This window comes from Mucilaginibacter tolerans (assembly GCF_030519375.1).
In the GTDB taxonomy this organism is placed as follows: domain Bacteria; phylum Bacteroidota; class Bacteroidia; order Sphingobacteriales; family Sphingobacteriaceae; genus Mucilaginibacter.
Window position 1 is genome coordinate 57,672 of sequence record NZ_JAUMKB010000005.1, and the last position, 56,878, is coordinate 114,549.

General features: G+C 43.4%; 60 protein-coding genes and 1 other RNA gene (2 of these 61 only partly in view). 35 read left to right on the forward strand and 26 right to left on the reverse strand.

Features of this window, described 5'->3' with window-relative positions; translation table 11 throughout:
- Positions 1-115, reverse strand: partial view of a helix-turn-helix domain-containing protein gene (locus Q3A68_RS08510; protein ID WP_302900640.1) — the 5' end (the start) only. Its footprint begins 845 nt before the window's first position; the window shows 115 of its 960 coding nt (coding positions 1-115); it begins with the start codon at positions 113-115; its stop codon lies beyond the left edge, outside the window.
- Between the two features lie 87 nt (positions 116-202).
- Between Q3A68_RS08510 and Q3A68_RS08515 the strand changes: the two genes are divergently transcribed.
- The 3 genes from Q3A68_RS08515 to Q3A68_RS08525 all read left to right on the forward strand — a co-directional run bounded on the left by Q3A68_RS08515 (position 203) and on the right by Q3A68_RS08525 (position 3,715).
- Complete coding sequence (locus Q3A68_RS08515) at positions 203-1,342, forward strand: FAD-dependent oxidoreductase (RefSeq protein WP_489671731.1); 1,140 nt, start codon at positions 203-205, stop codon at positions 1,340-1,342.
- A gap of 161 nt (positions 1,343-1,503) precedes the next feature.
- A complete protein-coding gene (locus Q3A68_RS08520) occupies positions 1,504-2,784 on the forward strand; it encodes an MFS transporter (protein ID WP_302900642.1) in 1,281 nt (426 codons plus the stop codon).
- Positions 2,785-2,983: 199 nt separating this feature from the next.
- Positions 2,984-3,715, forward strand: coding sequence for a hypothetical protein (locus tag Q3A68_RS08525; RefSeq protein WP_302900643.1), 732 nt, complete (start codon positions 2,984-2,986; stop codon positions 3,713-3,715).
- Positions 3,716-3,835: 120 nt separating this feature from the next.
- On the opposite strand, the gene Q3A68_RS08530 is transcribed toward Q3A68_RS08525, so the two are convergent.
- A complete protein-coding gene (locus tag Q3A68_RS08530) occupies positions 3,836-4,186 on the reverse strand; it encodes a hypothetical protein (protein ID WP_302900644.1) in 351 nt (116 codons plus the stop codon).
- 468 nt (positions 4,187-4,654) lie between these two features.
- On the opposite strand from Q3A68_RS08530, the gene Q3A68_RS08535 reads away from it, so the two are divergent.
- The 6 genes from Q3A68_RS08535 to Q3A68_RS08560 all read left to right on the forward strand — a co-directional run bounded on the left by Q3A68_RS08535 (position 4,655) and on the right by Q3A68_RS08560 (position 11,425).
- The gene (locus tag Q3A68_RS08535) at positions 4,655-5,575 is read left to right on the forward strand and encodes a prephenate dehydratase (RefSeq protein ID WP_302900645.1); all 921 of its coding nucleotides are present in this window, start codon (positions 4,655-4,657) and stop codon (positions 5,573-5,575) included.
- Between the two features lie 108 nt (positions 5,576-5,683).
- Entirely contained in the window at positions 5,684-6,811 is a 1,128-nt protein-coding gene (locus Q3A68_RS08540; RefSeq protein ID WP_302900646.1) for a chorismate mutase, read from the forward strand.
- A 71-nt stretch (positions 6,812-6,882) separates the two neighbouring features.
- A complete protein-coding gene (gene aroA / locus Q3A68_RS08545; RefSeq protein ID WP_302900647.1) occupies positions 6,883-8,163 on the forward strand; it encodes a 3-phosphoshikimate 1-carboxyvinyltransferase in 1,281 nt (426 codons plus the stop codon).
- Positions 8,164-8,345: 182 nt separating this feature from the next.
- Positions 8,346-9,437 (forward strand): chorismate synthase, encoded by a 1,092-nt coding sequence (gene aroC / locus Q3A68_RS08550; protein ID WP_302900648.1) that lies wholly within the window; start codon positions 8,346-8,348, stop codon positions 9,435-9,437.
- 112 nt (positions 9,438-9,549) lie between these two features.
- Complete coding sequence (locus tag Q3A68_RS08555) at positions 9,550-10,785, forward strand: MFS transporter (protein WP_302900649.1); 1,236 nt, start codon at positions 9,550-9,552, stop codon at positions 10,783-10,785.
- A 4-nt stretch (positions 10,786-10,789) separates the two neighbouring features.
- Positions 10,790-11,425, forward strand: a complete 636-nt coding sequence (locus Q3A68_RS08560; protein WP_302900650.1) for an HAD family hydrolase — start codon at positions 10,790-10,792, stop codon at positions 11,423-11,425.
- Positions 11,426-11,450: 25 nt separating this feature from the next.
- Here the strand turns inward: Q3A68_RS08560 and Q3A68_RS08565 are convergent, their stop codons facing one another.
- Complete coding sequence (locus Q3A68_RS08565; RefSeq protein WP_302900651.1) at positions 11,451-12,608, reverse strand: carboxypeptidase-like regulatory domain-containing protein; 1,158 nt, start codon at positions 12,606-12,608, stop codon at positions 11,451-11,453.
- Between the two features lie 153 nt (positions 12,609-12,761).
- On the reverse strand, positions 12,762-13,280 hold the full coding sequence (locus Q3A68_RS08570) for a DinB family protein (RefSeq protein WP_302900652.1): 519 nt from the start codon (positions 13,278-13,280) through the stop codon (positions 12,762-12,764).
- A gap of 276 nt (positions 13,281-13,556) precedes the next feature.
- On the opposite strand from Q3A68_RS08570, the gene Q3A68_RS08575 reads away from it, so the two are divergent.
- The gene (locus Q3A68_RS08575) at positions 13,557-15,002 is read left to right on the forward strand and encodes a L,D-transpeptidase family protein (RefSeq protein WP_302900653.1); all 1,446 of its coding nucleotides are present in this window, start codon (positions 13,557-13,559) and stop codon (positions 15,000-15,002) included.
- A gap of 2 nt (positions 15,003-15,004) precedes the next feature.
- Here the strand turns inward: Q3A68_RS08575 and Q3A68_RS08580 are convergent, their stop codons facing one another.
- From Q3A68_RS08580 to Q3A68_RS08590, 3 genes are all read right to left on the reverse strand, one after another.
- The gene (locus tag Q3A68_RS08580) at positions 15,005-15,802 is read right to left on the reverse strand and encodes a murein L,D-transpeptidase catalytic domain family protein (protein ID WP_302900654.1); all 798 of its coding nucleotides are present in this window, start codon (positions 15,800-15,802) and stop codon (positions 15,005-15,007) included.
- Positions 15,803-16,039: 237 nt separating this feature from the next.
- Positions 16,040-16,618, reverse strand: a complete 579-nt coding sequence (locus tag Q3A68_RS08585) for a nitroreductase family protein (protein ID WP_302900655.1) — start codon at positions 16,616-16,618, stop codon at positions 16,040-16,042.
- 67 nt (positions 16,619-16,685) lie between these two features.
- Complete coding sequence (locus Q3A68_RS08590) at positions 16,686-19,118, reverse strand: alpha-ketoacid dehydrogenase subunit alpha/beta (protein ID WP_302900656.1); 2,433 nt, start codon at positions 19,116-19,118, stop codon at positions 16,686-16,688.
- A gap of 137 nt (positions 19,119-19,255) precedes the next feature.
- On the opposite strand from Q3A68_RS08590, the gene Q3A68_RS08595 reads away from it, so the two are divergent.
- Positions 19,256-19,660 carry a DUF1573 domain-containing protein gene (locus Q3A68_RS08595; protein WP_302900657.1) on the forward strand — a complete coding sequence of 135 codons (405 nt, stop codon included), beginning with the start codon at positions 19,256-19,258 and terminating at the stop codon, positions 19,658-19,660.
- Between the two features lie 137 nt (positions 19,661-19,797).
- Complete coding sequence (locus Q3A68_RS08600) at positions 19,798-21,027, forward strand: pyridoxal phosphate-dependent aminotransferase (protein ID WP_302900658.1); 1,230 nt, start codon at positions 19,798-19,800, stop codon at positions 21,025-21,027.
- Between the two features lie 92 nt (positions 21,028-21,119).
- Here Q3A68_RS08600 and Q3A68_RS08605 read toward each other — a convergent pair whose 3' ends face one another.
- From Q3A68_RS08605 to Q3A68_RS08630, 6 genes are all read right to left on the reverse strand, one after another.
- The gene (locus tag Q3A68_RS08605; RefSeq protein WP_302900659.1) at positions 21,120-21,578 is read right to left on the reverse strand and encodes an SRPBCC family protein; all 459 of its coding nucleotides are present in this window, start codon (positions 21,576-21,578) and stop codon (positions 21,120-21,122) included.
- Entirely contained in the window at positions 21,575-21,901 is a 327-nt protein-coding gene (locus Q3A68_RS08610; RefSeq protein WP_302900660.1) for an ArsR/SmtB family transcription factor, read from the reverse strand. The genes Q3A68_RS08605 and Q3A68_RS08610 overlap by 4 nt, the downstream gene beginning before the upstream one ends.
- Positions 21,882-22,337, reverse strand: a complete 456-nt coding sequence (locus Q3A68_RS08615) for an SRPBCC family protein (protein ID WP_302900661.1) — start codon at positions 22,335-22,337, stop codon at positions 21,882-21,884. Before Q3A68_RS08615 ends, Q3A68_RS08610 begins: the two co-directional genes overlap by 20 nt.
- A 165-nt stretch (positions 22,338-22,502) precedes the next feature.
- The gene (locus tag Q3A68_RS08620) at positions 22,503-23,327 is read right to left on the reverse strand and encodes an EamA family transporter (RefSeq protein ID WP_302900662.1); all 825 of its coding nucleotides are present in this window, start codon (positions 23,325-23,327) and stop codon (positions 22,503-22,505) included.
- A 330-nt stretch (positions 23,328-23,657) separates the two neighbouring features.
- On the reverse strand, positions 23,658-24,065 hold the full coding sequence (locus Q3A68_RS08625; protein ID WP_302900663.1) for a VOC family protein: 408 nt from the start codon (positions 24,063-24,065) through the stop codon (positions 23,658-23,660).
- Between the two features lie 84 nt (positions 24,066-24,149).
- Positions 24,150-25,049: a helix-turn-helix domain-containing protein gene (locus Q3A68_RS08630; protein WP_302900664.1), complete on the reverse strand. Its 900-nt coding sequence runs from the start codon at positions 25,047-25,049 to the stop codon at positions 24,150-24,152.
- A gap of 190 nt (positions 25,050-25,239) precedes the next feature.
- Between Q3A68_RS08630 and Q3A68_RS08635 the strand changes: the two genes are divergently transcribed.
- On the forward strand, positions 25,240-26,517 hold the full coding sequence (locus Q3A68_RS08635) for an alginate lyase family protein (protein ID WP_302900665.1): 1,278 nt from the start codon (positions 25,240-25,242) through the stop codon (positions 26,515-26,517).
- Between the two features lie 182 nt (positions 26,518-26,699).
- Here Q3A68_RS08635 and Q3A68_RS08640 read toward each other — a convergent pair whose 3' ends face one another.
- From Q3A68_RS08640 to Q3A68_RS08655, 4 genes are all read right to left on the reverse strand, one after another.
- Complete coding sequence (locus tag Q3A68_RS08640) at positions 26,700-27,032, reverse strand: hypothetical protein (protein WP_302900666.1); 333 nt, start codon at positions 27,030-27,032, stop codon at positions 26,700-26,702.
- Between the two features lie 272 nt (positions 27,033-27,304).
- The gene (locus tag Q3A68_RS08645; RefSeq protein WP_302900667.1) at positions 27,305-28,225 is read right to left on the reverse strand and encodes a glycoside hydrolase family 16 protein; all 921 of its coding nucleotides are present in this window, start codon (positions 28,223-28,225) and stop codon (positions 27,305-27,307) included.
- A gap of 364 nt (positions 28,226-28,589) precedes the next feature.
- Entirely contained in the window at positions 28,590-29,591 is a 1,002-nt protein-coding gene (locus Q3A68_RS08650) for a hypothetical protein (protein WP_302900668.1), read from the reverse strand.
- A 415-nt stretch (positions 29,592-30,006) separates the two neighbouring features.
- Entirely contained in the window at positions 30,007-30,369 is a 363-nt protein-coding gene (locus tag Q3A68_RS08655) for a winged helix-turn-helix transcriptional regulator (protein WP_302900669.1), read from the reverse strand.
- 107 nt (positions 30,370-30,476) lie between these two features.
- Between Q3A68_RS08655 and Q3A68_RS08660 the strand changes: the two genes are divergently transcribed.
- From Q3A68_RS08660 to Q3A68_RS08690, 7 genes are all read left to right on the forward strand, one after another.
- Positions 30,477-31,229: a glucose 1-dehydrogenase gene (locus Q3A68_RS08660; RefSeq protein WP_302900670.1), complete on the forward strand. Its 753-nt coding sequence runs from the start codon at positions 30,477-30,479 to the stop codon at positions 31,227-31,229.
- Positions 31,230-31,245: 16 nt separating this feature from the next.
- Positions 31,246-31,872: an NADPH-dependent F420 reductase gene (locus Q3A68_RS08665; RefSeq protein WP_302900671.1), complete on the forward strand. Its 627-nt coding sequence runs from the start codon at positions 31,246-31,248 to the stop codon at positions 31,870-31,872.
- Positions 31,873-31,884: 12 nt separating this feature from the next.
- Positions 31,885-32,643 (forward strand): SDR family NAD(P)-dependent oxidoreductase, encoded by a 759-nt coding sequence (locus Q3A68_RS08670; RefSeq protein ID WP_302900672.1) that lies wholly within the window; start codon positions 31,885-31,887, stop codon positions 32,641-32,643.
- 28 nt (positions 32,644-32,671) lie between these two features.
- Positions 32,672-32,983 carry a hypothetical protein gene (locus tag Q3A68_RS08675; protein WP_302900673.1) on the forward strand — a complete coding sequence of 104 codons (312 nt, stop codon included), beginning with the start codon at positions 32,672-32,674 and terminating at the stop codon, positions 32,981-32,983.
- Positions 32,984-33,279: 296 nt separating this feature from the next.
- The gene (locus Q3A68_RS08680) at positions 33,280-33,594 is read left to right on the forward strand and encodes a type II toxin-antitoxin system RelE/ParE family toxin (RefSeq protein WP_302900674.1); all 315 of its coding nucleotides are present in this window, start codon (positions 33,280-33,282) and stop codon (positions 33,592-33,594) included.
- A gap of 233 nt (positions 33,595-33,827) precedes the next feature.
- Entirely contained in the window at positions 33,828-34,352 is a 525-nt protein-coding gene (locus Q3A68_RS08685) for a HigA family addiction module antitoxin (protein WP_302900675.1), read from the forward strand.
- A 26-nt stretch (positions 34,353-34,378) separates the two neighbouring features.
- A complete protein-coding gene (locus Q3A68_RS08690; RefSeq protein WP_302900676.1) occupies positions 34,379-34,645 on the forward strand; it encodes a hypothetical protein in 267 nt (88 codons plus the stop codon).
- Between the two features lie 64 nt (positions 34,646-34,709).
- On the opposite strand, the gene Q3A68_RS08695 is transcribed toward Q3A68_RS08690, so the two are convergent.
- Positions 34,710-34,937: a hypothetical protein gene (locus Q3A68_RS08695; protein WP_302900677.1), complete on the reverse strand. Its 228-nt coding sequence runs from the start codon at positions 34,935-34,937 to the stop codon at positions 34,710-34,712.
- A gap of 201 nt (positions 34,938-35,138) precedes the next feature.
- On the opposite strand from Q3A68_RS08695, the gene Q3A68_RS08700 reads away from it, so the two are divergent.
- Both Q3A68_RS08700 and Q3A68_RS08705 read left to right on the forward strand, forming a co-directional pair.
- Positions 35,139-36,146 carry a type IV toxin-antitoxin system AbiEi family antitoxin gene (locus Q3A68_RS08700; RefSeq protein WP_302900678.1) on the forward strand — a complete coding sequence of 336 codons (1,008 nt, stop codon included), beginning with the start codon at positions 35,139-35,141 and terminating at the stop codon, positions 36,144-36,146.
- Positions 36,127-36,945, forward strand: coding sequence for a nucleotidyl transferase AbiEii/AbiGii toxin family protein (locus Q3A68_RS08705; protein ID WP_302900679.1), 819 nt, complete (start codon positions 36,127-36,129; stop codon positions 36,943-36,945). The genes Q3A68_RS08700 and Q3A68_RS08705 overlap by 20 nt, the downstream gene beginning before the upstream one ends.
- Before the next feature lie 100 nt (positions 36,946-37,045).
- Here Q3A68_RS08705 and ssrA read toward each other — a convergent pair.
- Positions 37,046-37,414: a transfer-messenger RNA gene (ssrA, locus tag Q3A68_RS08710) on the reverse strand.
- Positions 37,415-37,503: 89 nt separating this feature from the next.
- Positions 37,504-39,135 (reverse strand): phospholipase D-like domain-containing protein, encoded by a 1,632-nt coding sequence (locus Q3A68_RS08715; RefSeq protein WP_302900680.1) that lies wholly within the window; start codon positions 39,133-39,135, stop codon positions 37,504-37,506.
- A 460-nt stretch (positions 39,136-39,595) separates the two neighbouring features.
- On the opposite strand from Q3A68_RS08715, the gene Q3A68_RS08720 reads away from it, so the two are divergent.
- A complete protein-coding gene (locus Q3A68_RS08720; protein ID WP_302900681.1) occupies positions 39,596-39,904 on the forward strand; it encodes a hypothetical protein in 309 nt (102 codons plus the stop codon).
- A gap of 1 nt (position 39,905) precedes the next feature.
- Here the strand turns inward: Q3A68_RS08720 and rpiA are convergent, their stop codons facing one another.
- Positions 39,906-40,607 (reverse strand): ribose 5-phosphate isomerase A, encoded by a 702-nt coding sequence (gene rpiA, locus Q3A68_RS08725; RefSeq protein ID WP_302900682.1) that lies wholly within the window; start codon positions 40,605-40,607, stop codon positions 39,906-39,908.
- A 304-nt stretch (positions 40,608-40,911) separates the two neighbouring features.
- Here rpiA and Q3A68_RS08730 point away from each other — a divergent pair, with 304 nt between their 5' ends.
- Genes Q3A68_RS08730 through Q3A68_RS08770 form a run of 9 tightly spaced genes read left to right on the forward strand, consistent with a single transcriptional unit; the run spans position 40,912 to position 49,641 of the window.
- On the forward strand, positions 40,912-41,958 hold the full coding sequence (locus Q3A68_RS08730; RefSeq protein WP_302900683.1) for a hypothetical protein: 1,047 nt from the start codon (positions 40,912-40,914) through the stop codon (positions 41,956-41,958).
- Positions 41,959-41,974: 16 nt separating this feature from the next.
- A complete protein-coding gene (locus Q3A68_RS08735; RefSeq protein ID WP_302900684.1) occupies positions 41,975-42,784 on the forward strand; it encodes a glycosyltransferase family protein in 810 nt (269 codons plus the stop codon).
- 1 nt (position 42,785) lies between these two features.
- Positions 42,786-43,652 (forward strand): transketolase, encoded by an 867-nt coding sequence (locus Q3A68_RS08740; RefSeq protein ID WP_302900685.1) that lies wholly within the window; start codon positions 42,786-42,788, stop codon positions 43,650-43,652.
- 1 nt (position 43,653) lies between these two features.
- Positions 43,654-44,589 carry a transketolase family protein gene (locus Q3A68_RS08745; RefSeq protein WP_302900686.1) on the forward strand — a complete coding sequence of 312 codons (936 nt, stop codon included), beginning with the start codon at positions 43,654-43,656 and terminating at the stop codon, positions 44,587-44,589.
- Between the two features lie 19 nt (positions 44,590-44,608).
- Complete coding sequence (locus tag Q3A68_RS08750; protein ID WP_302900687.1) at positions 44,609-45,946, forward strand: aminotransferase class III-fold pyridoxal phosphate-dependent enzyme; 1,338 nt, start codon at positions 44,609-44,611, stop codon at positions 45,944-45,946.
- 4 nt (positions 45,947-45,950) lie between these two features.
- The gene (locus Q3A68_RS08755) at positions 45,951-46,754 is read left to right on the forward strand and encodes an SDR family oxidoreductase (protein WP_302900688.1); all 804 of its coding nucleotides are present in this window, start codon (positions 45,951-45,953) and stop codon (positions 46,752-46,754) included.
- A gap of 26 nt (positions 46,755-46,780) precedes the next feature.
- On the forward strand, positions 46,781-48,253 hold the full coding sequence (locus Q3A68_RS08760; RefSeq protein ID WP_302900689.1) for an N-acetylneuraminate synthase family protein: 1,473 nt from the start codon (positions 46,781-46,783) through the stop codon (positions 48,251-48,253).
- A 7-nt stretch (positions 48,254-48,260) separates the two neighbouring features.
- Positions 48,261-49,247 carry a sterol desaturase family protein gene (locus Q3A68_RS08765; RefSeq protein WP_302900690.1) on the forward strand — a complete coding sequence of 329 codons (987 nt, stop codon included), beginning with the start codon at positions 48,261-48,263 and terminating at the stop codon, positions 49,245-49,247.
- A 16-nt stretch (positions 49,248-49,263) separates the two neighbouring features.
- Positions 49,264-49,641 carry a DMT family transporter gene (locus Q3A68_RS08770; protein ID WP_368045664.1) on the forward strand — a complete coding sequence of 126 codons (378 nt, stop codon included), beginning with the start codon at positions 49,264-49,266 and terminating at the stop codon, positions 49,639-49,641.
- A gap of 96 nt (positions 49,642-49,737) precedes the next feature.
- Here the strand turns inward: Q3A68_RS08770 and Q3A68_RS08775 are convergent, their stop codons facing one another.
- Complete coding sequence (locus Q3A68_RS08775; RefSeq protein ID WP_302900692.1) at positions 49,738-50,592, reverse strand: SDR family NAD(P)-dependent oxidoreductase; 855 nt, start codon at positions 50,590-50,592, stop codon at positions 49,738-49,740.
- A 66-nt stretch (positions 50,593-50,658) separates the two neighbouring features.
- Positions 50,659-51,558, reverse strand: coding sequence for a helix-turn-helix domain-containing protein (locus tag Q3A68_RS08780; RefSeq protein ID WP_302900693.1), 900 nt, complete (start codon positions 51,556-51,558; stop codon positions 50,659-50,661).
- A 101-nt stretch (positions 51,559-51,659) separates the two neighbouring features.
- Here Q3A68_RS08780 and Q3A68_RS08785 point away from each other — a divergent pair, with 101 nt between their 5' ends.
- Entirely contained in the window at positions 51,660-52,265 is a 606-nt protein-coding gene (locus tag Q3A68_RS08785; RefSeq protein ID WP_302900694.1) for a NanQ anomerase/TabA/YiaL family protein, read from the forward strand.
- Between the two features lie 24 nt (positions 52,266-52,289).
- Here the strand turns inward: Q3A68_RS08785 and uxaC are convergent, their stop codons facing one another.
- On the reverse strand, positions 52,290-53,690 hold the full coding sequence (uxaC, locus tag Q3A68_RS08790; RefSeq protein WP_302900695.1) for a glucuronate isomerase: 1,401 nt from the start codon (positions 53,688-53,690) through the stop codon (positions 52,290-52,292).
- Positions 53,691-53,813: 123 nt separating this feature from the next.
- Here uxaC and Q3A68_RS08795 point away from each other — a divergent pair, with 123 nt between their 5' ends.
- Positions 53,814-54,326 carry a hypothetical protein gene (locus Q3A68_RS08795; RefSeq protein WP_302900696.1) on the forward strand — a complete coding sequence of 171 codons (513 nt, stop codon included), beginning with the start codon at positions 53,814-53,816 and terminating at the stop codon, positions 54,324-54,326.
- A gap of 99 nt (positions 54,327-54,425) precedes the next feature.
- The gene (locus tag Q3A68_RS08800; protein ID WP_302900697.1) at positions 54,426-55,025 is read left to right on the forward strand and encodes a GNAT family N-acetyltransferase; all 600 of its coding nucleotides are present in this window, start codon (positions 54,426-54,428) and stop codon (positions 55,023-55,025) included.
- Between the two features lie 49 nt (positions 55,026-55,074).
- Here Q3A68_RS08800 and Q3A68_RS08805 read toward each other — a convergent pair whose 3' ends face one another.
- A complete protein-coding gene (locus tag Q3A68_RS08805; protein WP_302900698.1) occupies positions 55,075-56,187 on the reverse strand; it encodes an acyltransferase family protein in 1,113 nt (370 codons plus the stop codon).
- A gap of 68 nt (positions 56,188-56,255) precedes the next feature.
- A protein-coding gene (locus tag Q3A68_RS08810) for a carbohydrate-binding family 9-like protein (RefSeq protein ID WP_302900699.1) crosses the window boundary here: on the reverse strand, positions 56,256-56,878 show its 3' portion. It continues 40 nt past the right edge of the window; only the last 623 of its 663 coding nucleotides appear in the window; its start codon lies off the right edge, out of view; the stop codon is at positions 56,256-56,258.

The window sequence follows — 56,878 nt, forward strand, 5'->3', positions numbered from 1 at the left end:
AATAACCTCTGCCAAATTTCTCGGGGATATCTACCCTGCTGTTTTTTACTTCTTCGCCAAGTAAATCAGCGAATCTTAATAGAATATTGGGTACAGTTTGCCGCTTGTTTTTCATTACATAAAAGTCTTTTATGACTATTTTTAAGCTAAATATAGCTATTTTATCTCTAATATATCATTCAATTTTGTATTCTCATTAACGATGCAAACCATGTTATTAAAAGGTAAGAAAGTGGCTATCATTGGCGCAGGGCCGGTTGGATTGACTATGGCGCGGCTATTACAGCCAAACGGAGTAGACGTAACTGTTTACGAAAGAGACCAGGATTCCCAGGCAAGGATATGGGGCGGCACACTCGATCTGCATAAATATTCAGGACAGGAAGCCATGAAAAAAGCTGGATTGCTGGAAAGTTATTATTCCACGGCGATACCGATGGGAATAACCTTTGCTAATGAGCATGGCAAAGTGTTGTCTACTAAAACACCTACACCAGAAAATCTATACGATAACCCCGAGATCAACAGGAATGACCTGAGAAGAATATTGCTGGACAGTTTAACAAGCGAGACTGTTGTCTGGGACAGTAAATGCGTTGGACTTGAAATATGCGATGGGAAATGGCAATTGCAATTTGAAAATAAAGCTGCTACGATCGCCGATTTGGTAATCGGGGCGAACGGAGGAATGTCTAAAGTAAGAAACTATGTAACGGATACCGAAATAGAAGAAACCGGAACTTTTATTATACAGGGCGATGTGCCTCAGCCCGAAATAACATGCCCTGAATTTTATCGGTTATGCAATGGCCATAGGCTGATGACTTCCTATGAGGGCAATTTGTTAGTTGCAAACCCCTATAACAACGGAGTATTAACCTACGGTTTGATTTTTAGAAGACCTGAAGAATGGGTTTGTGATAATGGATTAAACTTTGAAAATAATGAAAGCATTATCGCATTCCTTTCTGACAGGTTCTCCGGATGGGATGAGCGTTACAAGCAACTATTCCGGTCAACATCATTTTTTATTGGCCTGCCAACCAAAAAATTGCCATTGGATAGACCCTGGAAAAGTGATCGCCCGTTGCCGATAACGCTTGTTGGAGATGCCGCACATTTAATGCCGCCATTTGCCGGTCAGGGTGTGAATATCGGCCTTGTGGACGCGTTGATCTTATCCGATAATCTCACCGGAGGGAAATTTAAAACCATCCAGGCTGCTATCAGCGATTATGAGCAGCAAATGTTTGTTTATGCATCGGAGGCGCAATTTGATTCGAGCCAAAATGAAATAGAAATGCGTTCTCCGGGCTTTTCTTTCCAACAATTGATCAATTAATCACCATAGCGCATCGCAAGAGATTTGCAGGATATCCTTTTGCAATCAAAAAAGGCCTGAACGGACAGGCTTCCAATTTAAAGTCAATCCTTCGGACCCATTCCCCTTGCAGTTCTACCCGATTAACCTTTACTTTATTGAACCATTATTAACCTGACTCAATGAACCAACTTTTTGACCGGCTGTCGGTACCGTATCGTTACCGCGTGCTGGTGTTGCTTTGCTCACTTACCACATTGACCTATATGGACCGCATCTGCATCTCCATTGTGGGTGTGCGTATCAAGGCTGATCTGCACCTGAGCAACGAAAAATTTGGATGGGTACTGGCCACTTTTGCACTGGCTTATGCCATCTTCGAAATTCCTTCGGGTATGCTTGGCGATCGCATAGGTCCTAAAAAGGTTTTTATTCGCATAGTGATAGCATGGTCGATATTTACCGCGCTTACGGGCCTTGTAAACGGGCTGATAAGCCTGCTCGTTATTCGGTTTTTGTTCGGCATGGGCGAATCGGGCACCTACCCGAACGCCATTTTGGTGGTTTCACGATGGTTTCCTGTAAGCGAAACGGGCAAGGCATTGTCGTGGGTAGGCATTGGCTCACAGATAGGCTCCGCGCTTGCCCCGCTTATTATTGTGCCGTTAGCGGTGAACTACGGATGGAGGGTGCCATTTTTCGTCGTCGGTTGCATTGGTTTACTATGGACGAGTATATGCTACACGTGGTTCCGCGATTTTCCCTGGCAAATGAAAGCTATGCCTGATACCGAAAAACAACTCATCGAATCACAGTGCCGGCATAAGCATGGCCAGCACCTGGTACCGTGGAAACTCATCTTTCGAAACAGTACCTTATGGCCGCTGATGCTGATGTATTTCTGCTGCCAGTGGGCCAATTACTTTTTTATTGCCTGGATGCCGGTTTACTTGCAGGAGGGCCGAGGTTTTTCAGAAAACGGCATGAAACAGGTTACCTCCCTGCTTTTTGTGGTGGGCATAAGCGGCTTTTTGGCGGGCGGCGCGGCCGGTGACTGGCTGCTGAAACAAAAAGGGCTTAAATTGGGACGCCGGCTTACCGGAATGCTGGGACTGGGCTGCTGTGGAATATTGTTGTTCGTGGCCGGATTTTCTGTCAATAACACCATGACTGCATGTTGTCTTATCGGTGCAAATTTTGCCTTCTCGTTCGGGGTAATGGTATCTTACGCGGTGTGTGCTGATATCGGCCGCAACAATGCCGGCACCGTAACCGGCGCAATGAACTTTTTCGGGCAAATGGGTGCGTTCTTCCTCGCTCTTATTTTCGGGCAGATTGTACAGGCCACGCATCGTTTTGATTATCCGGTGTATGTGGTGGGCACAGTGCTAATAATAGGCTGTTTGCTTTGGTTGGCCATTGACGCTGAAAAGCAACTGCCGGAGATTGGCCATATTAGTTAGTACTGTTTAAATTTCGGACATCGGGCTGTCGCAAAACACCCCCTCGATTGGCATTTTCACCCCTCATTAGCATTGGCGTTCCTGCTATATCTTTATAGGATCATATTACCATTTTCCCTTCATCATGATCCATTCAACTAGTTTAGCAAAGAAATGCACCAGGGGCTTATGCTTCTTTTTTGTGCCAATCTTATCAGTTTTGAGTTTAATAATATCCTTTCCGGCTTTTTGCCAGGAAACCGCCGCCACGAGGCTTGAAAAAATGCCGCCTGACCTGGAGCGGGATTTTGCGTTAAGTGCATTACCACCACACCTGAGAAAAGACGCTACGGTTTACTTGTTAGATCCGGCCAAAGGCTATTACGTCGCTAAGAAAGGAACTAACGGCTTCATTTGCTATATTGAAAGAACAGCATGGGAATGGGGAGAGTTCAGGAATGATGTCGCCGCACCCATCAGCTATGACGCTGAGGGCGCCCGGAAAATTTTTACTGTAACGATGGATGTGGCAGCTATGCGGGCGTCTGGAAAATATACCGCTAAACAGGTTAAGGATATCGTAATAGACAGGATCAGGAAAGGCATTTACAAAGCGCCGTCCAGGTCCGGCGTTTCTTATATGCTGGCTCCGCTTATGCGCGTATACCCGGGCAACCCGCCTAATAATCAAGTCATGACCATGAGCATGCCGCATTATATGTTTTATGCTCCGTATTTAAATAATTCAGACATCGGCGGTGACACGACGAATGGCCCTTTTGTAAACAATCCGGATAATGCCGTTCTGGGAGACAGGAAAGGGCCATATGGTTTTATTATTTTGCCTGCGGGGAAATCAGAGCAAGCTAAAATAGTGGAGGACGGCAGCGATCTGCTGAAAAGACTTGCTGCTTATAAGCCTTATTTTAGGACCAAGCCAGGAGAAATGTAAAGTTGATAATGTCATTAAATAACACAGGGTCTTCTTCTACGGAAGACCCTGCTAAAACGGAAGACATAATTTCGGCATCAGAGCCCATCCCAATTTGGCTCGGTTGTAATTTGAGATCGATTACTTTGCTTTGGTCAGATCGAACGACATATCGCCCTGGGGGCCTTTGAAGGTAAGGGTGATCGTATTAGCATCTTTAACTTTACCTGTCACTTTCATCACATCGCCCATCATAGGCATGCTGAATGCGATATCATCCCCTTTTATTGTGCCGTCGGAAATTTTTATTTCGTTGCCATCTGGGCCTTTCGTACTACCGGCCAGCGCTTCGCCGTCCTGTTTAAAGTCATAAGCCACATCAAACTGGTCGTTAATTTTTCCCGTCCAGTGCCCGGTGATGTCGCTCACGAATGAACTGAGGGTAATGATGAGGCCAACAAGCGCCGCCATGCATACTATTTTCTTGATCATAATTTCGTTGTTTTAGGGTGAATACCTTTGTTAATAGATTTGATAATACTAAGGAACGGACCATATGCAACAAGGCAAAATACAATAGACCTTGAGGAGGAATGCATAGATGAACGGGTGGTTTTGGATGATGAAAAAGATTCGCCGCTTACAATTCCTGTGATAAAATTAATCTTGAAGAGATATAATCATTTTATAAAATCACAAAAGAAAGTAAGCTTCTCCAGCAAATAAAATTTGGTTATTTCCCTATTTTTTCAAAAAAATAAAATTTTCTATTGACGGAATGTTTTTTTAGCGTACATTTACGGCATAAACAAAAACAATGAAGTTTAACAACGCATATTTTTATGGCTACTACTTTTACTTTACCAGTAAGAGCCGGGACTAATATGCACTAACAAACATATAAAGTAAACTGAAAAGTCCCGGCCGAACAAGCCGGGACTTTTTGCTTTAAACGGGTTTATGAAGGATAAAAGAACAAGAGTAGCTATCCAGGGGATCAGGGCCTCATTTCACGAAGAAGCCGCATTTCTGCATTTTGGCGAGGAAATTCAAACTATTGAGTGCAACTCATTCAAACAGACTTTTGAGGCTTTGCAGAACAAAGAGGCCGATTACATCGTGATGGCCATCGAAAACAGCATCGCCGGCAGCATCCTGCCCAACTATTCGCTGATGTTGAGCTATGGCTTCCCTGTTGTAGGCGAGGTGTATCTGCCCATCCAACTGCACCTGATGGCGCTTCCGGGTGTTAAGTTCGAGGACATTAAGTATGTAACCTCCCACCCTATTGCTATCCGTCAGTGCATTGACTTCTTTGACGAATACCCGCACCTGAAAATTGTAGAAAGCAGCGATACCGCTGCCTGCGCAAAGCGTATCCGCGACGAAAACCTGCGCGATACCGTTGCCATTGCCAATACGCTAGCTGCCAAACTTTACCAGCTGGATGTATTGGAGCGCCGTATCGAATCGAACAAAAAGAATTTCACCCGTTTCCTGATCCTTACGAATCATGATAACGTAGAGAAAAAGGATAACAATAAAGCCTCATTGTGCTTCCAGGTGAGCAACCAGGTAGGTGCTTTGGCCCGGGTGCTGCAAATATTTGCCGAACAAAACATTAACATGAGTAAAATACAGTCGATGCCGGTAATCGGTAAACGCAATGAGTATAACTTTTATGTGGACGTGGAGTGGGAAAACAACAAGCAGTATGATACGGCTATCAGACAGGTATTAAAGTATACGCACAATTTCAATATCCTGGGCGAATATCAGCGCCATGAGGACGAACACACGCAGAATGAGCGAGAACAAAAATTAAGAGCACAGGAAGTAATCTCCCGTAAGTACATCAGTGTAAAGAAAATAGTAAAGTAGTTAAATCGGAAAGTCGGAGAAGTCCGAAAGAAAAATAAAAGTAATTAACCCAAAGAAAAAACCTTCCGGACTTGCCGACTTTCGGACTTCCGGACTAAACAAACAAGTATGAAATTAGATCTTAACATACAGCCGCTCGAGTCATGGATCAAAGCCAAATCCGAGCCTCTTGTAATTGCCGGTCCCTGCAGCGCCGAGACCGAAGAGCAATTAGTAGCCACTGCCCACTTACTGGCTAAAACAGGCCGCGTAACCGCCTTACGTGCCGGCATTTGGAAACCACGTACTCGTCCGGGTGAGTTTGAAGGTATTGGCAGCATCGGCCTTAAATGGCTAAGCCGCGCCAAAGAAGAAACCGGTTTACCAACTGCTATTGAGGTTGCTACTGCAAAGCACGTTGAAGAAGCCTTAAAAGCTGGCGTTGATATCCTTTGGGTAGGTGCACGTTCAACAGTAAACCCATTCACCGTACAGGAAATTGCTGATGCACTGAGGGGCGTTGACGTACCTGTGATGGTAAAAAACCCTGTAAACCCGGACCTGTCGTTATGGATCGGTGCTTTGGAGCGCATTAACGGTGCTGGCATTACCAAACTGGCTGCTATTCACCGTGGTTTCTCTTATCATGAAAAAACTGCTTTCCGTAACGAACCAATGTGGGATATGGCCATAAACCTGAAAACACATGCGCCTACCCTGCCGATCATTAATGATCCAAGCCACATTTGCGGTAATCGTGAGCTATTAGGTTATGTTGCTCAAAAAGCGCTCGATCTGGATATGCAAGGCTTGATGATAGAATCGCATATCGACCCAAGCGTAGCGTGGACCGATGCTAAACAACAAGTCACTCCATCAGCATTGGTAGATATATTAGACCGCTTAACCCTACGCAAACCTGAAGTTAAAGGTGCTGACCTGAAAGACAAACTGGCGGAACTTCGCAGCCAGATCGACAAGATCGATGATATCGTTTTCCAGAAAATGGGTGAAAGGATGCAGATTGTTGAAAAGATCGGTAACTACAAGAAAGAAAATGGCATTACCATTTTGCAGGTTAACCGTTGGGAAGAGATCCTGAACAGACGCATTCCTTATGCAAAAGCATTGAAACTGAGCCCTGAGTTTGCTGAAAAATTGCTGGAATTGATGCATAGCGAATCGATCCGTAAACAAACCGAGATCATGAACCAGGGACAATCAGAACAGCCACAGGAAAAACTGACCCACGCGTAATTAGATTTGAGACTTGAGATGCGATATTTGAGATAAAACACTCATTATCATAGCTCTGTAGCAAAACAAATATGAAGGAAAATATAATCCTGACTAAAAAAGGCAAGTCAGTTAGCGGTACAATCCATCTTACCGGCTCAAAAAGCGAGTGCAACCGGGCGCTCATTATTGAGGCGCTGAGTAAAGGTAAGGTGAAAGTGGAGAATATTTCGGATGCGGCCGATACGGTGACGCTATTGGAAGTCCTTACTCAGAAGTCGGAAGTCGGAAGTCAGCACTCTGAACTTAAGACTCAAGACTTAAGACTCGTCAATATAGGTCCTGCAGGTACGGCGATGCGTTTTCTTACTGCATATTTCAGCTTTCAGGATGAAGAAGTGATCCTGACAGGCAGCGAACGCATGAAGCAAAGACCTATTGGCATATTGGTGAATGCTTTGCGCGATCTGGGTGCTCATATTGAGTATGTGGAAAATGAGGGCTTCCCTCCTATTAAGATCAATGGCACTCTGGGAAACCAGCAAAAAGAGAAGATCAATATTAAGGGAGATATAAGTAGCCAATATATTACTGCACTGTTATTGATTGCATCTACATTACCGAAGGGATTGATATTGCATATTGATGGCGAATTAACCTCAAGACCTTATGTTGAAATGACCCTTTCGATGCTTCGGCAGGCTGGCATTCAGCATCAATGGATTGGTAATAGCATCCATATACCTCATCAGGAGTTTAAGCAGACCTCATTACCTGTTGAACCCGATTGGAGTGCAGCTTCTTATTGGTATTCAATAGCGGCATTGGCTGACGAAGCTGAGTTGTTCCTGCCGGGCCTAACAGCCTACAGCCTCCAAGGTGACAGTGTTATCACCGAGATTATGGCGAATTTCGGCATTACTTCGCAGTTCAAAGATGGCGGGGTGCACTTAAAAAAGGAGCCTAAACCACTAGGCCGGAAAATATTCGACCTGAAATCCTGCCCCGACCTGGCACAAACTATCATTGTAGTGTGTGCAGCATTAGGACATGAAGCTACTTTTACCGGCTTAGAAACCTTAAAGATCAAAGAAACAGACCGAGTTAAAGCATTACAAAACGAACTGGCCAAGATCGGCGTGAAGCTGATCGAAAAAGGTCAGGTTTATAAGCTCGATTGCAGCGAAAAGTTCATTCCCGAAAAGATTTTCATCCATACTTATGACGATCACCGAATGGCGATGGCGTTTGCACCACTGGCGTTACTGATCTCAGAAATAGAAGTTGAGGATTATATGGTGGTAGAGAAATCTTACCCAGCGTTCTGGGAAGATCTGAAAAAGGTGGGATTTGAGTACAACCTGATAAAATAACCTTTTGTCATTGCCAGGCGCAAGGCGGATGGCGCCGGGGTGCGACGAAGCAATCGCGAACCATGCATCTTCGCCCTATATAGCATGCGATTGCCGCGTTCCCCGCAATGACATTAATAAATTAAACAAACTAAAATAATCTGCAGATTTGCACATCAGTAAATCTGCACATCTAAACTAACATGGCAGGCAATTCATTCGGACAATTATTCAGAATAACAACTTTTGGCGAATCGCATGGCGAAGCAATCGGTGTGATCATCGATGGCTGCCCTGCTCAACTGGATGTCGACCTGGAGTATATTCAGTCCGAACTGGATAAGCGCCGTCCGGGTCAGTCAAAGATTACTACCCAACGTAAAGAAAGCGATACAGTAAAGATACTTTCAGGCGTATTTGAAGGTAAAACTACCGGAACACCTATTGCTATGCTGATCCCCAACGAGGACCAGCGCTCAAAGGACTACTCGCATAACGTAGATGTGTTCCGCCCCTCACATGCTGATTACACCTATCAAACCAAATACGGGATCCGTGATCATCGCGGTGGCGGCCGTTCGTCAGCCCGCGAAACTGCTGCACGTGTTGCTGCTGGTGCTTTGGCGAAACTGTTGTTGAAATCACAAGGAATAGAGATTGTAGCACACGTCAGTAGTGTAGGCAAGATCAACGCGCCAAATGTTGAGATCATCAACGCTCAGGAGTTTATTGATGCGCGTGAGCAAAATATTGTGCGCTGTGCCGACCCCGCAACTGCTGAGGAAATGATTGAGTTTATTGATTCTATCCGCAAGCAAGGTGATACTGTTGGCGGAAAGATCAGTTGCTACGTACAGAACTGTCCCGTTGGTTTAGGCGAGCCTGTTTTCGATAAATTGCATGCCGAACTGGGCAAGGCGATGCTGAGCATCAATGCTGTTCATGGTTTTGAATATGGTTCAGGCTTTGCGGGCAGCGAAATGCGCGGCTCTGAGCATAATGATATCTTCATTAACCAGGTCAATCAAATTAAAACCATCACCAACTTCTCAGGCGGTATACAGGGCGGAATCAGCAATGGTATGCCAATCGAATTCAAAGTAGCTTTTAAACCTGTGGCCACGATCATGCAAAGCCAGCCTACAATTGACAGCCAGGGCAATGCCGCCGAAATATCCGGCAAAGGCCGTCATGATCCTTGTGTTGTGCCGCGTGCGGTGGTTATCGTAGAGGCAATGGCGGCGCTGGTCATAGCTGATCATTGGCTTAGGAACAGGAATTCTATTTTGAGCTAAAAGGTAAAACGTAAAAGGGTATACGCATCGCATATCTTTTCATCGTCATATTTTTCAAATCTGTAAATCCATCCATCTGCACATTTGCACATCAAAAACTATATTTGTGTAAATGCTCTCCCGTACCATCCAATTATACAAAAAAGCATATAGTGGGTTATCGATAAATAGCTGGTACCTGTGCCTGGTGATGTTCATCAATCGCAGCGGTACGATGGTTATTCCGTTTATGACGATTTACTGTACCCAGAAACTACACTTCACCGTGGAGCAGACGGGCATTATTATGGGCCTGTTCGGGATAGGCTCACTTCTCGGCGCATTTATCGGCGGAAAAATAACTGATAAGTATGGGTTCTACTATGTCCAGGTATTGGCTTTGCTGATTGGCGGCTTATTATTTATATTGCTGGGATTCCAACGAACTTTTGTTTCTGTAGGTATTTTCTCTTTCATCCTAAGTGCTTGTAACGATGCTTTCAGACCGGCAAACTCTACAGCTGTGGCCCACTACAGTACTGAACAAAACCGAACACGTTCCAATTCACTAAATCGCCTTGCGGTTAATCTTGGCTGGGCCTTTGGCGGCTTTCTGGGTGGTACGTTGGCGCATATCGACTACCATTTATTGTTTTGGGTTGACGGCTGCACCAATATCCTGGCCGCTTTGATGCTTATAAAGCTGTTACCATTTTCCAAAGTGACCAAATCAGTTAAGGATACTTTGACCAATGCAAGTACATCCGCTTATCGCGACTGGGTATATTTAATATTCATCGGCCTGCTTATCCTGTATGCTACTTGTTTCTTCCAGTTATTCACCATGCAACCGCTGTTCTACAAAACCAAATGGCACTTTAATGAGCAGTTTATCGGTGGATTAATGGGGATCAATGGCCTGCTGGTCGTTTTGTTTGAAATGGTGATTGTTCACAATCTTGAGGGTAAAAACCATCCCCTCAGATATATTTACAAAGGCATATTATTAGTGGGAGCCGGCTTCGTCCTGCTTAATTTCTTGCCATCAGCTTATTATTCGGCATATATAATTTTGCTGTTTATCACCCTGGGCGAAATACTATCCATGCCGTTTATGAACTCGTTCTGGATAATGCGCACTAATGCCCGTAACCGGGGTGAATATGCCGCATTGTATTCAATGGGATGGTCGGCAGCTTCAATTATGTCGCCGGTTATTGGCGGCCAGGTGATTATGTATGTAAGCTTTAATTTACTTTGGTGGATAACTGGGGCTATATGTCTTGCTGCTTCTATTGGTATTGTCCTGCTCTATCGTTTCAGCATTAAAAAAAGTGTTGTAGTCCCTTTAGAGGAAACCGTATTTTAATCAAATGAAAAAGGCTCTTATACTCGATCTCGATAATACCATTTACCCGGTAAGTTCTATTGCAGAAAATCTTTTTGCTGATCTGTTCGCTAAATTGGATCAATATGCAGAATTTATAAATGCTGATGATGCGGATGAGGTAAATAAGATTAAGGATGAGATGACGCGTAGGCCCTTTCAGCATATTGCCGAAGAGTTTAATCTAAATAAGGAAGTGCGAAACCAAATGATCGGTCAGCTCAGAAATATGACTTATGATCTGCCGATGCAGCCATTTGATGATTATGGGTATGTAAGATCAATTCAATTAGACAAATTCCTGGTGACTACCGGATTTTCAAAACTGCAATGGAGTAAAGTGAGGATGCTGGGTATTGAGAACGATTTCAAGCACATCTATATCGTGGACCCTGAGGTTAGTTCCCAAACCAAGAAGGATGTTTTTACAGAAATCATGCAAACGTACAATTATATTCCTGGCGATTTGCTTGTGATTGGCGATGATCCTGAATCGGAGATAAAAGCAGCTCAAGCTTTGGATATCGAAACTGTGTTATACGATCCATGGAATAAGTATCCAACCAAAAAGCCGACATATAGAATCGACTCTTTGAGAGCTATTCAGAACATATTAAGCTAAGCAGATTTGATATACATACTTTAAGCTATTGCCAGGTATCTGAATCATAATCAAAAGGCAATAATTCAGCTACTCTGTTTTGCGCCCAGGCCCCGCTAAGGGCGATCCCGTCTACATTGGCAATTGTCCCGTTCTTATCAAAAAATGCATAGGGCTGCTTAAATTGTATAATGGTTATCTCCTTATTATATCGATCGTTCAAATGATATGTCAATCCTTTCTTGGGGAAATTATGCTCTTTATTATAAGTAACATGCAGATTGTCCATATCGCAACCTAGTGCATATAAATCTTCCTGGTCGGTTGGTTTGACAATCTCATCCTTGTCCAAAGGATAATCCATTAATGTTTCAAGTATTTTCTTCAATTCCCGCTTTTTTTTCCAAACCCTTATTGAATCGCTATATTTTTTGCCGTTTACAGTTTTTAACTTCTCAAACGATAGAATTTTCGAATCTATAATGCTATCCGCAGGCCTTTCAGGGTTCTGGTATATTGCCCATTGCAATACTCTGAAACCTTCCTCTTCTAATCGATTATTTATCAATGATCGTAAAAAATGTATTTCAGATCCTTCAAAAACTTCTTGCCTATTCTTTCTCCAGCGTTTTTCTTGTGATGGGTTGCCCTTGATCTCCTCAAACAGGACCGATCCATCATAATGCAAGTCATTATTGAGTGCTGGGTTCGTACAAAAACTAAAATTGTTAACAAGATATTTTAATCTGTATCCCAAAGCATTGTTTTCGATTTTCAGGAAATCGTAAGAAGATGCCGTAAGAAGGGATTTATTTTTATCGTAATCAAAATCCAATACTTCAGGATTTAAAAGCACACATCTGGATGCCTGATCAGAGGTTCCTATAAACTGTTCTTTAAACCACTTCAAATATTGTTCCCTATCGACGTTAGAGTTAGCATGAATACTTACCTCTTTTAACGTTTTGATATCGGGTGTTAATTCAATATCATTTAGGTCGACTGTATGATCATTGGCGATAATGTTTTCATTATACATTTTGAACCCTACAACAGACACGATAATTTGATACTTTCCTGATTTAATGCCTTTAAGAATAAAATTGCCATCGGCAGAGGATTCATTTCCGATAGTAGTATTACTTAAAAATATACTTGCATTAGCGATAGGCTTTTTATCAACCCGATTAATTATACGACCCAAAATTGTTGTTTGAGCGAGTAAGGATAAATGGCAAAAGAAGAGACAAACGCAAATAATGAATAATCTCACCCAGACTATTCTAATGCATTCAGGTTTTATCGTCATATGAAGGTTTACAGGTATTAGGGGTATAGCTAAATTAGGAAATTGAATCTAATTCTTTAATATTCCCGTTGTCACCAATAACTGCCCTGTATGCCGCATCATGTGTTCGGCAGCATGAAATAACAAACCCTGCACAGTTGATGGTATTTGTGCCCGACCCACTCCCCTAACTTCCGTCAAAGTCGCTTCCTCAGTATTGCTTAATTGTTGAATAGCTTTGTCTACCTGTTTATTCAACGCTTCCAACAGATCGTGAACGCTTCCATCGCGTTCGGGTTCGTTACCTTCGTTGGAGAGGAAAGTGAATTGCCGCTCGTTCAATCCTTCACCTCTTGCATAGGTAAAAAGGCGGTCGAGGATACCGGTAATATGCTGTAAATGGAACCCGGGCGATGCCATCCCGCCGGCCTTTACCCAAAGAAATATTTCGGGAAAATCAGCCATATACCGGTTCACTTCGTCCCTGGCTTGCAATATGGTGTGCGCTACAGGCTGCAGCAAAGGCGGTATACCGGGCACTGGGCCACGCAGCCAAACCTCTCTTTTATTATTATCGCTTTCGGCCATAAAATTTATTACAAACAAAACTTAATTATTAATTGCATTATAAATGATTTATAATGTTCAACTTTGCGATCGTAAAACAGACTTTAACGTCTGCTCAAATTTATAGTAAAATAAGTATATTAGTTTGGTATAGTCATTGATTAACCTATACTTTATAACTGAAATTTTTATATGACAATATCCACAGGTACTAAAACAAACGCCTGTTTTGCTTTAGTATTAATACTTTTCTGCCTAACCACCTTCATCCAGAGCTGTAAGAAAAAACGCTCTGAAATGGCTTCCATCCTCTATAAAAAGACACATAATGCTGTCTTTAAAGATGTTGATCCGGACGAATTTGCGGCCTATTTTAAAAGAGAGCTTAAAAGAGAACGAGATGGTATGACCAATCCCGATTGGGTTTCGGATCACTATGCGCAAAACGACTACGAACCTGATTTTGTATTATATCAGCTTTGGGATGGCGGATTGGATGCGATGGTTTCCAAATTCAGAAAAGCTAATGAGCATGGCCTCGATCCGAAATTGTTCAAGCCCGACCAGATCACCGCATTGATGGATAAATTTTATAGTAAAAGTGCCATCAAAACCCCGCATGACGCCTACAAGTACATTTCTCAGCTTGAAATATTAGCTGCCAATTCCCTGATCGATTACTCCAACGATTTGCAATTTGGTGTTATCAGTCCAAAGAAGCTCTATTCCCGTTACTTTATAAAAACACAACGTCCGGATAGTGCGTCGATCAACAGGGTATTCACTGTAGAGAATATACCTGCCTACCTGGATAGCATCCAACCAAAAGACCCTCAATATATAGCCCTGCAAAAAGCTTATTTAGAGGGATACGAAGCGCCAAAAATGTCAAAAGAAGAAACAAGGCGTATCTTATTGGTAAATATGGAACGTTTACGCTGGAAAAATAAACCAACAGATAACGAATATGTATATGTAAACATTCCTGATTTTCACCTGGACGTGATCGACAGCGGCAAATCCATATTGAATATGAAGGTGTGCGTTGGGGAAGGTCGCAACAAGAAATATTTGAACAGCCTTGAAAACTATAATGATACCTGCAGAGTAGATAACCCGTATGCACACGAAACTCCTCTACTTAGCAGTACGATACATAGCGTTCAGGTAAATCCGATTTGGAATATTCCCAGGAGCATAGCAACAAAAGAGATCATCATAGAAGCTGCTAAAGATCCTTATTACCTGTCGAATAAAAACATTAATGTTTATCTGAATGATAAACTAATAAAAGACCCGGAAACAATAGACTGGTCAAAAGTAACCAAAGAAAATAACGACTATGAGTTTAAGCAACAACCCGGTGCTGATAACTCTTTAGGGAAAATCAAATTCCTGTTCGAAAACAGAAGTAACGTTTATCTGCATGATACTCCGGCAAAAGATGCCTTCAGGTATTCAATGCGTGCGGTGAGCCATGGTTGTGTCCGGTTGGAAAAACCGCTCGATCTGGCACATACACTCTTCCGCGACACGGTGAAATATAACCGGATTGTAAAGGATATGAATGACGACGACAGCACCTCGCAGGACATTGCACTACGGCCACGAATACCGGTTTACATTACCTATGTCACTTGCTGGTCTGACCCTAACGGGCAGTTACAGTTCAGGGGTGATGTGTATGGGCTGGACATTGTACTGTACGATCACCTCAAAAAATACCTTCCGGCTGAGTATTGAAATTAAAGGCTTGCTGTTTCAGATATGCTGCCTGGGTAAACATAGTTAGCGGCCACATCTGTATCGAGATATCTTGAATTATAGCTTCTGTCGTTACCGTTGATAAATAATACAGAGCCGCCTTTAATGATATTGATCACCTTCTTAGCAACTTTTGGCGATACAGCCGGGCAGCCTTCGCTGCGTCCAAGGCGACCTAATTGGTTGATCGATCCCTGTGAAACATAGGGCGCTGCATGTACCACTATTGAACGTGCACGGGCGTTGTCATTAAAACCTGCGTCCATACCGTTCAAACGTAACGAACGGCCATGTTTGCCATTATAGATGCCTTCTGTTACATAAAAGCCAAGGCTGCTTGCGTGAGAATCGCTTGCATTTGAGAAATAGCTTGGTAAATCATCACCGCTGCCATTTCCATGTGCCACCCAGGTGTTAAGGATCAATTCTTTATTAATCACGTCAACAATCCACATGCGTTTGGTACGACTTGATTTAGCCAAATCCACAATGGTAATAATTGAGCTATACGGAGGCACCTTATTAGCAGCCTTCAGATTAAAATATCCGGTTACGGCTTTTTGGAAAACGACAAGGTCTAGTCCCGTTTCACCTAACTGGGCATTATTATAAATATCCTCAAGATATTGAGTAAAATGTTCCTTTGCAGGGAAAGCTTTTACAGCTTTTGTTGTAGCTTTTTTTGATTTTTTCTTTGTATCAGGTTTCCAGCTGATACTAATAATAGCAATAGTGAAGATCAGTAGTGCACACAATACTCCCCAGAAGCGTCTCTTCATACTCCGTTAATTTGTTTTTACGTTTAATCAATAAAAATTTCAACTGACTAAGGCTAAATTAATTAGGTTATATTGCTGTGAATTACAAATGTATAAACTAAATTATCTAAAGTTACTAACGAAATTAGATCTAATTTATTTTATACTAATAATTAAATAAATTACAACAAGATTAAAAACCAAAGCCAATCAATTAATTTCTTATACGTTAAAAACTTAAGCGGGGTTAGGGTTAAATTAGCGTACCCAGGTAATTTTTTCTTCAAGTGGAATAGTGCGGCTGCCTTCGGGACTGGTATCAGCATAACCCAGATATAAAACACTAATCACGTGATCATCTTCGGTAAGCTTCAGAAACTCTTTCATTGGTGGGCGCAGGGCCATGCCTCCAGTGCTCCAGAATGATGCTATACCAAGCGCTGTTGCCCCCAGCAGAATATTTTGTACCGCGCAAGAAACAGCTTCCACCTCTTCTATAACAGGTATTTTAGGCAAATTGCCGCGCTTCATAACAGCCAATATCACGTGCGAGGCTTTATCGCCCTGATCATGCAGTTTGTTATAAACGGCCTGGTCAAAATTTTCGGGCATAGTGCTGCATTTATATAATTCAGCATGTTGGTGCGAAAAGTCAGCAGCCGTAGCGTAGACGACAAAGCGCCAGGGCTCGGTAAAACCATGTGTAGGTGCCCAGTCGGCAAGTTCCAGAAGGGATTCGATCTGGTAGTCCGGTATTTTTTTACCGTTCATGGCCACAGGCTTGGTGCTGCGGCGTTTTTTAATAATAGTTGATATGGTAGAAAAAGCGATATCCATAAATAAAAAATAATGCCCGCAAAAATACGGGCACTTTATTCAGAATAAGATTAACTGAATGTAATAATTAATACAATTTTGGATACTTGCCTGGATTGGCTTCGTTCATCATATTGTACACAATCTCAACTACATCATCCATTGAAGGTTTGCTGAAATAGTCGCCGTCGGTTCCATATGGTGGGCGATGCTCTCTCGCCGGCAGAGTTTTAGGCTGTGAATCCAGGTGATAGTAGCCATTTTGTGACTCCAATATCTTTTGCAAAATGTAGGCTGAACCACCTCCCGGCATATCTTCATCGACAACCAGCAACTTGTTGGTTTTCTTTAACGAGCTGCCACAAACATTCTCTGTATCAAAAGGATATAATGTTTGCGGATCAATCACTTCGATATGGATGCCCATCTTTTCCAGTTCTTCGGCTGCTTCCATGACAATTCGCAATGTTGAGCCATAGGAAACGACGGTCATATCGGCACCCTCTCTCAACACTTCAGCCTTACCTAATGGAACAGTAAACTCTCCTACATTGGATGGCAGACGTTCTTTCAAACGGTATCCATTCAAACATTCTATCACCAACGCGGGTTCATCACCCCGCAGTAGTGTATTATACATTCCCGCAGCCTGCGTCATATCGCGCGGCACGCAGATATGCAGGCCACGCATGGCGTTCAGAATCAAACCCAGCGGAGATCCCGAATGCCAAATTCCTTCCAAACGATGCCCACGGGTGCGAACGATCACCGGCGCTTTTTGCCCCCCGCGTGTGCGGTAGCTTAAAGAAGCCAGGTCATCGCTCAAAACAGTAGTCGCATAGATCAGGTAATCGAGGTATTGTATCTCGGCTATTGGCTTTAAGCCGCGCATAGCCAAACCCATACCCTGCCCAATAATAGTTGCTTCACGAATACCTGTATCTGAAATACGCAAATCAGAATATTTGCTCTGCAATCCGGCAAATCCCTGGTTCACGTCGCCAATAGCACCAACATCTTCGCCGAAAGCTACGATAGATTTATCGCGCTCAAAGTTGCTATCGAAGCAGGCATTCAATATTTCCCGACCGTCTAATAGTTTTGAGTCACTACCATATATTGGGTTGATAACAGGTACATTTAATGGCGATGCAGCGGTCTCAGTAAACAGTTTTGAGCTAAAACGTTCATCATTTTTCACGCGTTCATCGTTCAGCCAATTGATTAGATTTTGCCTGCTGCTTAGTTTTTCATTTACAGTGATGCGCAAAGTTTTCCGCCCGGCCGAAATAGCATCTTTACGACCCGGATCGACAGTCGCTTTTAATTCAGTAACAACGGCCCTGAGTTTTTCTGCATTTTCACTTTCAGACGCTATCTGTTCAATCAGCGTCGAAACTTGCCCAATTTCCTCATTAATCTCGGCAGCCAGTTCGTTCCAGACTTCCCGTTGAATTTCGCGCACATATTTTTTTGCAGTGGCTTCCAGCTCGTCCATTTCTTCTTCGGTCGCAATAGCTGATTCGATCATCCATTTACGCATTTGCAACAGACAATCGTGTTCATTTTCCCAGGCCAGCCGTTCTTTTGATTTATAACGCTCATGCGAACCAGAGGTAGAATGCCCCTGCGGCTGGGTCATTTCGGTTACATGGATCAGCACGGGAACGTGCTCGCGGCGACAGACATCAATGGCGCGTTCGTACGTTTCGCACAAAGCCACATAATCCCATCCGCGCACCTTGAATATTTCATAACCGTTGGTACCCTGTTCGCGCTGGAACCCTTTTAGTATCTCTGATATATCTTCTTTAGTAGTTTGCAGTTTCGCCGGAACAGAAATAGCATAAGCGTCATCCCAGATAGAGATAGCCATAGGGACCTGCAATACTCCGGCAGCATTAAATGTTTCAAAAAATAAGCCTTCAGAGGTAGAGCCATTACCGATGGTGCCAAAAGCAACTTCATTGCCATTAACAGAAAACTGCTTTAAATACTCCAGCTCCTGATTTTGCCGGTATAATTTGGATGCATAAGCCAAGCCCAGCAACCGGGGCATGTGACCTCCGGTTGTAGAAATATCAGCGGCACAATTCAACGTCTCTGCCTGATTGGCCCATGTACCATCAGCATTTACAAAACGTGTTGCAAAGTGACAGTTCATTTGTCGCCCAGCCGATGCCGGATCTTTTTCGATATCCGGGGTCGCATATAACTGTGCGAAAAATTCCCTTAGGTTACTTATGCCCGTAGCGAACATAAAAGTTTGGTCACGGTAATATCCCGCACGCCAGTCGCCCGCCCGAAATGCCTTTGCCATAGCCAGTTGCGCCACTTCCTTACCATCACCAAAAATTCCAAACTTGGCCTTTCCAGTCAACACCTCCCGCCTGCCAATCAAACTGGCCTGCCGGCTTTCGAAACCAATCCGATAGTCATTGATCACTATCTTTTGGAAATCATCAAAACTGAGTTCAGCCGCACTGAATTTACTTGAAGCACCCATTACAGTTTCGGGCATAATAATATTTTGTTTGGTGGACAAAAGTATAAAATTCTATTTTGTATTCGTCATATGTAACACACAAAACATGTTGTACGTTTAATAGTTTTTAATTTACGTTAAACCTTTTATCTTTGTATTAATCAAAACGAAATATGAAACAAATATTGTTAGTTTTTGCGGTTATTTTAGGCTTCGCCTTCACCGCTTCGGCGCAAGATAGCGAAAAAGCCGAATTTAAGTTTAATGAGGAAAAGCACGATTTCGGAAAAATTCCGCAAGGCATTCCTGTTACTACTGTCTTTGAATTTACCAATATCGGCAAAGAGCCTTTGATTCTAACAGATGTGAAACCTACATGTGGCTGCACCATTGCAGATTACACTAAAACCCCGGTAAAAAGCGGAGAAAAAGGTCTCATCAAGATCACTTATAATGCACAGGCTGTAATGCCATTTAATAAAACTATTGTGGTTACTTCAAACGCTAAAACCCCTACTAAATACTTAAATATAGTAGGCGAAGTTGTCGCCAAGGCCCCGCCAAGCAGTAGTAAGTAAAGAGATTTGCAGAGCATAATTGAAAGCCTTCTGATATCTCAGGAGGCTTTCTTGTTTTTTTGTCATTTTTACTACAACAAAAAAAGACCCCAATTTTTAATTGAATTCCTAATATTTTCTTTTGCTAATTTTGCACCATGCCAAAAATATCAGAAAAGGGACAGCTGATGCCGGCTTCTCCCATACGTAAACTTACCCCCTTTGCCGATAAAGCTAAGCTGGAAGGTAAGAAAGTTTATCACCTCAATATCGGTCAGCCGGATATTGAAACGCCTGAAGGAATGCTGAAGGCCATTAAGAACATCGACTTTAAAGTTTGGGCGTATACGGCCTCTGAAGGTACTTTATCCTACCGCAAGAAGCTGACAGAATACTATAATAAACTGGGGTATAACATCGCCCCTGATAATATATTGGTTACAACCGGTGGCTCGGAAGCAATTATCATTGCGATGATGGCCTGCATGGATCCTGATGATGAAGTGATTATTCCGGAACCATTTTATGCCAACTACAATGGCTTTGCCTGCCAGAGCGGCGTTGTGGTAAGACCGATTTTATCCTACATCGATAATGGCTTTGCGCTTCCCCCTATCAGCGAATTTGAGAAGTTAATTACTGAAAAAACAAAAGCCATCTTCATTTGCAGCCCCAACAACCCTACAGGCTACCTTTATTCAAAAGAGGAAATGGAGGCATTAAAGGAATTGGTACTGAAGCATGACCTGTACCTGTTTGCAGACGAGGCTTATCGCGAGTTTTGCTATGACGGACGAGAATTCCTTTCGCCAATACACTTGAGCGGACTGGATGAGAATGTAATTATACTGGACACCGTGAGCAAACGCTATAGCGCATGCGGCGCGCGCTTAGGCTGTATCATTACAAAAAACAAGGAAGTTTGGAATACAGGGCTAAAATTTGCACAGGCCCGTTTAAGTCCAGGTATGGTGGAGCAGATTGCAGGTGAAGCTGCCATAGATACTCCTGGCAGCTATTTTGAGGCGGTTAATAAAGAATACAGCCATCGCCGTGATACACTGGTAAATGCACTGAACCATATGGAAGGCGTTTACTGCCCTAATCCGGGTGGTGCATTTTATGTGGTGGCACGTTTGCCTATTGATAATGCCGACAAATTTTGTCAATGGATGCTGGAGGCGTTCAGCTATGAAAACCAGACCGTGATGATGGCCCCTGCAACCGGATTTTACAGTACTCCCGGTGCAGGTCTTAACGAAGTACGACTGGCTTATGTACTGAACAATAACGATATTGAAAAAGCCATGATCTGCCTGGAAGAAGGCTTAAAAGCCTATCCGGGAAGGACAGTTGATAGCTCGCAGCTGGCAGTTAGCAGTAAATAACAGTTCGCGGTTTGCAGTTAGCACTATCATAATTATGATAAAAAAGACCAGCCCGCGAGGTTGGTCTTTTCATTTATAGCTCCTCATATTCCTTATCCTTTTTGCAGCACACCCTGCCCCTGTTCAATAAATTTAAATAAGCTCTTGTTGAAGTAATGGTTCCAGCCGGCCTGGCAATTCTCAAAACATTCTACCTCGGGGGTTAACCCTACATGCGTCATATCAACTTTGGTGGCGCCTTTTTCTTCCGAAATTTCAAATACGACCTCGGTATCCTTCCATTCCTTTATGTCTTTCAGCCAGGGCAAATGACAATCGGTAACCAGCCAGGTAACTTTCTTACCCGGAATAACCTCCGTAATCTTAAAGGTAACGGTGGTTTCTCCCCACCATATTTTGAAAGTATCGTCTGTGTTTTTAGCGCTGCCCTCAAAGTTTGCCGCCCACCATTCGTTTACACGACTGATCTTGTCAAATACTTCCATTGCACTTGCATCTACCACAATACTGCTGTGGTAATTTTGTTGCTGTGTTAATGTTGCTGCTTTCATGACTTTTTATTTTTATTGTTTAATAGTGTTTCCAAATCTTTCAGTTTTGTCTTCCAGAAGTTATCGAAGAAGTTGATCCATTTTTGAAGTTCGTCAAAACCGTCCTTTTTCAGGGTACAGTAACGCTCCCTGCCAATGTCTTCTATCGAAATAAAGCCCGCATTGTACATTATCTTCACATGTTTGGATACGGCCGGGCGACTCATATCAAAATGCTCAGCTAATGAATTGATGGGCAGGCTCTGTTCCGAAAGCATCCTCAGCATTTGCCTCCTGCTCGGGTCAGCTATCACCTGGAATACGTCAAGCGCGGGTACTGCCATTTTTTACTTCGTTTATGACCTTGTTAATTTTATTCATGTTATCCAACCAGCCTTTTTCCATTGCATTAAAGATGATTACGTTGAAGTTGGCTTCTTTAAATCCGTCGTTCACCAGCAAAAGCTCCGTTCCGTTGTCTTTAGCCTCTAAGGTCCAGGTAACAATGGAATCGATGGTGATCTGCCCATTCCCCGGACCGCATTTCCAGGAGTAGGTCAGCTTTTTCAATGGCTCAATTTCCAGCACCTTGCAATAAACCATGCCGTCAAATTCGAGGCTTGGTATCGGCCCCACGGTAAACTGGAAATCGTGGCCCAGTTTCAGCTCGAAATTATTTTTCATCAGCCATTGCTCCATCAGCTCGGCTTTGGTCAGGTAATCCCACACAATCGCGGGTGCGTGGGAATAAAATACTTTGTGAATGATTGCTTTCTCCATAATAAGTAACTTTTAAGTTACCCAAATGTATAAGTAACTTTTGAGTTACGCAAATTTATTTTAGAATATTTTTCACTGGTGTTCACGTTCACGGCGCGTGAACGCTCGTGAACACTATCAAATTGTTGAAACTTAAATACTTAACTGTACTTGTGACCAGTGAATTTAATTCTCCGGTGCAACAGGCGGAGTTTTTTTCCCCGTTAATGTAGCTCCAGCACTTGCAATAATAACCAATGCTACGGCAAGCCATTCGTAAAAAGACAGGTATTCGTGCAGGAAAAGGAGACCGGAAAAAGCCGCTACAGCGGGTTCCAAACTCATTAAAATACTAAACGTTTTTGCGGGGATCTTCCGCAGCGCATGCATCTCGAGGGTAAAAGGGATAGCGCTGGAGAGCAGGGCCAGCGCAATTCCCGGCAGCAGCATCGCGGGCCTGAAATTGATCAGCAACCCGTTCCCGATGGCTACCGGCAACACCAGCAGAGATGCAAAGATCATCCCGATGGTAACGGCTTTGCTCCCATCCATTATTTTAGATATGTGCCCGCCCAGTAAAATATATGCCGCCCAGAGTGCGCCTGCAAGCAAGGCCAGCAGTATGCCAATAACATCCAAACGGTTATTGCTCCACGGTGCTATCAGCGCTATCCCTGTGGCTGCAAGCAGCACCCATAAAAAGTCTACCAGGCGCCTGGAACCGGAAAGGGCAAGCGCCAGAGGTCCCAAGAATTCGATGGCGACACCCAAGCCCAGCGGTATGCGGGAGATTGCCATGTAGAAGACGGTATTCATTGTCCCTAAGGTCAGACCGTACAAAACAACAGCTTTCCATTGTGCGGCCGTCACATTACGAAGGTTGGGCCGGTTAAAAAGCATCAGGATAATGGCCGACAAAACGATTCTTAACGAAGAAGTCGCAGCCGCGCCTAATACAGGAAATATACCTTTTGCAATAGCGGCGCCACCCTGGAAACTGGCTATCGCCAACAATACCGCCAGTACCGCCGGAAATTCAAACCCTTTTTTATCCTTCATTTATTTTGTTTGGCGGTTGAAAATAATTATTTCGCCGGTAACAGATGTCAGTCTAAAGTCAGTTGACAAAACACCGTTAAATAACCGCCTGTCCAAGCGTGCCGTTTGGACACACAAAAGTTTAAGCGTCCCGCTTAAACTAACTACGACATGCTGTTTTAATATCTATAATCAAAAGTGAGTTATTATTTAAGCGGGACACATAATTTGTTTGCATTCAAGCGGCACGCTTGAACGGCTGCTTAGTATTTCTTTTTATCGAAACGTTTAATTTCCAAAAGTTTACGAATGGGAGAACTGGCTCATATTCACGTAAGCCATTTCCCATCTGTGACCATCCAAATCGGCAAAGCCGTGCTGATACATAAACCCATGATCTTGTGCCTGCGCATAAATCCTGCCACCCAATGATTCGGCTTTGTTTATGAATTGTTTTACTTCGTCTGCCGATGTTGCATCCAGTGTGATGAGCACTTCTGTAGACCGCTTGGCATCGCACACTTCGGTATCGATAAAAGATTTGAAATAGGTAGTTGTGAGCAACATCACAAAAATGCTGTCGCTTACAATCATGCAGCCGGCCTTTTCATCACTAAATTGCGGATTAAAGGAAAAACCTAAATTTTGAAAAAACTCCATAGACTTTGTCAGGTCGTTCACAGGGAGATTGATAAATACTTTTGTTGCCATGTTATTGAATTAGTTGTAGAGCAAAGAAACTTAATCTGACATAAAAAGATTTGGTATAAAACTTGGATAAACAGGTCAATTTAATTACTTGTTTCGTTTGCGGAAGCCAGAGGGGGAAAGACCTACCTTTTTCTTAAAGAATTTGCCAAAATTCGCGGGGTCTGAAAAATTAAGTTGATAAGCAATTTCGGCTATCTCAAAATCAGTATATTGGATAAGGGACTTAGCTTCGGTAGCCAGGCGATCAGTAATAAATGTGAGCGCATTTTTTCCTGATATCTGTTTAACTAATTGAGAAAGGTAATTGGCGGTAACCGAAAGCATATCTGCGTATTCCTGCACCGTGCGTTTATCAATATAATGGTTGTCAATCAGTTGCACAAACTTGCGCAATAGAATTTGTTGCGGCGTGGCCTGGGGAATATTTTTTCCCCTTTCCAGAGCAAAGTCTTCCAGGTAATAAAGTAAACCCAGCAGTTTTACCTTTGCTTCAATACGTTCTAATTTGGTTGATCTTTCATAAGCGGCAAATACGGATTCAAAGTGTGGCGCTAACCGGTCAAATACAGTAAGATCAAACCTAAACAAATTAGTATGCAACAAATCAAATAAAGGGAACTGTTGATGAAAATCCGGCTTAAAAAAGGAGAAGCACTCCGGCTTAAAATAGATCACATAACCCTCAAGCGCATTGTTATGCGCAAAGCTATATACGAGGTTGGGTGAATGAAATACGAGATAGGAATCAGGATCATGAATAGTCTGATCGCCATAGTTAACTTCGATTTTGCCTGAATTGAATAATAAAGCAAAAAAATAGAATGAACGCTTAAAAGGCGGTCGGTATACCTGCACATCACCACCAAGCTTTTTTAACCTCAGACAGTAAAAGTTTGGATCAGTTGTTCGGGCAGGCCATGGAATAGAGGCCAAAAAGTCGTTAATATCAGTATAATAAGGAAGGGCAGGGTTCGTTTTCTCCATAAATAGACCACAAAAGGATCGATCCTAAAATAGAAAAGAAAATCTTTGAATTATCATTTATGAATTATTTCCGTCCTGGCGATCCCTACCCGGTCGAGCCACTGCTGGTCGAGGCGTGGCTATAGTTTGTCCGGGTAAATAACCATTAAACCTCTAAATTTGGCCAATTTTAAAACAACATCTACTAAAAATGAAGAGCAACAATACGAGAGTGGTAGTTAAGCTTATGGTCATCCTGACGTTGAGCGCCTGCGCAAAAAATGGAAGTGGCCTGATGAAAACAAACGGCATAGAAAACTCTTCCGTTACGACTGGAAACGTTACAACAATAAATACAATTTCTACGGTAATACATCCCGGAATGCTGCATACAGCAGCCGATTTTACGCGGATGACCACCAATGTGAATGCTGGTCGCGAGCCCTGGTTATCCGGATGGAATAAATTAGTGGCAAACGGTCATTCATCACCAAGCTATGTCCCAAGACCAGTGGATACTATTGTGCGTGGCAAAGCGGCAAGCGGTGCTCCTGAGAATTACATTTTAGCGTGCCAGGATGCTGCGGCTGCCTATCAGGAAGCTTTACGCTGGAAGATTAAAGGTGATGTGGCATGCGGCAACAACGCGATAAAAATAATGAACGCCTGGGCCAGTATTTGTACAGGTATGGATGGCGATTCTAATCAGGCCCTGGCGGCTGGACTGCAAGGTTACCAATGGGCCAATGCATCCGAAATTATGCGTAGTTATAGTGGTTGGGCGCCTGCTGATTTTACCAGGTTTAAAAACTTTTTACTCAATGTTTATTACCCCGTTTCTTATCGTTTTTTAAATACTCATAATGGGACATGCGATACGCATTACTGGCTAAATTGGGATATGTCGAACCTGTGTACTGTACTGGCAATTGGTATATTGTGTGATGATACGGCCAAAATAAATTATGCAATTAATTATTACGCACATACAGGTGTTGGTAATGGCTTTATCGGCCGTGTTGCATCTAAGATATATCCAAACGGGATGGCGCAGCCACAAGAAGCTGGACGCGACCAGGGGCATGCTACAATGGAGGTACCACTGCTGGGCGCGTTTTGTATTATGGCAAACAACCAGGGTGTAAATTTGATGGATTATAATCCTTGGAATGAAATTAACCCGCGTTTGCTGGCTGTTAGCGAATATATTGCTGCTTATAACATCAATACTAGTAATACTGTGCCTTATACCACTTATAACAATTGTAATAACGTTAATCAAACGGTAATAGCTGCGGCTGGCAGAGGCGTAATCCGACCGGGTTGGGAATTGATTTACAATTATTATGTAAAGCAAAAGGGAAAATCTGCTCCATATTCCACGCAATTTGCTGCCCTGGTTAGGCCCGAAGGTGGAGGTGGCGATTATGGTGTAAATAGTGGCAGTTACGATCAATTAGGTTTTGGGACATTAACCTTTTCAAGATAAAATCCTGTGATCTGGTGCGAATATGGCCAGCTGGCAAATGTGCTAAGGCTCCTCGCTCAAGAAAAAACTCACTAAAAACAAACGATCGTTCAATCAACCGATCGCTTTAACGAAATTGCAGGGTCTCCAAAGGGATGACCCTGCAATAGGAACTCACTTCACTTATCCGGCCAAACCCCAGCTTACCCCCTACGGGCAATTGTCGGTAGTTTGCTATCTTTTACCATCGACCGTCCTTCAAAAAGCAACGAGCTAATCACAAAAGCAATTAGCAGGCATAGCATACATTTAGCTGCATGTTGCAGAAAATTCACCTTTTCTTTGTCATGGTATCTCACGCTGATCTTGATCAGCTCATGTTGATGAATGTCCTGCGCCGGCAATGCTATGCTTGAAAAACGCAGCCGGCCCTTTTTTTTCTCTATTCTTGAGAGCAAAATAGCAGTGTAGGCACGGGCGCAAACATAACCCAGTAATAGGGGCAAGACGATGATCAGATCAGCAGTTGATTTCATAATTAATTCAATTTGATAACATTAATGCATTAGGGAAAAGAGCATGCATCAAAATTGGGCAATATGCTGTTAGCGCGATATAGATACAATTATGAAAGTCTTGTCATAATTTTTGCTACAAACGGATGGTCATACCCTGCTATCGCCCGTGTCTTAGCTTGTGGTTTTTCAAAATAATGGGTATTCCGCTGTGAAAAGTAAGAGAATACTTTTCCGCTTTCGGACAGATCGAAAAGATGCTTTGAGAATTTCTAATAAGAACCTTTAGAAGATTAATGGGCCGAGGTGAACACCTTCACATAGTCAACATACATTGTTCCGCACTGTATATCTGTCGGCTTAAGCGTCTTATCATAAAACCAGCCCCCTACAGGTAAAGCCAGCGAAACGCTCTGTGAGGTGCCAAAAAGATTGCTTATAAAACCGCCTGTTGTTTTTGTTTCAACAAGATTTCCGTCAAGATAGGATTTAAGTGAGTTTTGTGTCCACTCCATTGTATACACATGGTAACAAGTAGCAAGGTCGCCACTGGTAGGATTATATAAAAGACTACCCGAAACCAGACTCTTACCGGGTGTTGTACCAAATGCATAGTCGGTTGAATACATTTTGGTAGTGTTGCCTTGTGCCTCAACGCAATCAATCTCGCCGGTTGTAGGCCATGCCCCGTTGCCATAGGTCCAGAACCACGAAGTAACCCCAAACCCCGTAGCCACTTTTATTCTTGCGACCAGGCGTACCTTTGGCGTTGTACTATTCGCCGAAAAAGACTGCTTGGACGTAAGCCACCCGGAAGTAAAATTAAAAGTTGCAGTAGTATCATTATTTACAGTTTTTGGGCCGGTCACCGTGTCGCGCTTTGCGGTAAGCTGCAAAACCCCGTTCACTATTTGCACGTTTGCGGGTTCACTGCACTGTAAGGCGCCGCGCATCCCTCCAGTCAAAGCAGTCCAGTTTGAAAGATCTCCGGTAAACTCATCATCGAAGGCTTTTGTCCAGCCATGATTGGTCAATGTAGTGTCGCTGACATCAAAATCACATGTTGTCGTCGTTGTTTGCGGGTTTATTTTAGCAGCACTTACAGGCCCGGTATTATTATTACCCGTTTTCCCGCTACCCGACTTACCGCAACCACCTAACACTACTAATCCTGTGATAGCTATTGCGAAATAAAGTTTGTTTTGGACTGACATGTTAATTTTATTAGATTTTTCAAATGAACTATCGGGTTGCAAAACTATGCATATCTAAGAATTATACCATAGCTATTTGCTAACAAAACAACCGCCGATTCAGCAATGCGCTACATCCCTATTAAATTTTGACTTGGTAAGCTTCCTGAAATTTTCAAATAAGATTTTATTTCTGGGCATAGAAAGTTTTAAGCATACCGCCTAAATCAAAAGCAGCCGACTATATTTTTACGTAAAATATGCCTATTTGTTTCAAGCATCACCCGATCTAAACTCAGGCAAAAAAAAATCCCTCTCCAACCGAGAGGGACTAAGTTGAGGCGTGGAACCGGAAGGATTTTCGCTCTGCCCCGGCAAACAGCTCTTACAACGGATTACAATTCGTTTTTAATTTTTGGCTATAATCAGCATTTAACGGCTCATTGGTTTGTGCAAGACGCTGTGCGCCTACGTTTGCAGGGCAGGCGATTCCTTTAGGACCATCATAAACCAGGTCGGGTTTGGCATCAATGAGTTCTTTAGGCACGTAGATCTGCATCCTGGTGATGGAATACCCCCTCGGAAAATAACGGATATAATAACCATCCGGATGTAAAGACCATATACCCGAAGGCACTTCCGGATCGGCTTGCGCGACTCCCGCCAACAGGGCATATTTTTCCATTTCTTCATATGATGCATTACCTGATGCAGCCAGTTGGCGGATATTATTTTCGGCTTCAAAAACGCTTTGAGCGGCCGGGGGGAGCTGGTCTTTTGCTTTTGCCATTACACTTGCCGGCAGTACCCCCAATGCGCCGCCCTCCAGCATAAGCAGTTCCTGCGGAGATAGTAAAGTGGTTGCAGTTAATTTAATGTCTGTGCCAAAGTCGGCAAAGCGGGTACGGGCAACTATCGCCCAAAGCAATACCTGGATGCTGCGCTGTTTTACTTCCGGATGTTTTTCAGCATTTTTCAGGATCAGTATCACCACGTCAGCCTTAGGGCCCAATACTGGTGCAAGCATATAACCATCGCCCTTACTTGGGCCGTGTGTACCAGCATGCAGGCAATAGCTTTTGTTGGTCATTTCAAAAAAACCGGCACAAAGTTTAAAACCGCCTCCGGGCGCTTTTGGCAGCAGGTATAAAGGCTCAGGCTGCTGTCCTTCCATAAAAGATGGTGGTTTTGAACCTGTTTTGTTTACATCTTTAAAACTGGTGCTAATGGCCTGCGGTTGTTTCAATATTTTATTTAGACCGCCTCCCGATGCTATGTCGGTACCTTTTTCCAATAATTTTTTCCCTAAACCGCCCAATTGTGCGTGGGCTGCAGTAATGTAAAATGTACATGCAATAAGTACAGCAAATAGTTTTTGTATTTTCATAAGTAACAAGATGGTTAGATGCTGCTAAATTAACCAAAATGACATTAACAGGATGTTACAATTGGTTCATTTTTGTTTTTCCCCCACTTGACCCAATAAATAACCCTCAAACAACTCAACCAATTGTCTCCTTTCTTTCTGGGCACTTGTCCCACATACCATTTCATTTTAATCAATTAGGCACCAAAAAAACCAAAGGCAGGTGTGTTATAAGGGACGAATTTCACTACTGCCAGAGCTAGTGGGGCTGACGGCGCAATGAAACCGGGCACGATAGTGCGAGATGCAATGAAGCCGCCTGCTGTAGCTGCATGATTCCAATGGGGTATGTGTCTTTGCTTTTCATGAGCAAGGCCAGACGATTAAAGTCAACCGCCAGACATGCTACTTTTTTCATTCCCAATTTGATCTTACACTATTGGGCATAAGTTATTCTATCAGTCTCTTTGGGTGTTAAAGCTACCTCATATTTGCAATTCCATTCTTTTATACTTTCTAGAATTGGCAAAAAAGCTAAGCCTTTTTCAGATAACTTATATTCTACCCTGGGCGGTAGCTCCTTATAGGCTAATCTCTCCAATAGTCCGTCTTCTTCCAACTCTTTAAGTTGCTCGGTCAGTACTTTCCTTGAAATGAGCGGTATAATGGAATCCAGCTGACCAAAACGAACGGTACGGGTGCCAATCACATTAATGATGATTGGCTTCCATTTATTGCCAATAGTGCCGATGGCTCTCGTAAATGGACAATTCGAAGCGCAAAATCTCTCGTCTCTCATATTTTGAAATTTGTAGTTACCTCGCAGTAACCAGAATAATCTATATTAGTTACAAATATAAACTAATGATAGTAACTTTGCGAAACAAATTTAATATTAAATTAAAAATGAGCAGATTAACAAATAAAGTAGTCGTAATTACAGGCGGTAATAGCGGGATTGGATTGGGCATTGCACTGGAATTTAAGAATGAAGGTGCAAAGGGAGTTATCGTCGGCAGAAATCAGGAAACGATGGATAACGCTGTGGCGAAACTGGGAGATGATTTCATAGCTATCAATGCCGACGTGACCAATATTGCAGACCTGGAAAGGGTGTTTGCCGCAACTTCTGAAAAATTCGGGAAAATAGACGTGGTCGTAGCCAATGCAGGTGCCGGAGCGGTAGGAACTGTGGCAACTTTTGACGAAACCGCGTTTGACCAGGCCATCGACCTGAACCTGAAGAGTGTTTACTTCACGGTTCAGAAAGCATTACCCTATATGAATGATGGTGGCTCTGTTATTCTCATCGGATCAAATGCTGCCCATCGGGCCTACGCGAATTTTACACTTTACGGTGCAGCAAAAGCGGCGGTGATTTATTTAGCCAAAGGACTTTCAAGCGACCTTTTAGATCGGAAGATCAGGGCAAATGTCATTACTCCAGGTACAACCGATACACCTGCATTTGACAAATTTGTTCCGGCAGAACAAATGGAAGCGGTAAAAAAACACTTTGCAGATCAAATGCCGATAGGCCGGATCGGGCAACCGTCTGACATTGGTAAAACAGCAGTTTTCCTGGCCTCTGATGATTCTTCTTTTATGTTGGGTGCCGAACTCCTTGTGGATGGCGGCATGACCTATTTATCAAAATAATTAAAAAATTCTCAAAATGAATAATTCACAAAACGTAGCAAAAAGCTACGCAATTATCGGCTTTGGCAAGATTGGCAAGGCCCTGGCGAAGGCGTTCGCCCGCAAAGGCGTCGAAGTATCCGTTGCCACCACGCGTAACCCGGAAAGCTTTGCATCCGAGGCTGCCGCGATCGGAACCGGGATCATTCCCGCAACATTGGCGGATGCCGTCAAGGCGGACGTCATCTTTTTGGCGGTGCGTTTTGAGTCGCACTCGGACGTCGCAAAGGCGCTGCCCGAATGGCAGGGAAAGATCATCGTAGATGTGACCAATGCCTACGGCGTGCCCCCCGAAAAGTTACACGGGCTGCCTTCTGCCAAATTTGTAGCGCAGGCTTTCAACGGAGGGAAACTCGTTAAAGGCTTCAACCATTTAGGCGCTGCTATCCTCGGCCAGGATCCGGCCGTACATGAAGGCAGTCGGGTCGTGTTCCTCGCTAGCGACGATGATGGTGCAACTGCGGAGATCGCAGCGCTTGCGGAAGATCTTGGTTTCGCGGCAGTCAAACTTGGCGGGCTGTCTGAAGGCGGACTACTGGTACAAGCGCAAGGAAATAACTGGGGACAGTTGATCTTCCAGGACCTGATCAAGTTTAAATCTTAAATAATAGAAATCATGAATAAATTAGAAAACAAAGTAGCGGTAGTTACCGGTGCATCAAAAGGAATAGGCGCAGCGATCGCCAAGCATTTTGCCGCAGCCGGCGCAAAAGTAGTGGTGAATTATGCCACCAGTAAAGAAGGCGCAGATAAAGTAGTTAAGGAGATCACAGATAATGGCGGCACGGCCATCGCTGTACAGGCCGATGTATCGAATGAAGCCGATGTAACCAGGCTGTTTGAAGAAACCAAACAGACTTTCGGCGCCTTGGACGTTTTAGTAAATAATGCGGTAGCTCAAGGATACGCACCTATCGAACAGATTTCGGTGAAGGCATTTCACCAAAGCTTTAACGTCAACGTTTTAGGGCCTATATTGACAATCCAGGCGGCGCTAAAACTTTTCGGCGAAAAGGGGGGAAACATTATCAATATCAGTTCCGGTGCGAGTAAGTATCCTCTTCCGAATGCGTCATTATACTCTTCAACTAAAGCAGCACTTGATGCCTTCACTATTGCTTTATCTAAGGAGTTAGGTATTAAAAACGTTCGGATCAATTCTATTTTACCGGGCGCCACGAATACTGAAGGCGCCGCCAATGCAGGCGTCACTCCGGGCAGCGACTATGAAAAAATGTTTGTCGAAAAAACACCGCTTGGGCGCAGGGGCCAACCCACTGACATCGCGAAAGCTGCTGTTTTTCTGGCATCCGATGATGCAGCCTGGATCACGGGCGAGCAGATATCCGTTTCGGGTGGTATGTATGGTTTTTAAATCCGTAAACTCAAGAAAATGAAAGACAATGAGGCGGAATTATTGGCCTTCGATAGCTGAAGTAATGAAAGTAGCTTTTAAAAGAGTAGGTTCATCATATGCCAAATACGGATTCGTTCTTGTATGTGATTTTGTATGTGAAAAAGAAACTATGTATCCTAAAACGGCGGAAGCCATAATCACAAAATTGAAAGAAGACCCTGACGGCTTTACTGCCAAGGAAGAAAAAGAAATGAAAAAACAACAGGCCATAATTGCGGCAAAGGCCCAAGCCGACGAAGCCGACAAGATACAGAAAGCGGCTAAAGAGAATTTGGGTAAAGTAAGATCCGGGAAGTAGATTTGGCGTGGGGGTATTAACTGATCGGCCATTCCCACACCCTGGAATTTATCTAGAAGATGGTTCTTTAACTAAAGCAGCTTCGTGCTAAAGGAGATCAAAACGTATGGGGCTTTTGAACTGTAAGTAATGAGGTGGTGATCAAGGCGAAATACCTTGAATTTGAAATAACTGTATAATTAAAACAATAATAACCAAAAAATCTATACAAAAAACTTCAACGAATTTGGTTATTTAAAATTTTTTACTTTCCTTTGTTTTAATTAATCGAATGGTTTAATTAAACGTTATTTGACATGTTGGTATCCTTTACAGATTCGTATTTCGAATTGCTGTATACTGGAGGCAAGGTCCCGGGTAAACCGCGGTTCCCGCCTGAGGTCATCAAGCAATACCGTTTACGGATCGATCAGATCAAGAACAGCACATCAACCCAGGAACTGAGCAAATTCAGGAGCCTGCGTTTCGAAAAGCTGGAACCTAAAAATGCCCCTGACCCGGTTTATTCCATCAGGGTGAATGATCAGTACAGGCTGGAGTTTTACCTGGACCATAACGGCAAGATTGAGATCGTCCAGGTCATCCGAATGAGTGATCATTACGCAAAATAGCCCTAACAGCTATTTTAAGGTACGCATAGTATACGTTGTCACGAAAAAAGTAGAAGGCATTTGAAAAGAAGAAGTCTAAGAAAAGAAGAAGGCATTAAGAAAAACCGTCAAATAGCAAAAAAGATCATAGCGAATCTGCACACCGAACGACACATTAGAACCACGCCATAGAAGAATTAAAAGACAAAGAAGTACACGCCAAGTTGAATTAAAGACAAAAAAACGTAAGATTTATGCAAAATGTACATGAGGTTGTGGACCGGGATGGAAAGGCTTTAAGGTCTCCCGACCTTTTCCATCCCGGTTACATACTCAAAGAAGAAATTGAAGCCAGGGAGATCACTAAAAAAGATTTTGCTGTATTACTGAATATCCTGCCCACCCACCTCAGCGAGGTGTTCGCGGGCAGAAGACCGGTAGGGCCAAAGATGGCACGCCGGCTGGAAAGGGCGCTGGAGATCAGTGCAGGGTTCTGGCTGCGGATGCAGTCGGATTATGACCTGAAGGTCGCCGAGCAGGAACCGGACCCCGTCCTGGAAAAGATCGAAGATATTTTAGCCATACAGCAACGCAGTAATACATCATTGGCCAAAGCCCTGGTAGCCTACGAGGTAGGGCATGCGTCAGGCGGCTGGGCAGTCAGGAGTGACACGCAAACCGTAAGGACAGCTACCAAATCCGCAGCTGTCAGCAGAGCCGCAGCAAAAAGCGGGAAGTTTACAACCGTTAAAGAAAAGAACGCAAAGAAGACCCGTTAAGGGCAACAGGATACTGACAAGTTCAGATGGTAAGCCGGCAGCCTCAAACTGCCGGCTTTTTGGAGGGGCTAAAGTGGCTTGGCAAATTTACAGGAGCTGCAACTATTGTGAATTCAGGGATCGATGCATACAAGGATTGTAGAAAGGGTAATTGGGTATCAGGCACATGGAATCTTGCTAAAGCAGCGGGGCAAGGAGTGATAATGTGGGGAGGCGGCGAAGAAATGGAATTACTTTGGAATACAGGAACATTAGCTACTGACGGAATAATTGGTTTGTGTCCAATCATCTAACTTAGGTTGAAAGTCCCCGGCAGCGAGTGTTTGGGGACTTTTATTTGAACCAGCCTACCTTATCTTATGATACCGGATGAGTTAGCAGTCTTTGACTGTTTAGCCCCAGAGAAAACTTTTCAGCCCCTTTTGGCTGGTAATGAAAAAAATTCTCAAAACCTTCTTTGCCCAAATACTTATCTACCTCATAGAATCCCGGGTAATTAGTTAGTTCAGAGCAGTCGCCAATCACCCAAATATCCAATTGGTTAAACTCCAGATTTATCCCGGGGCGATGGAACAGCGAAATCATGGTCGGCAAAATCAACGAAGATATTGACGCAATGAAGCTCGACGCTGGTTCAGTGCACTCCTTTTCTTACAATCGTAAGCGATAAAGTTCTTACATATTTCAACATGATTTGGAGTTAAAAAAAATTAATACTACTAAATTGCAATTGATTACTTTGTTCACTATATTTGATCGTTCACGTTACGTGAACGCAAAAAAACAATGAACGAAGAAGCAATTATCATTCAGGCCCTGGATCGGCTAAAGGACCATACAGGAATCAAAGGCACATGGACGCAACAGGGGCAGGAAATCGATGGCGCGCTGGATCTTTATATCCAAAATGAAAACGTACATTTCAATGTTGAAGTAAAAAGAGAACTACGCGAGTACCAATTACCGGAATTGCTCAATCTATATCACAAGTACCCAAATTTCCTGGTCGTAGCTGAAAGGATTTTCCCAACGATAAAGGAAAAGTTAAGAGAATACAAGATCGGCTATCTTGACGGGGCCGGGAATATCTTTGTCAATACCGCAGGGCAATTGGTCTGGCTGGATGGCCAAAAAAATACCGGGCCTGAAAAACCGGTAACCAATAGGGCCTTTACCAAAACAGGGTTGCGTGCCGTGTTTTACCTGCTGATGAACGAACATGGTATTCGTATGCCTTACCGTACGGTCGCCAAGCAAACCGGCGTCGCCCTGGGTAATATCAAAAATATCATCTTCGGTTTACGAGACGCAGGGTTTATCTTGCAGCTAAACGAAAAGGACATTCGGCTTCAAAATAAAAAGGAGCTACTGAATCGTTGGATCGCTGGTTATCGGGAGACGTTGAAGCCGGCTTTGTTACAAGGACGATACCGCTTCTTTCATCAGGACGACTTTAATAACTGGAAACAACTTCCCATAACACCGGGTAGAACTGTTTGGGGTGGTGAACCAGCGGCCGAAATGATGACCAACTGGTTAAATCCGCAAATATTAACCGCCTACACCGGGGAGCAAAAAGGTACCCTGGTTCCAAAATGGAAATTGGTGCCGGATGTCACCGGGAATGTGTTGATTTACGATAAATTCTGGAAGGATGAGGAAAAGGAGATCACCCCAATTGCGCCCCTCTTACTGATCTATGCTGATTTGAAAATTACAAACGATCCGCGTTGCCTGGAAACGGCTGAAATGATTTATGATAAATATTTGAAAGATGGATTTGAGCAGTATTAGAGAAGGGGAATTAAAAGAAGTTTTTAACGAACTGGAAGAAACGTTCGAGCGCCTGAATATTGACTTTTACTTGATCGGAGCGCTCGCGCGCGATATCTGGTACGCAAGGGGCGATAAAAAATTCCGGACTACTAAAGATGTTGATTTTGCTATCATGATCAGCAATAAGGAAGATTACAAAGCTGTGCGATCTTACCTGATCGACAAAAGAGGCTATCGGGAAGTCAAAACCAATTCATTTGTTTTGCTCACCCCGGCAGGCATCCAGGTAGACATCCTGCCTTTCGGCGAAATCGAAATTAATGATGAGGTGAAATTTGACGGCACCGGCCTGAGCAATATAAAGGTCAATGGCTTTAGTGAGGTTTACCACGCCGGGACCGAAACGGTCGAACTGAGTACCGGCCACAGTTTTAAAGTCGCCACCTTACCAGCCATTGTCCTGCTTAAATTTATCGCGTATGATGACCGTCCGGAAGTACGGGCAAAAGATGCGCGTGACATTATCAATATCTTACTTCATTTTTTTGACCTGCAAGCAGACCTGATTTATGAATCCCATGCCGACTTGTTTGGCGGCGAAGAAATGGAACTCGAAGAGATTGCCACAATTGTAATCGGCCGCGAGATCAGAAAGATCACTGCACCGAATGAGGAACTTGCTAAAAGGTTAAACGGCATACTCGAGGGTTTACTCAGCACAAAGGAAAACAGCCCTTTCATCAGAAACATGGTGAGCGAATCAGGCCGCGCAGTTGAAGATATATTAAATTTGATGACAAGACTCCAACAGGGGTAAACCATAAAAAGCTTGAAAGTAGCTTAGATGAAGTATAAACGACACCAAAAAACAAAAACCGCCTGCAAATACTTGATTTACAGGCGATTGTTTGATAGTTAAGTGGAGCCGGAGGGATTCGAACCCTCGTCCAAACATGGTATAAGGTAAGCTTTCTACATGCTTAGCTGCTGTTAGTTTGTCGGGAAGGGGAAGGTCAGCCGCTTACCTGTACCGTCTTCCGTAGGTGCTTTATCTCGCCCGCTTATCACACCCTAAGCAGGCCAGTTTCATTTTTCGATGCCCCGGTTGCCGGTCCAATGAAACGGAACACCGGCGGGACAAAGGCTATTCTAATTCTAAATTAGGCAGCCAAGGCGTAGTTATTTTCGCCATTTGTAAGTTTGAGCGTTCTGATTAAAGCGCTAATTCACCCAACGCGCTGCATGCTTACCTACTTATCTCCATCCTGTCAATTCCGGTCGACCCCATTTTTTAGAGCTCGCACTTACCAGTAACAGTTGGCAGTAAAGCGGGATACAAATATACGAAATTTTGGTTGGGCTGCTTCAATCCTGGTCAACTCTCTGCCTCTATTTTTACATTGGCTTTATTATCCCAGTCGAACAAGAATATCTTTTCAAAATATTGTGCGATATCAGCATTACTGATAATCAATCCGGCGTCCCGGTTCCGTAATGTTCCATCAGCCGACCAATTTTCGCTGCTTACCATAACCACCTTCGAGTCTACCACGATGCCTTTATTATGCACATTCTCCTGCAGGCGCAATATTCCGCTAACCAAATCAAGTTGCTGCATCTTCTCTATCCATTGCCCGGTGTTCTCAAATTGACTAAGTATGACGCGCACATCAATACCCTTACTTTTTGCAGTTTGTAAAGCAGTCAACAGTTTCATAAAATCCTTGTCCTCTTCTTTTTCCGAAGGGTGTATGTATTGGGTTTGGATGTATAACTTGGATGTTGCCGAATTGATAAGGTCCAAAACGTGATCAATATACATCGTAGTATTGGTACCCTTATCAGGTGTCAGCAAAGGCTGAATTTTAACCGGCACATCCGTAAATGTCTGTGCCGCAAAAGCCGATGACGGAGTTGCTGCCAGCCTAGGGGTTCGGGTTGAAGCTGATTGTGCACTTTCTGCTTTCAGGTCATCCAGCGCGTTATTGATCAGGTGATGCTGCACTTCATCACCCTGTCCCTGTCCACCCTGTGCAACTGCAAAATCGTTATCGATGAATGCCTTGTAAAGTTTGGCCAGTTTATCATTCATTACAATTACGTGCCAATCACGATCAATGTTCTTTATCGGCTTGGTCGAATGATGATTGGGCTCATTACTGTTATTAAAATTTCCGCTCGACAACCAGAATATGCTGCTATCGCGCACAACCACTTTTATATGATATGCGCTGGGGTATATCCATTCGTTTACAACCGGGTCGTTTCTGGTCAACGCCCAATTTATGGCGGCCTTTGTATTAGCTGCCAGGATGTCGTCGCGCGTTTGCTCGTCTGTTTGATCGGCTGTTTTGTTTCTCGGAGGATGATCCAACACCATTTTAAGGGTTTTGCCTTTACTTGCGGCAATAACATTCGTTAACAAGTCCGCCGAGGTAAAATCATACATGCCTATAGTCAGATCAGACGCGGTTTGCTTTAGAAAATCCACCAGTACATCGTGGCCAGCATCCGGACTTGCACAAGCGATGATGGTTGTTTTACCGTCAAACTCTGATAGGGTAGTCCCGGCGGGTGCTTTATAGTCGATCTGCGTTTTTTTTGCTTTAGTTTGCAAGCCCAAAGGTTTGCTTGTGTGTGAGTTGACGGGCAAAACATTGCCGCCAGGAAGAGCCCGCTCGAATGGCCAGTCTGGTTCGCGTATTTCAGACCGCATATGGAACTTCGCCAGGTCAAATTTAGCAGGCGACTTCACTTTCAAGCGCTGAAGCCCTGTCGCTTCTCTGACATCAACCGGAATGTTACCAATAGAGTCAGGAAGCCTTTCACTGTCCGGCACGCTTTTGCTTTTCTTATCCACTGTTGCCACGATAGCCTGCCTACCTGTGGGCCATGCGTTCGAGATTTCAAAACCCGGCCTTACAGTTAATACGCCTTTTTTGTTAAAACTCGACAGATTGCGCCTGATGAGGTCATCAATGTGTTCGAGAGAAATTTTAGTGCTCATAAGATATGAAGTTTTAATAAAGGTTTATCCGAGACGCGGAATCGATTAATACTAACCAAACAATTGATTTACAATATTTTTATGGTATTAAAATATTGTCTACTTGAATTATGATCTTATAAATCTATACAGTTGTGCCTGTTTTAAAAAGCGTATTTTCACGGTATTTCGCACCGTGTTTTCCTCGCCAGATCAGTTATTCCCGCCTAAATCAAGTAAGCAATGCTTAATACCGCAATTATTTCTTTCAGCATCGCTATTTAACGAAATAAAGTAAATCACCCGTTAACAATTCTTTAATTAATTCCACAAAATCATCTGATTATTAACATTTTAAATTTTTGGCATCTGATTTGAATATTATTTTAACGAGAGGTGCTTGTAATTTCCTATCCGTAAAACTTTCATTTAGAAGCGTCTGTCAAATGATCAACGATTACATCTATTAAATGCTACGGAAATGGAAAACTACAATAACATCGCGGAAGCCATTATCGACTTACAACACAGGGGCTACGACCAGGACTTTGTCATAAAAAATGAACACATACTTTGTGTTCAGGACAGTGAACTGATCAGTCCGGACGAATTTGAAGTGATCCGCGCTTACAAATTTGAACGCGGCAAAAGACTGAGGGATAACTATGTGATCTATGCTATCAGATCCATGCATAATGACCTGAAGGGAATATTGCTGACATCTTATGGTGCATTTACTAAAGGACTATCCATACACCTTTGGTCAAAGCTGGCTGCTGATCTGAAATAAGTTATTTCGCGATAAGCACCTCAACGTCATAACCGATAAACAGGCCGCTTTCTATTACCCCGGTGATAGATTTGATCTTTTGTTCCATATCATTGGGTATATGATTGAAGTGTATATCAAAAATACAGTTATTATTTTCAGTAATGATCGGTCCGTCCTTGCCCTTAGCTGAACGCAGGGCAATATCATTTATACCCATCTCGCGCAACGCCGACTCCACATAAAGCAGCGCCCCCGGAAACACCTCGACCGGAACCGGAAAGTTCATTCCCAGCCGGGTAACGATCTTGCTCTCATCTACCAGGATGTAATTTTTTTTACTCGACTTGATCAGCAGCTTCTCTTTAAACAGCGCCCCACCCCTGCCCTTGATCAGACTGTTTTTTGGATCAACTTCATCTGCACCATCAAAAGCCCAATCAGGCTTATCCTCAAACAAACCGGTAACCGGTATACCTAAACTGCTGCAGGCCATTGTTATTTCAATAGATGATGGAATCACCTTTACATTCAACTTCTCTTTTTTGATGCGTTCCGCAATGGCAAATAAAGCGAGGTAAACGGTTGAGCCTGAACCGGCGCCAACGGTCTGGCCATCCTGCACTTTATCCGCTATCTGCTGCGCCAGTCTTACTTTAGCTTCTTTATTGATGATATTATCCGACCATCCTAAATGAGAAAGTAGTTCGCTTTGAAGTTTCATAGTTCGGCTAATTTCAGACAAAGTAATCAACTTTTTATTTACCTAAACATTCTTTAAATCACTTAATGAAAAAACATACTTCTGCTTAAACAGGATCTAATATAAACCGAATGTCATATTGTAAATATTAGGGTTCATTTTAATATTTAATGTAAATTTAATTTTAATAAATTTGGGTAACCCCTCTGTTAGTTAAGCAAATGTTAACACTTCATTAACTTTAACTAATTGTATATTGAAGTAAAAAAGTCATATATATATTTGACTTCATCGGAACCTAACATTGGGAGATATAGGCGGTTCAATGAAGAAAAAAATATTATTTATCACTGGTTCTATCAACCAAACCACGCAGATGCACCAGATATCGTTGCAACTGCCGGAGTACGAGTGCTGGTTCAGTCAAATTTTCACCGATTCCCCGGTTTTAAAATTCCTAAAAAGGCACACTTCGCTAGGAGACAACACCATTCTCGGAGGCCAGTTCAAGGTCCGTTCGGAAGACTATCTGCAGCGCAATCAGTTAAATATGGATTATGGTGGGAAAAAGAACCATTATCACCTGGTAGTGTATTGCTCCGACCTGATTGTCGCGAGCAGCTTGCTCAAGTATAAAACCATCTGGGTTCAGGAGGGAATGATCGATAAGCCCACATTCCTGAGTAATACAATTAAGGCATTAGGGCTGCCTGCCTGGTTGAGCGGAAATACGGCACTGAATGGATCAACCAATCAGTTTGATATTTATTGTGCAGCGTCTGAAGGGTATAAAGACTATTTTACCCAGGGCGGTACCGATCGTAACAAGCTGTTTTCCACAGGCATTCCCAATTACGATAACTGCGTCAAATTCCTTCATAACAATTTCCCTTATCGTGATTATGTCATGGTGGCAACAAGCGATATGCGCGAAACCTATCGTTATGAAGACCGGGAAGCTTTTATCAGGCAAACAGTCAAAATAGCAAACGGCAGGCAATTATTATTCAAGCTGCATCCAAACGAAAAGTTTGCCCGCGCCGAAGCTGAAATAAAGAAATATGCACCGCTGGATACCGTAATTTATCAGACCGGCAATACAGATGAAATGATCGCCAATTGTTGCGAACTAATCACCCAGTATTCCACCGTGGTTTATACCGGACTTGCTTTGGGTAAAAAGGTGCATTCCTATTTTGATTTGAACGAATTGAAAAGCCGTATGCCTATTCAGAATAATGGCACATCGGCTAAAAACATAGCAAACATTTGCCGTGCCTACATTGAATTTGAAGGGGGCCGTAATGAGTTCCTGAAACAATTCACTTATAAACCAGAAAAGATTACGCAAGACGAAGAGGTGTATGCCTGATAGCCAAACATATAAAATGGCAGAGAATATAGTAATAGTGGTACAAGCCAGGATGTCGTCGAGTCGCTTACCCGGCAAGGTAATGCTTCCCATACTTGGCCAAACGCTCCTTTATCGTATGGTAGAGCGTTTAAAGATGATACGTCACCATGCGCAGATCATTATCGCCACTTCAGAAGAAACCGGAGATGATATTATTGATCAGGAAGCCTCGAAAATAGGCATTCCCTGCTTTCGCGGCAGCCTGAATAACCTGCTCGACAGGCATTACCAGGCAGCGAAATTGTTTAATGCTGATATCGTATTAAAAATTCCTTCCGACTGCCCGCTTATCGATCCTGGGATAATAGATCAGGCGTTAGACTTTTACTTCCAGCACCGCGGACAATACGATTTTGTAAGCAACCTTCACCCTGCTACTTTTCCGGATGGCAACGACGTGGAGATCATGACCATGGCCTGTCTCGAAAAGAGCTGGAAAGAAGCAACCCGCCAGCTCGAATTAGAACATACCACGCCTTACATCTGGGAAAACCCGGAAAAATTTAGAATTGGTAACGTACTTTATAATACAGGAAAAGATTATTCCATGTCGCACCGATTTACCATAGATTATCAGTCTGATTATGAATTTATCAAGGCTGTATTCGAAGAGCTATACCCGGTTAAACATGACTTCTGCTGTGAAGACATCCTGGAGTTGCTTGAAAAACGACCCGACATATACCAGATCAACGCGAAATACTCCGGGGTAAATTGGTACCGCAATCACCTGGATGAATTGAAAACAATTACCGCCGATCAAACCAAGGCTTTAACCAATTAGCATGACTAACAAACCTACCATAGATAAACAAAAACTACAGCAAACCGCGCTGAAGGTTCGTGAGCACATTGTAAAAATGGCTACTGATGGAGGTTGCTTTGTGGGGGCTTCGCTTTCTGCTGCAGACCTGATTTTATACCTGTATTCAGAATGGCTGAATGTTGGGAACCATAATTTGAATGACCCCGACCGCGACTATCTTTTCTTATCAAAAGGCCATGATGTACCTGCCTTATATGGAACATTCGTGGAGCTGAGGCTGATGGAAAAAGATCGCCTGAAAAATCATTTATCTGTCGACGACAATATCTACTGGCACCCCAATACCAAAATTCCGGGCATCGAATTTCATTCGGGCTCATTGGGCCACTTGCCTTCAGTTGCTATAGGTGTGGCAATGGATATAAAAATACGTGGCGGCAAAAATCGTGTTGTATGTATCCTGGGCGATGGCGAGTTGAACGAAGGCACCTGCTGGGAAGCTGTTTTGGTTGCAAACGCTTATAAACTGGATAATTTAATTTTTGTAGTCGACCGCAACCAGTTTCAGGCTAATCTGCCTACCGAGGAATTAATTCCGCTTGAACCGCTGCACGATAAATTCACCGCCTTTGGTGCCGCAGTAAAACGTATCGACGGGCATGATTTTGATGCTTTGCATAATGCGTTTTCTGCCTATCCTTTTGAAAAAGGCAAACTTAATGTAGTGATAGCAGATACTGTTCGCGGCAAAGGCTTGCCAAGTATTGAACGCCGGGCCGACCGATGGTTCTGCAATTTCACAGCAACCGAGATAGACAGTCTTTTGAAAGAATTGCACGGCGAACATTTATCGCAATTAACATCCGAAACTTTAGTAGTACGATAATATGACCTACGAAGAACTTTTAACCAGGAAGGCAACAGCAGATGACCGCTTCATTGTGATGACAGCCGAAAACCGCGCCCTGGTACGCAATATTCACGCTCACCTGGGTAATCGTTTTATCGATACCGGGATTACCGAACAAACCATGATTGGCGCAGCAGCAGGTTTAGCTTTGCGCGGACGCATACCCGTGGTACATGCACTAGCCTCGTTCCTTACTATGCGTGCTTTCGAATTTGTGCGCACCGATGCAGGTATTCCTAATCTACCCATCAAACTGAGCAGTTTTATACCTGGATTTTTGTCAGACGGTAACGGCCCTACCCATCAGGCCATTGAAGATATCGCCCTTATGCGCGGCATACCCAATATGACCGTTTTTGCCCCTGCCGATGAGGATGACCTGTTAAAGATGTTACCAGACATCTGGGACCTCCTCGCTCCCTCCTATGTACGCATCAATACCCAAAAATCGGGGTATGAGCACACCGCTTTTGAGTTAGGTAAGGCTGAGGTAGTAGCAGAAGGAACAGATGTAACGATATTGACTTACGGTCTTCTTTTTGCGCAGACTTTAGCAGCGGCTGAAATATTGAAGAGCGAAGGCTTGTCGGTAGGTCTGATCAATATGCGTAGTCTGAAACCTGTTGATGAACAAGCCATATTAAAAGCAGCCAAAAGCAAATTGGTAGTAACGGTTGAAGATCACTTCCTGACAGGTGGGTTATATAGCATCGTTGCTGAAACTTTATTGACTCATCAAGCTACTGCTAATGTCCTTCCATTTGCATTGAATGAGAAATGGTTCAAACCATCATTATTGCCCAATGTATTACAGAACGAAGGATTTACGGGTAAACAAATCGCCGAAAAAATATTAGGGTATACCACCAGCGCGGTTCAGCAAAACATTGCCGTACCACAGTTTTCAGAATAACGACCTAAAGAATAACAATATGCCAAACACAGTAAAGTTTAATGCAGATTATCCGGTGATCACCAAATCGGATGAATTATATGACAGAGCGCTGAAAGTGCAGAAACCAGTTACACAAACTCTGGCGAAGGGGCCTGGTCAGTTTTCAAAGGGAGTTGCGCCGAAGTATATACAACGCGCTAAAGGCTCACATGTATGGGACGTGGATGGCAACGAATACATCGACTTTAACTCAGCTATCGGCCCTATTTCATTGGGTTATGCTTACCCGGCAGTGGATGAGGCGATCAAAAAGCAATTGGAAGACGGCATTACCTTTTCAATGATGCATCCACTTGAAGTGGAAGTATCTGAGTTGCTCCGGCAAGTTATTCCGAATGCTGAGGCTGTAAAAATATCAAAAACCGGCGCCGATGTTTGCTCTGCAGCTATACGCGTGGCACGCGCCTTTACCGGCCGCGAGAAGGTGTTTTGTTGTGGGTACCACGGTTGGCACGATTGGTATATCGGTATCACCAGCCGTAATGCAGGTATACCTGAAGCCATCCAAAACATGACCTATACTTTCGAGTATAATGACATTGATTCGATCAAAGCTGCGCTTGATGATACTGTAGCTGCATTGATACTGGAGCCTTTCATTTTTGAAGCTCCCAAACCCGGCTTCCTGAAAGAACTGGCTGAAGCCTGCAAAACAAACGGCACCCTGTTAATATTTGATGAAATGTGGACCGGCTTCCGTATAGCTATAGGCGGTGCACAAGAGTATTTTGACGTTAAACCAGATCTGGCTGTTTACTCAAAAGCCTGTGCCAACGGAATGCCTATCGCTTTCCTTACCGGTCGTGCCGATGTGATGGAATTGTTCAACTCTCAGGTATTCAGCTATACCACCTTTGGCGGTGAGGCTTTATCACTTGCGGCTTGTATAGCTACAATCAATGAGCTTCGTGACAAGAATGTTCCTAAATATCTGGACGAAAAAGGTGCATTGCTAAAAGATGGCTACAACCAGATCGCTATTGAAACAGGTATGGATATTTATACCCGTTGCATTGGTTATAACTGCCGCTCGATGGTCACTTTTACTCCTGAGGCAGGTAACGGGCTCGAGGTAAAAACGCTGATGCAGCAGGAAATGATAAAACGCGGTGTGTTATGGGCAGGATTTCACAATATGTGCTTTAGCCATACCGATGAGGATATTGAATACACCCTTTCTGCGTACCGAGATGTAATGCCGATTATGAAAAAGGCCATCACCAGCGGGAATATCAAACAATACCTGAAAGGCGAAGTATTGGAAGCAGTGTTCCGCAAGGTAAATAACTATAATATCAAACCAAAAACAGTCTGAGCTGATGGATCTGTTTTCGTTAAAAAATAAAACAGCAATAGTTACCGGTGCAGTTGGCCTTATCGGCAAAAAGCACTGCGAAGCGCTGGCATCTGCAGGAGCCAATGTGGTAGTTGCTGATATAGATGAGGCGGCCTGCCAGGCATTTGCCTCCAAGTTAGGCGAACAACATATAGGTTTGAAGGTTGATGTGACCGATGAGAATTCTTTAAAAGAAGCCCGCGATAAAATTATAGCCCGGCACGGAACCATAGATGTACTGGTAAATAATGCCGCCATCAATGATATGTTCGAGAATCCGGGTTTGGCTAAAGAGCTTTCTGCATTTGAGAATTATCCTCTGAGTTCGTTCCGCAAATCATTAGATGTAAATGTGACCGGGGTATTCCTTGCATCGCAGGTTTTCGGTACCGTAATGGCCGAAAAAGGTAGCGGCAGCATTATCAACCTGGCATCAACCTATGGCATGGTCGGGCCCGATCAGAGTATCTATCGCGACAAAGAAGGCAACCAGAGTTTCTTTAAATCCGCGGTATACCCGGTAACCAAAGGCGCGGTGATCAATTTCACCCGGTTTTTGGCGGCGTACTGGGGGAATAAGGGCGTACGGGTAAATACCCTGTCGCCAGGGGGAGTGGAAAATAACCAGGACGAGTTTTTTATACAGAATTATTCGGCTAAAACATTGCTGGGCCGTATGGCAAGCGTCTGCGACTATCAGGGCGCACTGATATTCCTTGCCAGCGATGCATCAGCTTACATGACCGGCGCCAATTTGGTAGTGGATGGCGGCTGGACTGCAATTTGAAAAGACAACCTAAATAAATGAGAGCCATGATAACACAAAAAACATTAAGCATTAAATTATTGCTTACAGACTGCGATGGAGTATTGACTGATGCCGGGGTTTACTATGGCGAATCAGGCGAAGCACTTAAAAAATTTAATATCCGCGACGGGATGGCTGTTGAGCGTATGCGAACCCTGGCCGACATCGACACCGGAATTATTACCGGCGAGCTATCGCCTTCAGTAGCCAAAAGAGCAGAAAAATTAAAGATCAGTGAGCTGCACCTGGGATCAAAAGATAAACCCGCCATCCTGAAGGAAATTATGGAGCGCCGGGGGCTGCAGGCCTCAGAAGTGGCTTATATTGGTGATGATTGCAACGACCTGGGCATTATGGAATTAGTGGGATTTACCGCTTCTCCGTCCGACGCATTGCCGTTTGTGAAAGAAAAAGTTGATTATATATGCTCTGCAAAGGGTGGCGAAGGCGCGTTCAGAGAGTTAGCTGAACTGCTGATCGAATCACGCATCAAGCAAAAAATTGAGGAGCCTCAAATCACTTTTAAAGAGAGCTATACCGAGGTTAGCCAGCAACCCCAAATGATTAGCAAAACCTACAAGCTAAGCACAGGCCAACGTATCGGTCCGGGTGAGCCTTGCTATGTGATAGCGGAGATCGGTATTAACCACAATGGTTCGCTTGAGATAGCTAAAAAACTGATCGATGAAGCGGTTGCTGCAAAAGCCAATGCTGTAAAATTCCAGAAACGAACGCCTGAAATCTGCGTACCGAAAGATCAATGGGAAGTGATGCGCGACACGCCTTGGGGCCGAATGTCGTACATCGACTATAAGCGCAAAACCGAATTTGGTGTGGTAGAATATGTTGCCATTGACCAATACTGCCGTGAATTAGGTATCGATTGGTTTGTATCTACCTGGGATGTGGAAGCAGTTGATTTTATGGAACAGTTTGATACACCAATTTATAAACTTGCCTCGGCGTCATTAACAGATTTCCCCCTGATTAAACGCATCCTGTTTACCGGCAAACCGCTGATGTTATCAACCGGTATGTCGAACATGCGTGAAATTGCAGAAGCCGTAAAATTGGTAAAGGATTTTGATGAGAGCTACCCGCTTTTCATTGCGCATTCAACATCAGCTTATCCTTGCAAACCAGAGGAGCTGAACCTGAAAATGATACAAACCCTGGCTAAAAAATATCCAGGTGTACCTATCGGTTATTCTGGTCACGAAACAGGTTTGGCGACTACCGTTGCCGCCGTTACATTAGGGGCAACCTTTGTAGAAAGACACTTTACGCTTGATCGTGCTATGTGGGGTTCTGATCATGCGGCCTCGGTTGAACCCCAGGGTTTCCAGCGCCTGGTTCGCGATATCAGAGATGTGGAGACAGCTGCCGGAGATGGCGTTAAAAAAGTTTATGAATCAGAACTTGGCCCGATGAAAAGGCTGCGTGTGTATATTAGCGACGAGTACAAACAGAAGCAATAATTAACGAATGGATCAATCGAAGTTATTAGCCATAACAACCACTATATTGATCTGCTGGGTGATATTTATTATTGCCTGGGAGCGGGTATCACCATACAGAAAGGGCTTGCCGTTCTTCAGGGAGGGCTTTTGGGTTGATTTGGTGTGGTATACCATCATCCAGAGCTATTTTCTAAAGATCCTGATATTCGATTATATCATTGCTCCATTGCAACATCATTTTGATTGGTCAGGTTTTCAGTTTGTCAAAAGCTGGTCGGTAACAGAACAGGTATTATTTTTCCTGGTAACACACGATCTGTACATCTACCTGTTTCATCGTTTACAACATGCCAACAAGACTTTGTGGCGAACCCATGAGGCGCACCATTCAGGCAAAGAGGTTGATTTCCTGGCTGGATCCCGCTCACACGCATTGGAGATCGTCATCAATCAAACCATCGAGTTTGCTCCTATTGTTATATTGGGCGCCAACCCCATGGTCATCCCGATCAAAGCCTTGTTAGACGCCATGTTTGGCATGTTCATCCATGCTAATGTGAACGTTAAGTTTGGTAAACTGAAATATTTCCTCAATTCGCCGGAGCTGCATTTGTGGCATCATGCAAATTATCGTGAAGTGTTCCACGCCAACTTTTCAACTAAGTTTTCCCTGTGGGATCATTTATTCGGAACAGCCTATGATCCCGGACATAAACCGGGCGATAACCGCGAGAACTGGGGCTTGTATTATGATTATCCAAAGGATTACTTTTTACAGCATGCCTTCTCTGTTAAACGCTTTGATGAGCAGAAATTATTAAAATATCGTTGGTTTAGCTGGTATTATAATCTTAGGCCGCGTATGATGAACTGGCTAAACAGTAAATGGAAGCTATTCCGGAAGTTCAACCCTGTTACTGAACAGGTTGAATTTAAACCCACTGGCAACTTGCCTCCAGAACCGCTCGAATTAAGCCCGGTTCAGGAAAATTACATATCTTACGACAAATAATTAATTCGATAAAGCATTGTCCTGGTTATATATCGTTATCGCTGCTGTCTTTGAAACCGCATGGACCTTCTCGGTCAAATTCATGAAATTCAGCGAATTCAAAAATCTACATTTTGCTACTTTTTATAAGCCGGGTGGCGGCTTACCTGTAATCTTACCATTTGTAGGGTATATTATCTTCGGTGTGTGCAATATCTATTTCTTTTCACTCGCCATTAAACAATTACCCACCGCTACCGCTTATGCCGTATGGACCGCTGCCACACTGATCATGATCAAAATTGCCGAGATCACTTTCTTTCAGCAACGTTTTTCATTGATTGAGCTATTTTTTATTACGCTGATCATGACAGGTATTCTTGGACTTAAGTTTTACGGCACTTCATTGAAATAGTCACATTACGATAAGCAAAAAAGCTCCTGACTCTTTAGCTATAGAATCAGGAGCTTTTTGTTGACATAAGGATTAAAACAAGCGCAGAATAACCAATTATAAGTCAGTTGAACAGGTTACCTCACCCAGCTCGCGGATATTGCTATGCAAGGTATCGAGCCTGGTCAATACACGATTATACGCGTCGCCACCTAATAGCAGGTGCACAGGAGGGTTCTTCTCCCCTGCTACTTTAATTATCGCTGCAGCCGCTTTTTCAGGGTCACCGGGTTGCTGACCATCTCTTTTCATATATAGTCTGCGCGCCTCGGTAATGTCCCTGTAATCATCAATCGGATTTTGCGCTACCGCAATTGATTCGCCATTCAAAAAATTAGTGCGAAATGAACCAGGTGATACACAGGTCACCTTAACACCCAAATGTTTTACTTCTTCGGCCAATGCTTCGCTCAATGTAATCACCGCTGATTTAGCCGCGCAATAAATTGACCATCCTATACCCGGTGCAAAGCCAGCTGAAGAAGATATATTAATAATATGCCCCGAATGCTGCTCGCGCAGGTAAGACATCACACTCCTGATGACATTTAAAGTGCCAAATACGTTGATATCGAATGCTTGGCGGGTCTCCTCATCGCTGAGTTCCTCAATCGCGCCTCCTATGCCATAGCCCGCATTATTGATTACTACATCAATCCGGCCAAATTCTTCATGGGTATGCTGAAGCGCCAGCGCTACACTGCTCTCGTTAGCCAGATCGACCTGCAATGGTAAAAAGTTGTTTTCATCCCGGTTTACCGCTTGAGTTAATGCCTCCTTGTCCCGTGAAGTAGCAGCCACAAAATGACCGGCACAAAGCAGTTGTTTTACGATGCTTAACCCGAATCCTTTTGACGCACCGGTGATGAACCATACTTTTTTATTACTGTCTGTTTCTGTTCTTGTCTTCATAGAGAACAAATTTAAGCCAGCGTCAAAAGCAAAGCATTACATTATTCAAACCAATGGTTACAAAATTCAAACATTTCTAAAAGAAGTCGGTGTTAACTGGGTTTGTTTTTTGAAGAAATTATTGAAGTGGGTAGGTTCCTCAAAACCCAGGCAATAACCGATCTCGGATATATTCCAGTCGGTTTGTTTTAACAATACTTTAGCCTCACGCAACAAGCGTTCGGCAATATGGTCAGTCGTAGTTTTACCCGTTGTCTCGCGTATTGCCCGGTTCAAATGATTAACGTGAACAGACAGCCGCTGCGCAAAGTCGTTAGCAGAACGCATTGAGAAACGTTGAGTAAGTGCCTCGATAGGAAACTGCCGCTCAAGTAATTCAGTAAACACCGAGGTTATTCTCGACTTGGCATCAATGTGTTTGTACAGATTTTCGGATGGCTTGGTTTTAAGGGCATAATAGGCTAATTCGGTGATATAGTTCTTGATCAGCTCATATTTAAAATCAAAATCCGAATTCAACTCATCGAGCATTTTCATAAATAGCGTAGCTACATAGTCCTCTTGCTCTTCATTCAGAGCATAAATAGGTCTTCCCCCTAAGGCAAAAACGGGCAAATCACTTAGTCCGCCCCTAAAGCGGCCGGTAAAGAATTCATCCGTAAATATGCAGAAGAAGCCAGAGCGATGGTCGACCAGCGATTCAAAAGTATAAGGCACCTGGGGATTAAAGAACATTAACGACGTGCCAGTCAATTGAATACTGCGGTCTGCATAATGCAATACTCCCTCACCACGCGTTAAGCTGATCTTATAGTAATTGCGGCGACTATAGGTCATCTGTTTACCAGTAGGTACGGTATAATTGTCCATTTTAAACACATTGAAGTGCCCGATATTTTGCTGAACGTTATCCGGCATCCAGTCGAATTTGTTCTTATAAAAATCTTCTATAGTCTCTATAGCCATACAAACAAAATTACAAAATTCAAACAAATCAACAAAAAACAATGTCATCTTAACGACATAATTTTTTTACATGTATATTGGCATTACCAATTTATTGATCTATGAAAATTCTAAAAATTGTTGTCCTGCTGATCCTATTTTTTACCGCGATCACAACTCATGCACAGACCGATTCAGCTGTAAAAGTTAAAGCTGCCGGCAAATGGGTCAAAAGCCACGAATGGGCAAAAGACCTGAAGATAAAACCGGATCCGTCCATTAATAGTGTGGAATTTATGAGGCAATACGAAAGCGATAAGGCATTATGGGATAAAGTCTTTGCTTTTTTGGAAGACGACAAGATAAAAACAATGGCTCCGGGGAAATATCCAATCGATGGCGATAATGCTTATGCGATGATCTCCGCAGGCCCTCCAAAAAAACTGGAAGATGTAAAATGGGAATCGCACCGGAAATACATTGACCTGCAATATGTAATCTCAGGTAAAGTGAGATTGGGTATCGCTTCAGTCGCCAAAGCTACAGTTACTGAGCCATACAGCGATAGCCGCGACGCCGCCAATTATAATGTTGTTGGAAAATACCTTATTGCTACACCGAAAGAATTCTTTTTATTCTTTCCCCAGGATGCACATCGCCCGGATATCAAAATAGCAGGAACAGACAGCCTGAAAAAGCTGGTGATTAAGATTCGGTATAAAGAATAGCAAAAAATATCAGTGTGACACCTTTTAAAAATTGAAGTAATTCTTCGCATTATAATAGCAGATATCCTTGATGATCTGCCCTACCCATTCGATATCATTAGGCAATTCACCGTTTTCGATATCTGTACCAAACAAATTACAAAGCAACCGCCGGAAGTATTCGTGTCTCGGAAATGACAGGAAGCTGCGGCTATCGGTCAGCATACCTACTAAGCGACTCACAAGCCCCATGCTTGATAGCGCATTAAACTGCCGGGTCATGCCATCTTTCTGATCCAAAAACCACCAGGCCGAGCCAAATTGAATTTTACCCACAACCGAGCCATCATTGAAGTTGCCTGTCATGGTAGCAATCAATTCATTATCTGCCGGGTTCAAATTATAAATGATAGTTTTGGCTAACTGATTTGTACTATCCAATTTATTCAGGAATCTGGACAGAGCTTTTGCCTGGCTAAAATCCCCCATCGAATCATAACCCGTATCCGGACCAATCTCCCGATAAGCCCTTGAATTATTGTTACGTAAAGCCCCGATATGATACTGCTGCACCCACCCTTTTTCATGATCCCACAAAGCAAATTCATACAGCATGGCCGACTTAAATTTCAGCACCTCGGTGTACTGCAATTCTTTGCCAAGACGTATTTTATCAAATATAACAGCCACCTCCTGACTGGTAAATTCCTCAGCATACAACTGTTCTAACCCATGATCAGATATTGTACAGCCATTCTCCGCAAAATAGTCATGGCGTTTTTTTAATGCAGTTAGGTAGTGTTTGTAGCTGTCGATCGGAATATTAACAATCGACTCCAGCTTGTTGATATATTCATTCAGCGCTTTCAGATCATCCGCATTCATAGCCTTATCGGGCCTAAAAGCCGGAAATACCTTCACATTCCACTTGCTTTTGTTGATGAGCTGATGATGCTCCAAAGTATCAATTGGATCGTCTGTAGTACAAATCACCTCCACATTCATTTTGCTGATTAGATTCTGCACGCTGTATTCGGGCGTTTTTAGTTTTTCGGTGCAATGGTCATAAATCACTTTTGCTGTTTTGGGTGCAAGCAAATCGTGCACATCAAAGTAGCGTTGCAATTCCAAATGTGTCCAGTGATAAAGCGGATTACGCAAAGTATAAGGCACTGTTGCCGCCCATTGTTCAAACTTTTCCCAATCACTTTTGTCACCGGTGATAAAAGCCTCATTCACACCGTTCGCGCGCATAGCCCGCCACTTATAATGATCCCCTTTTAGCCAGATCTCCGTCAGGTTCCTGAAATTGACATTCGCTGCCATCTGCTCCGGGTCGAGGTGGCAGTGGTAATCAATGATGGGCATACCCTTCGCGAATTCGTGATATAAACGCTCGGCAGTTTTATTTTGCAGGAGAAAATTCTGGTCTAAAAAATCTTTCATAAATCGGCAATATACTCGGCTGCCAAAAATAGGTTTAATAGTGTAACATATACAATTAAAATAAGATTTCTGTTACAATCAACTGATCTTATTATATTTAGGCAACCTTTTAAACGCATCACGATGTTCACACCAAATCACCTCTCAATTCTCGGCATCATCCACACTGCAATTAGTGTCCTTGCCATTTTTGCTGCCCTTTATGGCTTATATCTTTATGGAAGAATTGACCCCAAAACGATACCGGGCAAATCCTATATCTGGTTAACGGTTCTCACCTGCCTTACAGGCTTGCCCATTATGCGATTTGGCCATCCTACAGCTGGGCATTATCTTTCCATTATCCTTTTCATCCTGTTGCCTATCGGGGTATATGCCAGCCGGATCCGCTTTCTTGGCAAACTGGGCGAATATATACAGGTGATCGTCATGTCGGCCACATTATTTCTTTCATTTATTCCTGCTGTAGTGGAAACCTCAACCCGTTTGCCTATAAGCCACCCCATCGCCGATGGACCTAACGACCCACTGATACAAAAGGCATTGACTGCATTGATGGTGATCTATGTGATCGGTGTTATTTATCAGATCATCAAACTCAGGGCAAGCCGCAAAGCGGCCGTAATAGCAAGTTAGAATCAAAGCGATGTATCTGATTTGTGGCACCTGCGTCAAATTGCGGGCCGGAAAGATTTTGCCTCAGATTTTCAAAGTAAAATTGAGTATAATCGCATTATGAAAAGCCCGTTTGACCATCTGAGCGATTATATTTTAGAAGACGACCAAGTTCTGCTGCGACCATTAGCTGAATCTGATTTGGAATATCTGATTCCATTTGCCATTAATGAACCTGACACCTGGCGCTTTTCGCAAACAAGCGCGCGTAGCGAAAAAGGCATGCAGGCTTATGTGAATACAGCCCTGGCAAATAAGGCAACCGGTAAGGAATATCCGTTTATTGTATTCGATAAAACAAGCGGCGAGTGTGCAGGCAGCACACGTTTCTACGATATACAACCGCAGAATAACATGCTTCAACTGGGCTATACCTGGTATGGCGAAAAATTCAGGGGGACGGGCTTAAACAAACATTGCAAGTTTTTACTGCTCCAATTTGCCTTTGAGGATTTGAATATGTACCGTGTCGAGTTCAGAGCCGATGCACGTAATGAACGCAGCATTGCCGCTATGAAAAGCATTGGCTGCAAACCTGAAGGGATATTACGCAGCCATATGTGGCTCGAGGACGGCACACGTCGCGACTCTATTGTGTTAAGCATCCTGAAAGAAGAATGGGAGAATGGCGTGAAAGAGAATTTAGGAAAAAGATTATGATATGGCGCCCATAGAGGCGCGATGCATTACGTTTCTACAAGTAAGGCCTCTACAATTTAATAAACATCTTATTCTTCGCCAGCCAATAGCACAGGCTCCACTCCAAGAACCAGGTTACCAAAGCTGAAAGCACTGCTGATATCTTAGGCACCACGCCTACCATGTTAGAAAAGCCGCGTACAAAAATTGCCACAAAACCATTCACCCATTGGTAACCTACGGTTTCAAAAAACAGATAGATAAATATGGCATTCGCGCCTACCACTACAGCTATCCAGGCATATTTGCGGTACCTTTTCAAATCCACCAGCCAATACCAAAACGCCATCATCAAAAACACCCACCCACCTGAGGCCAGCGTGAACGAGCTTGTCGCTATGCGTTTAATAATGGGTGTAATATTCAGCCAATCCAAACCAAACCCTAAGATCAAACCCGCTATTGCGGCTACCAATAAGTATTTGACTTTTTGCTCAGCCGTGTAGTTGGACACTAATAATTTACCAGCTAAAACGCCCCAGATGGTATGCGCAGCTGTGGGAATAATATTGATCGCCACCCAGCCGTCGTGATTTATCTTTCCCATCAGCACGGTATCCATGTAAGCCCCAAAATTGTGGTACTCTACAAATGGCTGGGCAAAACCAGGTACTAAGATCAATCTATATAAAAGCTCCGTAATGATTAGCAGAACTACCGAAACAGCAATCTGAACCTTATATGACCTGTCAATAATCAGGTAAGCGATGATACTGGTAAACGATAACTGAGTCAGGACGTTCCACAGCTCCCAAACCAATTTACCGGCATAAACGCAATGCAAACCCGTACCCAACAAGAATAATTTGATAGACCGGATTGCAATATGCCTGAAGTTCTGCGACCATGTTATCCCCTTCTCCTGCTTATGGTAATATGAAATATACATCCCCGTACCTGCAATGAGCATAAACGAAGGCTGCAGCAGGTCCCAAAAGTGCAACCCATGCCAGGGATGATGAAAAAATTGATTCAGGACAGTACCAAATATGCCTCCCGGTTCTACCTTTTTGAGTGATTCATAAACCGAGCAGCTTTCGGCAGCCAGCAAAATCATGATGATGCCACGCATCACATCAATAGACAGTATTCTTCCGGGCTTTTGGGAAATCACAGGTTCCATATCGGAAAATTGGATGAACGTTAGGTTAACCCAATAAAGTTAATGCTTTATCAGAGCTTATCCCAATCTCATGCAAATGCGGCGTCGCCAAAAAAATCAGGCTGATGAAAATCAGGTTTTGGGGTTACAATATTTCTCCAGGCCAGGTAATGTGGCTGGGTAAGATCATCGCCGCATTTATAAAAATTCACGCGGCATTTTTCCCCATTAAGCGTATTAAACTGATGAAAACAAAATACCTGTATGGGTATTACCAGCATCAATGTCCAGTTAATGGTTGGTTCTGGACCACCCTTTTTTTGAAATATAGATCGTTCATGCCTAATTGTTTCCAGCAATTCCGCAGGCAATGAGGCTCTTGTTTTTCCCGGTATACCAAATCCTCCCAGACACGTCCCAAGCCGGTTAAACTCAAGATTGTAATATGAATTTCCATCATCAAAAGCTATAAAGAATTCCACACAACTATCCTTATAAACCGGGTCGTTGGTGTTGCGGTAACGGGCCAGCACTTCATGTTCTTCCACATCATATTTGATGCATATGCAATCATTGCCATGAGCTATCTTGAAAGAAACCTTCGGCAGATCGTAATATTCTGGGTATTCAGGCCAGGGTTGAATATTTATAAGATGACCTCTTTCTTTTTCGAGCAAGGCGACAATACTCCCAACAGGCGTATTTTGATTAA

What these genes read in the sequence shown, in the direction of transcription:
- Q3A68_RS08605 (WP_302900659.1), bottom strand. Translation starts at nt 21,578, where the DNA reads ATGAAAGCAGCAACATTAACACAGCAACAAAATTACCACAGCAGTATT.
- rpiA (WP_302900682.1), bottom strand. Translation starts at nt 40,607, where the DNA reads ATGAAACTTCAAAGCGAACTACTTTCTCATTTAGGATGGTCGGATAAT.
- uxaC (WP_302900695.1), bottom strand. Translation starts at nt 53,690, where the DNA reads ATGAAAGATTTTTTAGACCAGAATTTTCTCCTGCAAAATAAAACTGCC.
- Q3A68_RS08795 (WP_302900696.1), top strand. Translation starts at nt 53,814, where the DNA reads ATGTTCACACCAAATCACCTCTCAATTCTCGGCATCATCCACACTGCA.
- Q3A68_RS08750 (WP_302900687.1), top strand. Translation starts at nt 44,609, where the DNA reads ATGCCAAACACAGTAAAGTTTAATGCAGATTATCCGGTGATCACCAAA.
- Q3A68_RS08665 (WP_302900671.1), top strand. Translation starts at nt 31,246, where the DNA reads ATGAATAATTCACAAAACGTAGCAAAAAGCTACGCAATTATCGGCTTT.
- Q3A68_RS08800 (WP_302900697.1), top strand. Translation starts at nt 54,426, where the DNA reads ATGAAAAGCCCGTTTGACCATCTGAGCGATTATATTTTAGAAGACGAC.
- Q3A68_RS08600 (WP_302900658.1), top strand. Translation starts at nt 19,798, where the DNA reads ATGCCAAAAATATCAGAAAAGGGACAGCTGATGCCGGCTTCTCCCATA.
- Q3A68_RS08695 (WP_302900677.1), bottom strand. Translation starts at nt 34,937, where the DNA reads ATGATTTCGCTGTTCCATCGCCCCGGGATAAATCTGGAGTTTAACCAA.
- Q3A68_RS08515 (WP_489671731.1), top strand. Translation starts at nt 203, where the DNA reads ATGCAAACCATGTTATTAAAAGGTAAGAAAGTGGCTATCATTGGCGCA.
- Q3A68_RS08775 (WP_302900692.1), bottom strand. Translation starts at nt 50,592, where the DNA reads ATGAAGACAAGAACAGAAACAGACAGTAATAAAAAAGTATGGTTCATC.
- Q3A68_RS08675 (WP_302900673.1), top strand. Translation starts at nt 32,672, where the DNA reads ATGAGGCGGAATTATTGGCCTTCGATAGCTGAAGTAATGAAAGTAGCT.
- Q3A68_RS08615 (WP_302900661.1), bottom strand. Translation starts at nt 22,337, where the DNA reads ATGGAGAAAGCAATCATTCACAAAGTATTTTATTCCCACGCACCCGCG.
- Q3A68_RS08590 (WP_302900656.1), bottom strand. Translation starts at nt 19,118, where the DNA reads ATGCCCGAAACTGTAATGGGTGCTTCAAGTAAATTCAGTGCGGCTGAA.
- Q3A68_RS08635 (WP_302900665.1), top strand. Translation starts at nt 25,240, where the DNA reads ATGAAGAGCAACAATACGAGAGTGGTAGTTAAGCTTATGGTCATCCTG.
- Q3A68_RS08670 (WP_302900672.1), top strand. Translation starts at nt 31,885, where the DNA reads ATGAATAAATTAGAAAACAAAGTAGCGGTAGTTACCGGTGCATCAAAA.
- Q3A68_RS08630 (WP_302900664.1), bottom strand. Translation starts at nt 25,049, where the DNA reads ATGGAGAAAACGAACCCTGCCCTTCCTTATTATACTGATATTAACGAC.
- Q3A68_RS08650 (WP_302900668.1), bottom strand. Translation starts at nt 29,591, where the DNA reads ATGAAAATACAAAAACTATTTGCTGTACTTATTGCATGTACATTTTAC.
- Q3A68_RS08530 (WP_302900644.1), bottom strand. Translation starts at nt 4,186, where the DNA reads ATGATCAAGAAAATAGTATGCATGGCGGCGCTTGTTGGCCTCATCATT.
- Q3A68_RS08645 (WP_302900667.1), bottom strand. Translation starts at nt 28,225, where the DNA reads ATGTCAGTCCAAAACAAACTTTATTTCGCAATAGCTATCACAGGATTA.
- Q3A68_RS08585 (WP_302900655.1), bottom strand. Translation starts at nt 16,618, where the DNA reads ATGGATATCGCTTTTTCTACCATATCAACTATTATTAAAAAACGCCGC.
- Q3A68_RS08535 (WP_302900645.1), top strand. Translation starts at nt 4,655, where the DNA reads ATGAAGGATAAAAGAACAAGAGTAGCTATCCAGGGGATCAGGGCCTCA.
- Q3A68_RS08680 (WP_302900674.1), top strand. Translation starts at nt 33,280, where the DNA reads ATGTTGGTATCCTTTACAGATTCGTATTTCGAATTGCTGTATACTGGA.
- Q3A68_RS08805 (WP_302900698.1), bottom strand. Translation starts at nt 56,187, where the DNA reads ATGGAACCTGTGATTTCCCAAAAGCCCGGAAGAATACTGTCTATTGAT.
- Q3A68_RS08745 (WP_302900686.1), top strand. Translation starts at nt 43,654, where the DNA reads ATGACCTACGAAGAACTTTTAACCAGGAAGGCAACAGCAGATGACCGC.
- Q3A68_RS08540 (WP_302900646.1), top strand. Translation starts at nt 5,684, where the DNA reads ATGAAATTAGATCTTAACATACAGCCGCTCGAGTCATGGATCAAAGCC.
- Q3A68_RS08735 (WP_302900684.1), top strand. Translation starts at nt 41,975, where the DNA reads ATGGCAGAGAATATAGTAATAGTGGTACAAGCCAGGATGTCGTCGAGT.
- Q3A68_RS08570 (WP_302900652.1), bottom strand. Translation starts at nt 13,280, where the DNA reads ATGGCCGAAAGCGATAATAATAAAAGAGAGGTTTGGCTGCGTGGCCCA.
- Q3A68_RS08520 (WP_302900642.1), top strand. Translation starts at nt 1,504, where the DNA reads ATGAACCAACTTTTTGACCGGCTGTCGGTACCGTATCGTTACCGCGTG.
- Q3A68_RS08740 (WP_302900685.1), top strand. Translation starts at nt 42,786, where the DNA reads ATGACTAACAAACCTACCATAGATAAACAAAAACTACAGCAAACCGCG.
- aroA (WP_302900647.1), top strand. Translation starts at nt 6,883, where the DNA reads ATGAAGGAAAATATAATCCTGACTAAAAAAGGCAAGTCAGTTAGCGGT.
- Q3A68_RS08685 (WP_302900675.1), top strand. Translation starts at nt 33,828, where the DNA reads ATGCAAAATGTACATGAGGTTGTGGACCGGGATGGAAAGGCTTTAAGG.
- aroC (WP_302900648.1), top strand. Translation starts at nt 8,346, where the DNA reads ATGGCAGGCAATTCATTCGGACAATTATTCAGAATAACAACTTTTGGC.
- Q3A68_RS08755 (WP_302900688.1), top strand. Translation starts at nt 45,951, where the DNA reads ATGGATCTGTTTTCGTTAAAAAATAAAACAGCAATAGTTACCGGTGCA.
- Q3A68_RS08560 (WP_302900650.1), top strand. Translation starts at nt 10,790, where the DNA reads ATGAAAAAGGCTCTTATACTCGATCTCGATAATACCATTTACCCGGTA.
- Q3A68_RS08715 (WP_302900680.1), bottom strand. Translation starts at nt 39,135, where the DNA reads ATGAGCACTAAAATTTCTCTCGAACACATTGATGACCTCATCAGGCGC.
- Q3A68_RS08610 (WP_302900660.1), bottom strand. Translation starts at nt 21,901, where the DNA reads ATGGCAGTACCCGCGCTTGACGTATTCCAGGTGATAGCTGACCCGAGC.
- Q3A68_RS08690 (WP_302900676.1), top strand. Translation starts at nt 34,379, where the DNA reads ATGGTAAGCCGGCAGCCTCAAACTGCCGGCTTTTTGGAGGGGCTAAAG.
- Q3A68_RS08730 (WP_302900683.1), top strand. Translation starts at nt 40,912, where the DNA reads ATGAAGAAAAAAATATTATTTATCACTGGTTCTATCAACCAAACCACG.
- Q3A68_RS08765 (WP_302900690.1), top strand. Translation starts at nt 48,261, where the DNA reads ATGGATCAATCGAAGTTATTAGCCATAACAACCACTATATTGATCTGC.
- Q3A68_RS08760 (WP_302900689.1), top strand. Translation starts at nt 46,781, where the DNA reads ATGATAACACAAAAAACATTAAGCATTAAATTATTGCTTACAGACTGC.
- Q3A68_RS08705 (WP_302900679.1), top strand. Translation starts at nt 36,127, where the DNA reads ATGGATTTGAGCAGTATTAGAGAAGGGGAATTAAAAGAAGTTTTTAAC.
- Q3A68_RS08655 (WP_302900669.1), bottom strand. Translation starts at nt 30,369, where the DNA reads ATGAGAGACGAGAGATTTTGCGCTTCGAATTGTCCATTTACGAGAGCC.
- Q3A68_RS08595 (WP_302900657.1), top strand. Translation starts at nt 19,256, where the DNA reads ATGAAACAAATATTGTTAGTTTTTGCGGTTATTTTAGGCTTCGCCTTC.
- Q3A68_RS08580 (WP_302900654.1), bottom strand. Translation starts at nt 15,802, where the DNA reads ATGAAGAGACGCTTCTGGGGAGTATTGTGTGCACTACTGATCTTCACT.
- Q3A68_RS08785 (WP_302900694.1), top strand. Translation starts at nt 51,660, where the DNA reads ATGAAAATTCTAAAAATTGTTGTCCTGCTGATCCTATTTTTTACCGCG.
- Q3A68_RS08575 (WP_302900653.1), top strand. Translation starts at nt 13,557, where the DNA reads ATGGCTTCCATCCTCTATAAAAAGACACATAATGCTGTCTTTAAAGAT.
- Q3A68_RS08640 (WP_302900666.1), bottom strand. Translation starts at nt 27,032, where the DNA reads ATGAAATCAACTGCTGATCTGATCATCGTCTTGCCCCTATTACTGGGT.
- Q3A68_RS08780 (WP_302900693.1), bottom strand. Translation starts at nt 51,558, where the DNA reads ATGGCTATAGAGACTATAGAAGATTTTTATAAGAACAAATTCGACTGG.
- Q3A68_RS08720 (WP_302900681.1), top strand. Translation starts at nt 39,596, where the DNA reads ATGGAAAACTACAATAACATCGCGGAAGCCATTATCGACTTACAACAC.
- Q3A68_RS08555 (WP_302900649.1), top strand. Translation starts at nt 9,550, where the DNA reads ATGCTCTCCCGTACCATCCAATTATACAAAAAAGCATATAGTGGGTTA.
- Q3A68_RS08700 (WP_302900678.1), top strand. Translation starts at nt 35,139, where the DNA reads ATGAACGAAGAAGCAATTATCATTCAGGCCCTGGATCGGCTAAAGGAC.
- Q3A68_RS08625 (WP_302900663.1), bottom strand. Translation starts at nt 24,065, where the DNA reads ATGGCAACAAAAGTATTTATCAATCTCCCTGTGAACGACCTGACAAAG.
- Q3A68_RS08660 (WP_302900670.1), top strand. Translation starts at nt 30,477, where the DNA reads ATGAGCAGATTAACAAATAAAGTAGTCGTAATTACAGGCGGTAATAGC.